The sequence below is a fragment of the Pseudoflavonifractor sp. HCP28S3_F10 genome (assembly GCF_052065415.1).
Classification (GTDB): domain Bacteria; phylum Bacillota; class Clostridia; order Oscillospirales; family Oscillospiraceae; genus Pseudoflavonifractor_A.
In genome coordinates this window covers 1-56,103 of the sequence record NZ_JBQHUB010000004.1, presented here as the reverse complement: position 1 = coordinate 56,103, position 56,103 = coordinate 1, and the positions used below count along the sequence as shown (strand labels likewise).

Sequence of the window (56,103 nt, the reverse complement as noted above, 5' to 3'; positions counted from 1 at the left end):
CAGAGAAGCTCTGCCCCCGCCAGGCGGAGCATGGGCTCCAGCCCGGCGCTCCCCGCCAGCAGCCGCAGCCCGATGCGCACGCCGTCCACGGCGGCCAGGTTCAGGGCCGAGCAGAGCAGGCAGCCCAGCAGGTCCTGCCGCAGCAGATACTGGGAGAGCAGGCCGGTGCCCAGTCCCGCCGCCATCATGACCAGTATCTGCCACGCCTCTGCGCCGCCGCAGGCCACCGCCAGAGCGCCCACCCCCAGGCCAAAGCCCGCGCCGGCGGCAGCGCCCTCCAGCACGGCCACTGCCGCCACCGCCAGGGGCAGCAGCATGGGCCGCACGCCGAAAAGGGGCAGCCGGGCGAACACGTAAGTCTCCAGCAGCCAAACCGGCAGGAGAGCCAGGGCATACACGCCCCATTTGACCAGAAAATCATGTCGTGTCAAAGCTGATGTCCCTCCCGCGGCTACTCCACGATGTCAAAGCTCTTGATGACGAAGACCTGCTTCAGGCTGCCAAGGTCGGTCTCGGGGATCACCACGGCGTACCGGGTCATGCCCGACGCCTCGGTGAGGACCTCCTCGATGTGGCCCGCCACCAGACCGGAGGGATACAGGCCGCTCAGGCCGGAGGTCAGCACCTGGTCCCCCGCCATCAGCTCGCTGTTCTCGGGCAGGAAGGAGAGCTTCAGCTTCCCCTGGCCCATCAGGGCGAAATCTCCCTCCAGGATGGCGGCGCCGTCGGTACGGGCGATGAGTCCGCCCATCTCCAGGTCGGAGTCCACCACCGTGATGAGGGAGGACCAGTTCAGGCCCACCTCCCGGATAACTCCCACCAGATTGCCGTACTCATCCACCACGCAGTCCCCGGCCTCCACGCCGGCGGAGCTGCCCTTGCTGATGGTGAGGGTGGAGTCCCAGTTGGAGGCGCCGTGGGCGGTGACGGTGGCTGACTCCAGCTCCAGGTCACGCCGCTTTTCCCTCAGTCCCAGGAGGTTGCGCAGGCGGGCATTCTCGTCGTTGGCCTGCTGGGCCTCCCGCAGCTCCCCCTCCAGCTCGGCGTATTTCTTCTTGAGGGCCTCGTATTCCGCCTGGAGCTCATCCCGGCGGAAGATCCCCTGGTACTGCTCCTCCATCCAGGTGACCACACGGTTGGCGCCGTTTCGGAAGGGTGTAGTCACGATGCCCGCCAGATTGGACAGCGGATCGGCTATCCCTCCCATCAGGGCTGAGGTAATTGCCACGATCAGGGTGAGGAGCACGGCAATGATCAGGATCAAAAGGCCGTTGTTGCGGAAAAAATCTTTCATGGTCCCTCTCCCGGCCGGCCGCTCAGTCCCGTCCGGCGGCCAGGCGCATACAGTTGACGCCCACCCGCTCCAGCATCCGGCCCAGCCGGCACACCGGCAGGCCCATCACGTTGTAGTAATCTCCCTGGATGCCCTCGATGAACAGCGCGCCATAGCCCTGGATGCCGTAGGCCCCGGCCTTGTCCATGGGCTCGCCGGTGCGGATGTAGTCCTCGATCTCCTGCTCGGAGAGCTCCCGGAAGGTCACGTCGGTGACCTCGTACTCGGTGTGCTTCTCGTCCCCCGCCAGCACGGTGACGCCGGTGTACACCTGATGGCGGCCGCCCGAGAGGGTGGAGAGCATCTTGAAGGCCTCCAGCTCGTCGGCGGGCTTGCCCAGCACCGCGCCGTCCAGGGCCACCACGGTGTCGGCGGCGATGATCACGCCGCCCTCCCGCTGGGCAGCCACCGCCTCCGCCTTCCGCCGGGAGAGCCGGCTCACCAACTCGGCCGGGGGATAGTCCCCGATGTTCTCGTCCACGTCGGGGGAGCAGACCTCAAACCGCTCCACGCCCATGCGCTCCAAAAGCTCCCTCCGCCGGGGAGAGTGGGAGGCAAGAATGATATCCATACTCATAAAGCTCCTTTTGCCTGTCGTGTTATTTTCCGGTGGAGCCGAAGCCGCCGGCTCCCCGCTGGGTCTCGTCCAGGGTATCGGTGATCTCCAGCTCGGCCTGCACCACCGGCATCACCGCCAGCTGGGCGATGCGGTCGCCGGGCTGCACGGTGTAGGGGGTCTGGGACTGGTTTACCAGCCCCACCCGGATCTCGCCCCGGTAGTCGCTGTCGATAACACCCACGCCGTTGGCCAGGGCCACGCCGTGCTTGATGCCCAGGCCGGAACGGGCGAACACCAGCGCCACATACTCCGCCGAGGGCAGGGCAATGGCGATGCCCGTGGGCAGGCTGACGATCTGCTGCGGGGCGATGGTCACCGCCTCGTCCACGCAGGCGCACAGGTCCATGGCCGCCGCGCCGGCGCTGGCGTAAAAGGGAAAGGGGATGTCGGTCCCGATCCTGGGGGACACGGGTCTGATCTTCAGCTTCATCATATGCTCCTTGCAGTCATTGTATTGTAATGATACTCTCAATACGCGAGAGTACGCCGGGGCTATTCCACGCCCCGGTAGTAAAGTCCTCTGGTATACTCCGCCGGCGTCCAGCGCTCCAGTCCCCGGTAGCACCGGGCGATCCGGACGCACTCCGCCGGGGATTCCAGGGTAAACACCAGCCGCTGGGCCCATGCGCCGGCGCGGCGGACATCCTCCTGCTTATCGGCCAGCCACAGGGGCAGGGAATTCAGGATCTCGTTGCGGCAGCCGTAGGCGCGCACCACAGGGAAACGGGCTCCCTTCCGGTCGGTGAGCAGGTTCTCCCCGCCCTGGCAGGCCTTTTGGCACTTGCCGCCGGTGCGGTTGCGGATGATGCAGTTTTCCATGATCATCAGGGGCAGGCGGCCGTAGGTGATGACCTCGGCGTCCACCGCCTTGGAGAGGTCCCGGATCTGGGCCAGCTTGAGCTCGAAGGACACCGCCGCCGACTTCAGTCCCATGTGGCGCAGCTCCTTCATGGCCTGGGAGTTGTAGATCTCCAGCCCGAAGTCCCCCCGGAGGGCAAATTCCATCTCCCGGGCCAGCTTCAGCATGCCCAGGTTGCCCACCAGGGCGTCGGTGATCCCCATCTCCCGCACCCGGCGCAGCTGACCGGTCATGGTCTCCCACTCCCGGTCCCAGGCCACCCGGGGCAGGGTGACGGCCAGCCGTCCCCCCAGCTCCGTGAGCTCCGGATGGGCGGCAAGCTCCTCCAGGGGCACATAGACCAGCGCCGGGTCCAGGGCCAGCAGCTCGGGGGTGACCTGCCCGGCCCGGCTCACCGAAATGGTGAGCTCCGGCGCCTCCCGCCGGTTCTCATAGCGCACGCCGGGGCGGTATTCCCCGGTCCGCCGCGGCGGCGGGGCAGTGCGCCGGGCGGAAAGTTCCTCCAGCGCCTGGCGGCGCATGGCGTTGAGGGCAGCGGCAGGGAGGGAGAGTCCTTCCTCCACCATGGAGCGGACCGCCTCGCAGCGGTAGGGGGTGCCGCCGGTGCGGGAGAGCTGCTTCTCCACCCCCTCGGGGGTGAGGGGCTTGGTGCGGGCCGCCTCGGGCACCGGGCCCCGGACGGTGACCACGTTCTCCCGGTCATCCTTCACCCCCACCTGGGCCGCCTCTCCGGAGCGGAGCATGGCGTAGAAGGTGATGGGCACCCGCTGGCGCTCCCCGTCCTCATAGGTCTCTCTGGCCCGGGCAAAGAGCTCCCGGGGCTCTTTTTCCTCCTCCCGGACGCCGAACATGTCCGGCCCCTTCCGGTCCAGGTAGTAGCCCTGGGTAAAGCCCTGGCGGGAGAAGGCCCCGGCCAGCTGCCGCAGCTCCTCCTCAGTGGGCTCCCGGCCCTCCCGGATGGCGTCGGCGTAAATCCTGGTGACCACGGCCACATATTCGCTGCGCTTCATCCGCCCCTCCAGCTTGACGCAGGCCACGCCCATCTTCCGCAGCTCCCGCAGATGGCTGGCCAGGGACATGTCCTTCAGTGAGAGGGGATTGCCGTCGGCCCGGCCATTCCAGCCGTATCTCAGGCGGCAGGGCTGGGCGCACAGGCCCCGGTTGCCGCTGCGCCCGCCGATCACCGACGAGAGGAAGCACTGGCCCGAGTAGCACATGCACAGGGCCCCGTGGGCGAACACCTCGATCTCGATGGGGGAGCGCTCGCAGATATAGGCGATGGCGTCCCGGGACAGCTCCCGGGACAGCACCGCCCGGGTCATGCCGAAGTCGGCCATCTGCTTCACGCCGTCCAGATTGTGAACCGTCATCTGGGTGGAGGCGTGGACCGGCAGGTCGGGGGAGACCTGGCGCACCATGCGCAGCACCCCCAGGTCCTGCACCAGCACCGCGTCCACCCCCAGCGCGCCGGCCCGGGCCGCGGTCTCGGCAGCCCGGACCAGCTCCCGGTCGGTGAGCAGGGTGTTGAGGGTCAGATAGACCCTGCATCCCCGGAGATGACAGTAAGAAACCGCCGCCGCAAACTCCTCCTCGGTGAAGTTTTTCGCGTTGCGGCGGGCGTTGAAGTCTCCGTACCCCATGTAGACGGCGTCGGCGCCGTTCTGCACGGCGGCGCGCACCGCCTCCATGGAGCCGGCGGGTGACAGCAGTTCCAGCATAGTTCCTCCCAAAGCACGACTCCTCCGCGGGGCCGTGCTCTTATTTCTTGTTCTGCAGCTTGAAGATCTCCCGTTTGGCCTCCGAAAGCTCCATCTTCAGCTTGGTGGCCTCCTCCAGATACTCCTTGAGCTGGCGGCGCAGATTCTCCGAAGTCTCCTGTTCCTTGTAGTACTCGTCGGCAATGTTCAGCGCGGCCAGCATGGCGCTGTTGATCAGGGAAAACTTCTCGCCCTCCCGGACCTCCCGCACCTTCCGGTCCACGTGCTCGGCTACCTTGCGGACGTAGCTCTCATCCTCCATCGCCACCAGCGTGTACTCCTGTCCCGCAATGGTCACTGTGATCCGGTTCCTCATCTGAGCTCTCCCGCCTTTCTTTTTATGTCAACCTATAAAACGCCGGCAAGCCCGGCGTTCCGGCCTGTGTTCAGACTTGTCAATAGTATATCACACACCCAGGGAAAGAAAAATAGCCATCTTATGAATTTTTCCCTCCCGCATCCTTTTCCCAACCCCGGTTTCGTGGTATGATGATACATACTGACCGAGATTCCGCGTCGGTCCATCCGAAGGAGGTGTATCCCATGGCCGGAAAACTGCTCTATCCCGGCAGCATCCTGTCCCTCTCCGCCGACACGGCGGACCGCCTGATGGCCTCCGGCAATGGGGACGCCGCCCTGCTCTATCTCTTCCTGCTGCGGAAGGGGGGCGTGCTGGAGCCCCGGGCCGCCGCCCACACCCTCAAATGGGACCCGGACCGGGTGTCCGCCGCCTTTTCCGTCCTGGTGGAGCTGGGGCTGGCCGGTCGGGACCAGGCGGCAGCGCCCCCTCCCGCCCCGCCGGAGCCCGACGCCCCGCCCGAGTACACCGCCGCCGACCTGACCCGGGAGCTGGAGGATGCTTCCTCCTCCTTCCCCGCCCTGGTGGGGGAGGTCCAGCGCCGCCTGGGCAAGATCCTGTCCACCTCCGACCTGAAGATGCTCTACACGCTCTATGACTATCTCTCCCTTCCGGCAGAGGTCATCATGCTGCTGGTGAGCTACTGCGTGGAGGAGATGGAGCGGAAATACGGCGCGGGCCGCAAACCCCGCCTCTCCCAGATCCAGAAGGAGGGCTTTGTCTGGCACCGCCTGGGGGTGGACACCCCCGAGGCCGCCGAGGCCCACCTGCGCAAGCTCGCCGAGCTGCGCACCCGCACCGGCGCCATTCTGCCCCTGCTGGGCATCCAGGGCCGGCAGCCGGTGGAGCAGGAGCGCAAATACATTGCCTCCTGGGTGGAGATGGGCTTCGAGGACGCCGCCATCCGCCTGGCCTACGAGCGCACCGTGCTCCAGAAGCAGTCCATGAACTGGCCCTATATGAATTCCATCCTGAAAAGCTGGCACCGGAAGGGGCTGCACACCGTGGCTGCCATCCAGTCCGGAGATTCGGCTCCCGTCCGCCCCTCCGCGGCGGCCCGCCCCGCCCCCGCCGGCGAGGCCGACCGCCGGGTGCGGGAGGACCTGGAGCGGATGCGGGAGTACCTCCGCCAGCAGCAGGATGCCCCGGGGAAGGGAGGTATATAGTCCATGGCATATGATCCCAATGTGGTCCGCCGGGCCACCCAGCGACTGGCAGAGCAGCGCTCCCGGCGGGAGGCCGACTTTGACCGCCGCCGGCAGGAGCTCTACCGCCGCCTGCCCCAGCTTGCCCGCATCGACCGGGCCCTCAGCCGCACCTATCTGGACATCGTGGCCGCCTCGCTGCGCAGCGGCGCGGACTCCGGCCCCGCCATCGAGGACGTAAAGCGCAATAACCAGGCCCTCCAGGCCCAGCGGCGGGAGCTCCTGCTCCAGAACGGCTACAGTGCCGACGCCCTGGACGATACCCCCGCCTGCTCCAAATGCGGGGACAGCGGCTGGGTGGGGGCCCGGATGTGCGAGTGTCTCCAGCGGCTGTGCGCTCAGGAGCAGATCAAGGACCTTTCCAAGCTGCTGGATCTGGGGGAACAGTCCTTCGACTCCTTCTCCCTGGACTACTACAGCGACCGCCCCTGGCCGGGGGAGACCGAGTCCCCCCGGGAGCGGATGGAGTTCATCCGGGACGTGTGCTACAGCTATGCCAGCCGCTTCCCCAACTTTGTCTACCGCAACCTGTTCCTCACCGGCGCTCCCGGCCTGGGCAAGACCTTCCTCTCGGCCTGCATCGCCCGTACCGTGCTGGAGCGGGGGTACTCTGTGGTGTACGACACGGCGGTGAACATCTTTGCCAAGTTCGAGGAACAGAAGTTCTCCCGGGACGAGCTGGACGTGCGGGACGCCCGGGACGAGACCCGCCGCTACCTGAACTGCGACCTGCTCATTCTGGACGACCTGGGCAGCGAGATGACCACCCCCTTCGTCCAGTCCGCCCTCTACACTCTGGTGAACACCCGCCTCACCGCGATGCGCCGCACCGTCATCTCCTCCAACCTGTCCATGGACGAGGTGCGCCGCCGCTATGCCGGGCAGATCGCCTCCCGGCTGGAGGGGGAATACCGGGTGCTTCCCTTCTACGGGGAGGACATCCGCCTGCTCCGCAAGAACCGGCCCTGATCCGGCCGGACAGGTCCCGCATACCGCCCCGGTATGCGGGACCTTTTTGTCCCTTTTTGCCGCCGGAGGGAACTTTTTCCGTCTCTATCCGTCTAATGGGACAATACGACATATAAGAGGGGGGAGCGCCTTTGAAGCCGCGCGCCATGACCGGGGCCTACGCCCTGGCCCACTGTCTGGTGGACTTTTCCTGCGCCTTTCTGGCCTTCCGCGTTCTGCTCCCCGCCGGGGACCGGGTGAGCCTCCTGCTGGTCTATAACTTCTGCGCCTTCGCCCTGCAGATGCCCATTGGCCTGCTGGCCGACCGGCTGGACCGCAGCGGCGCGCTGGCAGGGCTGGGCTGCTGCCTGACGGCACTGGCCTATCTCCCCATGCCCGCCATGGGCGCCGCCGTCCTGGCCGGGGTGGGCAACGCCCTCTTTCACGTGGGCGGCGGGCTGGAGGTGCTCAACGGCGCCGGGCGCCGCTGCGCCGCCCTGGGGCCCTTCGTCTCTCCCGGCGCGGTGGGACTCTGGCTGGGTGGCCTGTGGGGCAGGGGAGGGCAGCTCGACCTTCTTCTCCCCCCACTCCTCTGCGCCGGGGCGGGGGCGGCGCTGGTCCTGCTCCGGCGGCGGCTCTTCTTCGACGGACCCCGCTGCGCCCCCTTCTCCCTGCCCTCACGAAAGCGGCTCCTCCCCCTGGCGGCCCTGCTGCTGGTGGTGGTTCTCCGCTCCTGTGTGGGCATGGCAGTTTCCTTCCCCTGGCGGGACGTGGGGCTCTGGCCGGTGCTGCTGGTCCCCGCCCTGGCGGCGGGGAAGGCGGCAGGCGGAGTGCTGGCCGACCGGCTGGGCGTGCAAAAGACCGCCCTTTTCTCCCTGGCGGGGGCGGCGGTCTGCTTCTGCCTGGGGGACCGGCCGGCACTGGGACTGGCTGCGGTCTTTCTCTTCAACATGACCATGCCCCTCACCCTGTGGGCAGCGGCCCGGCTGCTGCCCGGGGCCAAGGGCTTCTCCTTCGGCCTGCTCACCTTCGGGCTCTTCCTGGGCTTCCTGCCGGTCTGTCTGGGAAGCGGGGCCCTGTCCCTGACGCCCCGGGCCGGGGCCGCCGCCTGTGTGCTCTCTTTTGTCCTCCTCCTGCCCGGACTGAGGGAGGCGGCGTCATGACTCCCCCCATCTTTACCGCCCTGGCCCTGTCCCTGGGGCTCACTTTGGTGCTGGAGCTGACCTTCGCCCTCCTCTCCGGGGTGCGGGGCCGCCCGCTGCTGCTGGTGGCGCTGGTCAATCTGCTCACCAACCCGGCGGTGGTTTTTTTCTACTTTTTGCTCTCTCAGCGGAGCGCCCTCCCCCGGATGGCCGTCCAGCTTCCGCTGGAGGGGGCCGCGATCCTGACCGAGGCGCTGTGCTATGCCCGCTGCGGCGGGAGGGATTTCCTCCATCCCTGGCGCTTTTCCCTGCTGGCCAACCTGTTCTCCTACGGGACGGGCCGGCTGCTCCTGAGCATATTCGGATGAAAGGAAGGAACCTGCCATGAAACGACTTTTCACACTGCTTCTCGCCCTGCCCCTCGTCCTGGGGCTGTCCGTCCCCGCCCTGGCCGACGTGATCTGGGAGCCGGAGGATGATTTCTACGCCGCCCACTCCGACGAATGCGCCTATATAAACCGCTCCTACATCCTCAACGGCCCGGAGGGATATGTGGAGCTCTTCCGCACCCCCGGTCAGTCCGCCGCCGCGGACCGTCTGCCCAACGGCGCCGTGCTCCAGGTCTCCTTCGTCTACCCTGGGGAGTCCCCCGCCTGGGCGCTGGTGGAGTACGCCCGGGACGGGGACGGCGGGGTCCGGAACGCCTACGGCCATGACTCCTCCACCAGCTGGATCGCCATGGACAGCCTGGTGGTCCAATACGACAGCCAGTCCTTTCAGGAGGAGCACGCCGGTGAGCTGCGGCCCTATCAGGACGGACCTCTGGAGGGCCTGCCCGCCGAGGGAACGGTTCTGGCCTGGGCCTTCCCCGGATCGGCTGACTCCTACGAGTTGACTCTGGATCCCGACTATATGGAACACCCGGACTTCGATCTGCTCTATCCCGGCCCGGACGGCAGGCTCTGGGGACACTGTGCCTACTACATGGGCAATCGGGATTTCTGGATCTGCATCTCGGAGCCCACCGAGACCGACCTGCCGGTGACCGAAATCCACTACGACCTGATACCCGCCGCCGATCCCGCTGACATCCCCGCCCCCTCCCTTCTGGCGCGGCCCATGGTCCTCGCGGGCGTCCTGGTGGCGGCGGTGGTCGCTGTCACGCTGCTGCTCTTGGTCCACTACCGCCGCAAGAGCGCCGCTTCCTCCTGAATTGCAGCAAACGTGCCCCCGGACAATAAGACGGTGTCCGTAAAACAGTATTGAGTACGCCCGAAGAATCCTAAACTTCTTCGGGCGTTTTCCTGTGTGGCTGGTAGACTTTTTCATATTTTACTAATATACTTTATTCAGCAAAAGAGTAAGGTAAATTATAATTTGATGGAGGGGTGTATAATGAAAAGAATGATTGCTATGGTGCTTGCAGTACTTATGGTTGTGACACTTGCTGCATGCTCAAATAAGGTGAAGGATATTGATGGCGTATTAACCGGATATGTTCAGGTTGGAGAGTATGTTGGGCCGTTGGCGGTAATTGAAGATAACGGAAAAACCTTTTATTTAGCCACAAGCGTGCTGAAGTTTGCAGGCGAAGCTGAACAAGCTGACGACAGCCTTCTTGAGGCAATTCAGAATGGAGAAATAATCGATATAAAAGTCCGTATTGATGGGGCAGAAAAAGGAAAGACCATCGAAATAGACGGCAAAAAAGTAACCATTTGGCAGTCTCATCAGATTTATAAGACAGAATAACAAATTTCAGTTTGTCAGGCTGTTGAAAACCCTTTAGGAACGAAAGGGCGCACTTCTATACTCTCCTACCGGGAGCAGCGTGCGTCCTGGGTTGCTTCATTCTCCGTCAGCAGAAAAAATTGCATGACTGAGAATGTTGCGTCACGACATGACCACAAGGTGGCTGCATCCCCTTGCGCCGTTACAGCGGCTATTCCCTGTGGACTTGCCGTTCGCAAACGGTTTTGACCAACCGTTCGCCGTCGGCAAGTTTGAATCATGTGTAGAAAACAATCCTCCGTATGATTGCAACATACGGAGGATTCACTGTCTTATGGACACCCAGCTATTGTCCGGGGGCACGTTTTTACTCGTTTTTTACAGGATCCTGCCGTCCTTCACCACGATCCTGCCGCCCTTGAGCACATAGAGCCGCTCCGACTGGCTAATGATGGCCTCCTTGGCGGTGGGGGCGTCCAGGATCACCAGGTCGGCCCGGCAGCCCTGGGCCAGGCCGTAGTCCGGGATCATGGTATTGCGGGCGGGGCGGGTGGTGATCATCCGCATGACTTCGTCCAGCTGGTCCGCCGTGCCGTACTGCAGCACCTGGGCGGCGAAGAGGGCCTCCTCCAGCAGGTCGCCGTTGCCGAAGGGGCGGTAGGGGTCCCGCACGTTGTCGGAGGCCACCGCCACGTTGGCCCCGGCCTTCAGGAACTCGTCCACCCGGGTAACGCCCCGGCGGATGGGCTGCCTGTCCTTCCGGCCCATGAGGAACATGTTGCAGGAGGGGAGGGTGATGATATTGATGCCGGCCTCCACCGCCTCGCAGATGGCCCGGTGGGCCGGCTCGTCCTCCACGGCGCACAGGGCGGTGACATGGCCGCAGGTCACCCGGCCCTCCATGTGATAGCGCCTGGTGTGCTCGATGACGCTGAGGAAGCAGCTGATATCGGGCTCGTCCCGCTCGTCGATGTGCAGGTCCAGAGGGAGGCCGTATTCCTCCGCCAGGGCGAATACCTGGTCGATGTTGCCCATGGGGTCGTCGGTAAAGAGCGGGTAGCCAGCGATGAAGTCGATCTCCCCGGCCTTCGCGGCAGCGCGGAACTCCCGGTCGTACTCAGGCGTCCACTGGGTGATGTTATAGAGGTCCAGCCGGCCCCGGTACTCCTCCTTCAGCTCGTTGATGGCCTGAAGGGAGCCCATGCCCCACTGGGGACACACCAGCACATGGCTCTTCACCGCGCTGGCGCCCGACGCCAGCTCCCAGTCCAGCACCCGGCGGGAGCGGGCCTTGATGTCCTCCACCATCCCCTCCGGCGGGATTTTGGCCAGATAGCGGGCAAAAATGCCATAGGCCTCCTGCAGGGTGGGGGTATCCTCATCCACGGCGGTAAAGGACTTGTCCAGATGAGTGTGGGACTCCACAAGGCCGGGGACCACCAGCTTGTTGTCGGCCCGCAGCTCGGTGGGGGCGGTCATGGGCAGGTCAGGGCCGATCTGAACGATCTTCCCGTCCCGCACGGCGATATCCAGCCCCTTGCCCACATCAAATACGTTCGCGTTGCGGATCAGTACCTCACAGGTATCCATGTATATTTCCTCCGTTTTCTTCTGTTTTCCGGTATCTCAGCATCCGATCAGGGTACGGTATTCCTCTTCGCTCCTCACCCGGCCCACTGCCGAGAGGGACGCGCGCGCAAAGTCAAAGAGCTCCTCCGCCAGGGTGCGGACGTCCTCGGGCGTCACGGCGTCGTAGGCCGCGATGATCTCGTCCGGGTCCGCCACCCGGTCCTGAAACAGCTCGCACCGGCCCAGGCGGCTCATGCGGGCCTGGGTGGACTCCAGTCCCATGAGGATATTGGCCTTTGCCTGCTCTCTGGCCCGGTCCAGCTCCGCGGCGGTGACCCCGTGGCGCACATAGTCCCGCACCACGCCGCAGATGGTGGCCAGAGCCTCCGCCTCGGTCTCCCTGCCCAGGGCGGTGTAAATGGCGAAGAGCCCGGTATCCGCATGTCCCGCAGTGTAGGAATAGATGGAGTAGCACAGTCCCCGCTTCTCCCGCACCTCCTGCCACAAAGGGGAGGACATGCCGCTGCCCAGAGTGGTGGACAGCAGCTGAAGAGCAAAGCGCCGCTCGTCACGGTAGGACAATCCGGGGAAAGCCAGGGTCAGATGGTTCTGCTCGCCGCTCTTCCGCTTCAGGGTAAAGGCGGGGGCATAGGCCGCCGCCTTCTCGATCTGGGGCCGGCCGGGCCCCATGGCGCCGAAGCGTTCCTTCAGCTCCTCCACGTCCCGCTCCCGGAAGCTGCCCGCCAGGGCCACCACCACCCGGTCGGGCCGGTAGTGCCCGCACATGTATCGCTTGAGCCAAACGCCGTCCATCTTCTCCAGCGTGGCGCGCCGGCCCAGGATGGGCCGGGCCAGCGGCGAGCCCTTGAACACCGCGGCGGCCAGACGCTCGGCGCACAGGTCCTCCGGGTTGTCGTCGCACATGCCGATCTCCTCCAGGATCACGCCCCGCTCGGTGCGCACGTCGCGCTCGTCAAACCGGGAGCAAAAGAACATGTCGCACAGGATGTCGGTGGCCCGGGGGAGATGGGTGTCCAGCACCCGGGCGTGGAAGCAGGTGCACTCCTTGGTGGTGAAGGCGTTGATCTGGCCCCCCACCGCGTCCATCTCCTCGGCCAGACGTGCCGCCGTGCGGTGTTCGGTACCTTTGAACACCATATGCTCGATAAAATGGGCCGCCCCGTTCTCCGCCGCCTTCTCGTGGCGGGAGCCGGTACCCACCCAGATGCCCAGGGCCGCCGAGCGCACCCCCGGCATCCGCTCAGTGACGATGCGCACGCCGTTGGGCAGCGTGATCTTCTGTTCCATATCCTGATCCCTTTCCCGCCGTCCTTCCATGGCCGCGGAAGGAACGTTTTTCGTCATTATATCATTTCTTTCGGCCCCTGTCAGTAAAAAGAACATGGAAACCTCCCTCTGCCTGTGATAAACTGATGGCACCACCACGCAAAGGAGGCTCTTATACATGGATCTCGACCAGTCTCTGGACACGCTGCTCCGGGCCCTGCTGGAGGAGGCGGGCAGGCCCGTGGTCCTGCCCGAGTCCCATGCCGAGCGGCGCAAACTGCTCCGCGCCCTGATGAACGTCCGTCCCCCCAAGCCCATCGACCCCGAACTGCTGGCCCTTCAGGATGCCATTTTGCAGGAAGAGCTCTCCCATAAGCCGGTGGCGGACGCCGCCGGTCTGCCCCCTTCGCCCCTGGACAGCCGGCTCTCCCTGTGGCAGGGCGATATCACCCTGCTGCGGTGTGACGCCATCGTCAATGCCGCCAACTCCGCCCTGCTGGGGTGCTTTCTTCCCCTGCACAGCTGCATCGACAATGCCATCCATTCCGCCGCCGGCATTCAGCTGCGGCTGGCCTGCCATGCGCTGATGGAGGCCCAGGGCCATGAGGAGCCCCCCGGCCGGGCCAAGCTGACCCCCGGCTTCCAACTCCCCGCCCGGTATGTGCTCCACACCGTGGGGCCTGCGGTGCGGGGAGAACTGACCCAGGCCCACCGGGACGCTCTGGCCTCCTGCTACCGCTCCTGCCTGGAGCTGGCCGAGGCCCACGCGCTGGAACGCGTGGCCTTTTGCTGCATTTCCACCGGGGTATACGGCTTCCCGCCCGGCCAGGCCGCCCCCATCGCCGTGGACACCGTCCGGCAGACCCTGGACCGCTGCCCCCATGTGAAGCAGGTGGTCTTTAACGTATTTACTGACGCCGACCTGGCACTCTACCGGGCCCTGCTGGACTGAGACGCAAAAACCGGACCGGAGATCCAAAGATCTCCGGTCCGGTTCGTTTTTGCTGTGCAGCAGTGCGCTGCCCGCGCATGAAGTTTTATACGGCAGCCACGTTGTTTTTCCACTTGCCCGAGAAATAGTAAATCAGGATGATGATCAGGGAGCCCACCGACGCCGCCGGGGCGCCCAGGCCCACGCCGAACATCCCCATATCCAGCACCAGGGAGAACAGGATGCACACCGGGATGCGCAGGAGCAGGGCCGACATCATGTTGTTGAGCAGGGAGAAGGTGGTGTGTCCGCTGGCGATGAAAATGCCGTTGATGCAGAAGCACAGGGGGACCAGCAGATAGTCAAAGCAGAAGGACTTCATATACACCACGCCGTACTCGACGAGCTCCGGCTCCTGGTTGAACAGCCCGATGATCTGTGCGGGGAAGAGCCGGGCGATGAGGAAGATCACGGCGCTGATGGCATAGGCGATGCCGGTGCCGATCCAGCAGGTCTTGATCGCCCGGTCCCACCGGTCGGCGCCGATGTTTTGGGCGCACACCGTGGAGATGGAGGCCCCCAGGGCGATGGCGGGCATGATGGCAAAGCCGTTGAACTTGGACACCACCCCCACCGCGGCCGAGGCGTTCTCCTGGCCAATGATGTTGGTGAGCACCGTGATGATCAGAAAGGACAGGCTGGTCACGCCGTTCTGCACCGCTGAGGGCAGGCCCAGACGGAAGATATGGGTCATGTAATGGCGGTTGATGCGGAAGGATCCGGGTTTGAAGTCGAACACAAAGCCGTCCCGCACCAGGGTGACCATGCACAGCACCACGCTCAGCCCCTGGGAGAACACGGTGGCAATGGCGGCGCCCAGGGCCCCCATGGAGAACCCGGCCACCAGCACCAGGTCCAGCACGATATTGGTCACGCAGGCGATGGTGACAAAGTAGAAGGGCCGCTTGGAATCCCCCATACCCCGCTGCACGGCACTGAGCACGTTGTAGGCAAAGATGAAGATGATACCGGCACAGGTGACGGTGAGATACCGGTCAGCCTCCTCAAAGGCGGCGGCGGGGGTCTGGATCAGCCGGAGCACCGGCACCCGCAGGAAGATCATCAGCACCGTGATCACCGCGCCGGCGATGAGCAGGGTGGTCATCAGGGTGGCCGTGACCTCCTCCATCACCTTGCGCTCCTTCCGGCCCATGGCCTGGGCGATGAGGATGGTGCCGCCGGTGCACAATCCCACCACCAGATTGGTGAGGATAAAGGTGATCTGGCTGCCGATGTTGACGCCCGACATGCTGATGTTGCCGCTGAAATTGCCCACGATGAGCATATCAGCCACACTGTAGAAGGACTGGACCAGGTTGGAGGCCAGAAAGGGGAGAGCGAACAGGATCAGCTGCTTGACCACGCTGCCCTCCGTCAGGTCCCGCTCATAGCGGCTGGGTTTTGTCATTTGCTGAGACATGGATACGACTCCTCACTTCGATACTGTCTTTCGTTCTGTCTGTAATATTAGGATACGGAAAAACATGTATCCTGTCAATACATCCTGAAGATATCTGCTCCCACTCTGTCCGGAGGTCCTTCCCCGCTGTATAAAGAGCCCGCCCCGGCACAGCCGGGGCGGGCAAATCACACACACAAGGAATTGCGCTTACTTGTACAGCTCGGTCAGCTTCACCAGGTGCTCGTAGCGGGCCTTGGCAGCCTCCTCGTTCTGAGCGAACAGCTCCTTGGCCTGGTCGGGGAAGGAACGGGTCAGGGAGGAGTAGCGGGCCTCGTTCATCAGGAACTCCTGATAGCCGCCGGCGGGCGCCTTGGAGTCCAGGGTGAAGGGGTTCTTGCCCTCGGCCTTGGCGGCGGGGTTGAACCGGAACAGGTTCCAGTAGCCGCACTCCACGGCCTTCTTCATCTCGGACTGGCAGTTGGTCATGCCGCCCTTGATGGAGTGCATCTCACAGGGAGCGTAGCCGATGATGAGGGAGGGACCGTGATAGCTGACGGCCTCGTTGATGGCCTTCAGGGTCTGAGCGGGGTTGGCGCCCATGGCCACCTGGGCCACGTACACATAGCCGTACTGCATGGCGATCTCGCTCAGGGACTTCTTGGCCACCCGCTTGCCGGCCGCGGCGAACTGAGCCACCTGGCCGATGTTGGAGGCCTTGGAGGCCTGTCCGCCGGTGTTGGAGTAGACCTCGGTGTCGAAGACGAAGACGTTCACATCCTCGCCGGAGGCCAGGACGTGGTCCAGACCGCCGTAGCCGATGTCGTAAGCCCAGCCGTCGCCGCCGAAGATCCACACGGCCTTCTTGGACAGGAACTCCTTCTTGTCCAGGATTTCCTTGGAGACGGGGCAGCCGGCAGCGGCGGCCTTCTCCAGCTCGGCCACCAGCGCGGCGGTAGCCTCGCCGTTGGCGGCGCCGTCCTCGGCAGTCTCGAAGAACTTGTCGGCGGCGGCCTTCAGCTCGGCGCTGGCGCGCTCGTCGGCAGCCACAGCCTTGACCTTCTCCATCAGGCTGTTGCGGATAGCCTTCTGGCCGAAGTACATGCCCAGGCCGTGCTCGGCGTTGTCCTCAAACAGGGAGTTGGCCCAGGCGGGACCCTGACCGCACTTGTTGACGGTGTAGGGAGAGGTAGCGGCGGGGCCGCCCCAGATGGAGGAGCAGCCGGTGGCGTTGGAGATATACATCCGCTCGCCGCAGACCTGGGTCACCAGGCGGGCATAGGCGGTCTCGGCGCAGCCGGCGCAGGAGCCGGAGAACTCCAGCATGGGCTGCTTGAACTGGCTCTCCTTCACGTTGGCGGAAGAGGCCATGTCCTTCTTCTCGGCGACCTCGGCCACCATGTAGTCGAAGACCTTCTGCTGAGCGGCCTCCTGCTCCTGGGGAACCATGGTCAGAGCCTGGACGGGGCAGACCTTGGCGCAGACGCCGCAGCCCATGCAGTCCAGGGGGGAGACGGCGATGGCAAACTTATAGGTGCCCTTGCCCTTGCCGGCCTTGATGTCCACGATCTTGGACCCGGCGGGAGCCTTGGCGGCCTCCTCGTCGGTCAGCGCGTAGGCACGGATGGTGGCGTGGGGGCAGACATAGGAGCACTGGTTGCACTGGATACACTTGCTCTGGTCCCAGGTGGGAACGCTGACGGCAACGCCGCGCTTCTCATAGGCGGCGGCGCCCAGCTCGAAGGTGCCGTCCACGTGATCGGTGAAGGCGGACACGGGCAGGCTGTCGCCGTCCATCTTGTCGATGGGCACCAGCAGGTTCTTGACCATCTTCACGGTGGCGGGGCGGCCGGTGAGCTCGGTCTCGCAGACGCAGTCCTCGGCGGTGGCCCAGGAGGCGGGCACGTCGAACTTCTTGAAGGCGGTGGCGCCGGCCTCGATGGCCTTGTGGTTCATATCCACCACGTCCTGGCCCTTCTTCAGGTAGGAATGGGTGGCGGCATCCTTCATGTACTGGATGGCCTCAGCCTGGGGCATCACCTTGGCCAGGGAGAAGAAGGCGGACTGGAGGATGGTGTTGGTGCGCTTGCCCATGCCGATCTTGGCGGCCAGGTCAATGGCGTCGATGGTGTAGACCTGGACGTTGTGCTCGGCGATGTAGCGCTTGGCCACGGCGGGCATATGCTTGTCCAGCTCCTCATCGCTCCACTGGCAGTTGATCAGGAACACGCCGCCGTCCTTCACGTCGCGGACCATGGGGAAGCCCTTGATGATGTAGGAGGGGTTGTGGCAGGCCACGAAGTCGGCCTTGTTGATGTAGTAGGGGCTCTTGATGGGCTTGTCGCCGAAGCGCAGGTGAGACACGGTCACGCCGCCGGTCTTCTTGGAGTCGTACTGGAAGTAGGCCTGCACGTACTTGTCGGTGTGGTCGCCGATGATCTTGATGGAGTTCTTGTTGGCGCCGACGGTACCGTCGCCGCCCAGGCCCCAGAACTTGCACTCGATGGTGCCCTCAGCGGCGGTGTTGGGCGCCTTGTGCTCGGGCAGGGACAGGTTGGTGACGTCGTCCTCGATGCCGATGGTGAACTGGCGCTTGGGCTCGGCCTTGGAGAGCTCCTCGTACACGGCGAACACGCTGCGGGGAGGAGTATCCTTGCTGCCCAGGCCGTAGCGGCCGCCGATAATGGTAGCCTGACGGCCGGCGTTGGCAAAGGCGGTGACCACGTCCAGGTAGAGAGGCTCGCCCTGGGCGCCGGGCTCCTTGGTGCGGTCCAGCACGGCGATCTTGGTGGCGGTGGCGGGGATGGCGGCGAGCAGCTTGTCGGCGCGGAAGGGCCGGTACAGGCGGACCTTCACCAGGCCCACCTTCTCGCCGTGGGCGTTCAGGTAGTCGATGACTTCCTCAGCCACGTCGCAGATGGAGCCCATGGCAATGATGACGCGGTCAGCGTCGGCGGCGCCATAGTAGTTGAAGAGCTGATAGTCGGTGCCCAGCTTGGCGTTGACCTTGCCCATGTACTCCTCCACGATGCCGGGGACGGCGTCGTAGTAGGGGTTGCAGGCCTCGCGGTGCTGGAAGAACACGTCGCCGTTCTCATGAGAGCCGCGCATCACAGGGCGCTCGGGGTTCAGCGCGCGCTTGCGGAAGGCCTCCACGGCGTCCATGTCGCACATCTCGGCCAGATCCTCGTAATCCCAGATGGCAACCTTCTGGATCTCATGGGAGGTACGGAAGCCGTCGAAGAAGTTGATGAAGGGCACGCGGGACTTGATGGTGGCCAGGTGAGCCACGGCGGACAGGTCCATGACCTCCTGCACGTTGCCCTCGGCCAGCATGGCGAAGCCGGTCTGGCGGCAGGCCATGACGTCGGAGTGGTCGCCGAAGATGTTCAGCGCGTGGGACGCCACGGTACGGGCGGACACGTGGAACACGCAGGGCAGCAGCTCACCGGCGATCTTGTACATGTTGGGGATCATCAGCAGCAGGCCCTGAGAGGCGGTGTAGGTGGTGGTCAGGGCGCCGGCGGCCAGGGAGCCGTGCACGGTGCCGGAAGCGCCGGCCTCAGACTGCATCTCCACGACCTTGACGGTGGTGCCGAAGATATTCTTGCGGCCCGCGGCGGCCCACTGGTCCACGTTGTCGGCCATGGGGCTGGAGGGGGTGATGGGGTAGATGCCCGCAACCTCAGTAAATGCGTAAGATACGTGGGCGGCCGCTGTGTTGCCGTCCATCGTTTTCAGCTTTCGAGCCATAAAACGATTCCTCCTTGTGTGGTTTTCCTTTGCAGCGTCGTGTTCATTCTAACACCAACCTTTCTTTTTGTAAATCGCTTCACGGAAAAGAAATATTATTTCCAGTAAAAAAATCGTGGTTAAAAATAGTAACTCTATCTAAACTCTCCATTTCAATTGAAAAAAAGCATAAAATGGGCTATCATGTATACGAAGGGGATATGACTTTCGAAAGAGTAAACTGGTCATTCCTATTTTTTTGCTCCGGCCATTCTTTCCGGCCGGAAGCGCCCCATCCCACAGGAAAGGAATCAGGTGGAACCATGTTCTGTAAAGTTCGCTCGCTGGGTCTCCACGGCGTGACCGGATACGAGGTCATGGCGGAGTGCGACCTCTCCAACGGCCTACCCGCCTTTGACGTGGTGGGTCTGCCCGACGCGGCGGTGAAGGAGGCCCGGGACCGGGTCCGCTCTGCCGTGAAGAACTGCGGCTTCCGCTTTCCCGTCTCACGCATCACGGTGAACCTGGCCCCTGCCGACCGGCGGAAGGCCGGCACGGTGTACGACCTGCCCATGCTGGTGGGCATCCTGGCCGCCGGTGGACAGCTCCCGCCCCCCGATCCCCGGGCCGCTTTCGTGGGGGAGCTCTCGCTGGCCGGCGCTCTGCGTCCAGTGACCGGCATGCTCCCCATGGCTCTTGCCGCCCGGCGGGCCGGTATCTCGGCGCTGTACGTCCCGGCCGATTCGGCGGCCGAGGCCACCCTGGCCGGCAGCCTCACCGTCTACCCGGTGGAGAGCGTGGGACAGCTGGTGGCCCACCTGACGGGGGAGGCGCCCATTTCCCCCGCCGCTGCCTGGGTCCCGCCGGCCCATACCGCCGGGGGGCCGGACTTTGCCGACGTGAAGGGACAGGATCAGGTCAAGCGTGCGCTGGAGATCGCCGCCGCCGGTGGACACAACATCGCCATGATCGGCCCGCCCGGCTCGGGCAAGTCCATGCTGGCCCGGCGGCTGCCCTCCATCCTGCCCGACCTGAGTGAGCGGGAGGCCCTGGAGGCCACAGAGATCCACTCGGTCATGGGCCTGACCTCCCGGGAGGAGCCCATGGTGGTGCGCCGCCCCTTTCGTGCGCCCCACCACAGCATTTCCTCCACCGGCATGGCAGGCGGAGGAAGCCCGGTCCCCCGGCCGGGGGAGATCTCCCTGGCCCACAACGGCGTGCTCTTTCTGGATGAGCTGCCCGAGTTCCACAAGGACGTGCTGGAGTGTCTCCGCCAGCCCCTGGAGGAGGGGAAGGTCCAGATCTCCCGGGCCGCCGCCAGCGAGGTGTTCCCCAGCCGGTTTATGCTGGTGTGCGCCATGAATCCCTGCAAGTGCGGCTGGTACGGCCACCCCGGCGGCCGCTGCCGCTGCTCGGAGGGAGAGGTCAAAAAATACCTGGGCAAGCTCTCCGGCCCCCTGCTGGACCGCATCGACCTGTATGTGGAAGTCCCCGCCCTGGAATTCGACGAGCTCTCCCGCAAGCCAAAAGCCGAGTCCTCCGCCCAGATCAAGGAGCGGGTGGACGCCGCCCGGGCGGTCCAGGCCGGCCGCTTCGGCGCAGCCGGTCCCGACTGCAACGCCCACATGGGCCCCCGGGAGCTGCAGGAGTTCTGCCCGCTGGACAGCGCCTGCCAGGCCGTGATGAAAGGGGCATTTGACCGCATGGGCCTTACCGCCCGCAGCTATGACCGTATCTTAAGGGTGGCCCGCACCATCGCCGACCTGGAGGGCAGCGCCGATATCCAGGTCCCCCACCTGGCCGAGGCCATCCAGTACCGGGAGAGCGCCTATTTCCGGCGGTAACTCCCCGCGGCCCTGTCAATTGGGATTTATCTTACCCGTTCGATATGTTATAATGTCCCCACCAACAAAAAAGGAGTCACCATCCATGGATGAAATCATTCTGCTCAAGCTGGGGGAGCTGGTCCTGAAGGGCCTGAACCGCCGCAGCTTTGAGGACAAGCTCATTGCCAACGCCCAGCGCCGCCTGCGCCCCTTCGGCAAGTTCAAGGTCTACTCCAAGCAGTCCACTCTGTATGTGGAGCCGCTGAACGACGACTGTGACCTGGACGGGGCCTACGAGTCCATGAAGCATCTCTTCGGCGTGGTGGGCCTGTCCCGGGCCAGGGCCTGCGCCAAGGACAAGGACGCCATGCTCCGCACCGCCCAGGAGTACCTGGGGGACCGGCTGTCCGCCGCCAAAACCTTCAAGGTGGAGTCCAAGCGGGCGGACAAGAGCTTCCCCATGACCTCCATCCAGCTCTCCCAGTATGTGGGCGGCGAGCTGGACGAGCTCTATCCCAATCTGAAGGTGGACGTGCATCACCCGGAGCTCACCGTCAATCTGGAGGTGCGGGATTACGCCGCCTATGTCCACGCCGATCCCGAGCCCGGCGCCGGCGGCCTGCCGGTGGGCATCAACGGCCGGGCGGTGAGCCTGCTCTCCGGCGGCATCGACTCCCCGGTGGCTTCCTGGATGATCGCCAAGCGGGGCGTGGCCCTGGAGATGGTCCACTTTTTCTCCTACCCCTACACCTCGGAGGAGGCCAAGCAGAAGGTGCTGGACCTGGCCAAACTGCTCACCCCCTGGTGCGGCCGGCTGATGGTCCATGTGGTGCCCTTTACCGCCATTCAGGAGGAGCTGCGCCGCAAGTGCCCTGAGGAGCTTTTCACCATCCTCATGCGCCGCTTTATGATGCGCATTGCCCAGGCGGTAGCCGAGCGGACCAAGTCCGGCGCCATCGTCACCGGCGAGTGCCTGGGCCAGGTGGCCAGCCAGACCATGGAGGCCATGGCCTGCACCAGCGCCGTGTGTGACCTGCCCATCCTCCGCCCGGTGGTGGGCATGGACAAGGAGGAGATCGTCACCATCGCCCGGAAGATCAACACCTACGACACCTCCATCCTGCCCTATGAGGACTGCTGCACCGTCTTTACCCCCCGGCATCCCCGGCTGCGTCCCCTGCCCGGCGAGGTGGCCGAGGCCGAAAAGCTGCTGGACATCGACGCCATGGTCAAGGACGCGGTGGACCACATCGAGCGCATCAAGATCGACCCCTGAACGCGAAGAGGACTGCCCGGGGGCGGTCCTCTTTTTCCCTTTCTATCGCGGCGGCCTGCTGGTAAACCTAATAGGAACGTCCCCCTGAAATCCTCCCACAGAAAAGGAAGTGCTTTTATGACCTATACCGCGGAACTCATCGCCGTGGGCACCGAGCTGCTGCTGGGCAACATCGCCAACACCGACGCCCAGATGCTCTCCCAGGGGCTGTCCGCCCTGGGCATCAACGTCTACTACCACACGGTGGTGGGGGACAATCCCCAGCGCCTGCGGGCGGCGGTGGAGCTGGCCCGGACCCGGGCAGACATCATTATCACCACCGGCGGCCTGGGCCCCACCTGCGACGACCTGACCAAAAACGTACTGGCGGAGTGCTTCGGCCGCCGCCTGGTCCACAACCAGGAGGCCGAGGACCGCTGCCGGGCCTTCTTTGAGGGCATCGGCCGTCCCATGACCGGGAACAACTTTCAGCAATTCTACCTGCCCGAGGGCTGCACCCCCTTCCAGAACGACTGGGGCACCGCCCCCGGCTGCGCCTTTGAGGAGGGCGGGGTACGGGTGATCATGCTCCCCGGTCCCCCCAGGGAGTGTACCGCCATGTTCCGTTACCGGGCGGCGCCCTACCTCCAGTCCCTGTCCGACGGGGCCATCGTCTCCCGGACGCTGAAGCTCTTCGGCGTGGGCGAGTCCTCCATGGAGGACCGGCTCCGGGACCGGATGAACGCCATGACCAATCCCACCCTGGCCCCCTACGCCAAGGAGGGGGAGTGCGAGCTGCGCATCACCGCCAAGGCCCCTTCCGAGGAGGAGGCCAGGGCCCTCACCGCCCCGGTAGAGGAGGAGCTGCGCGCCCTGTTCGGAGACAAGATCTACGGCGCCGACGTCCCCTCGCTGGAGGCGGTGGCGGCAGCGCTTTTGAAGGAGCGGGGGCTCACCCTGGGCAGCGCCGAGAGCTGCACCGGCGGCCTCATCGCCAAACGGCTCACCGACCTGCCCGGCATCTCGGCGGTGTACAAGGGCGGCGTAGTCAGCTATACCAATTCCGTCAAGCACGGCGTGCTGGGGGTGCCTCAGGAACTGCTGGACCAGTACGGCGCTGTGTCCGCCCCGGTGGCCAGAGCCATGGCCGAGGGGGCCCGCCGGGTGCTGGGCTGCGACATCGCCGTTTCCACCACCGGCGTGGCCGGGCCGGATTCCGACGACCGGGGCAACCCGGTGGGCCTGGTCTTTGTGGCCATCGCCGCCGGGGACTGCGTCCACGTCCGGGAGCTCCACGCCGGACAGAGCCGGGAGCGGGTGCGCACCATGGCCGCCCACAACGCCTTCGACCTGGTGCGGCGGTATCTCACCGGCCTGCCTATGGATTAAGCAGTGTGCAAAACAAAACAGCGGGTATTCCACAAAGGCCGGAATACCCGCTGTTTTATCTCTCAAGTGAGTTTTATTCGTCCGCTCCGCAGAAAACGGCGGTGATGGCATAGGCGTGGTCGTAGCTAATGTCTACTGAATAAACCGCTTTGCGGTTTATTCGCGCGGCGGCGGCCGCGCAATTCCATAAAAATGGCTCAAAGGGGCCGTTTTTATGGAATTCAGCCATTGTTACAATGCGTATTTCCACTGGAGCACCGCGGCGCTCCCCCGCCTGGCAGATACCGCCCTCGCTCCAGCTCCGTCCGGTGGCCCAGTCGCTGGTCTCTGCCAGCTCGGGCCGGAGGCCGGCCAGCGGAATAGACACACTGTAGCCGTCCTCCAGATTCACCGTCAGCACATCCTCTGTGAGGACCACGCCGAAGCGGCAGGTCTCCCGGGCCTTGCCGCCGCTGTAGTCCACGCCGGCCAAGTCGGTGACCGTCACCCACTCTCCGTCCACCCGGGAGAGGAACTCCAGCTTGAGCTGATCGGACGTCCCGTCCCAAGCGCAGGAGTAGAGGCCGCAGGTGCTCTCCCCGCTGCCGGCCAACGCCAGGAGCGACTCTTCCTCCTCCGTCAGCGGCAGGGCCCGGACTTCGCCGGGCTGGAGTGAGCCGGCAGCTGGGGCGCAGACGGCCAGAAAAAGCAGCATTATCCCCAAAAACAGCATACAGATCCGCTTTTCCAAACCCTTTCCCTCCCTGGTTTATTTATTCCAGTATAGCACAGGAAGGGTAATTTGTCAAATTTTAAGAGATAATCCATCCGCTTCCTATTACAATATCTTCCTGGTAGAAAACGGCCAGCTGGCCCGGCGTGGGGGCCCGGGCGGGCTCTTTCATCCGGATCTCCACCCCGTCCCCCCGGGGCAGAATCACTGCCGGGGTCTCGGTACGGGAATGGCGGAGCCGGACCGTGACCTCCATGGGCCCCTCCAGCCCCGGAACGGCGATCCAGTTCAGGTCGGCGCAGCGGGCCAGGTCGGTATAGAGGTCGCTGCCGTCGGAGAGCACCACCTCGTTGCGCTCCGGCCGGATGGCAGAGACGAAATAGCGGTGGGGACCTGAGACCCCCAGCCCCCGGCGCTGGCCCAGGGTGTAGTGGTGGATACCCAGGTGGCGGCCCAGCACCCTGCCCTCCCGGTCCACAAAGTTACCGGGAGGCGGGGTGGCCCCCCGGCGGTCCAGCCAGGCGGCGTAGTCCCCGTCGGGGATAAAGCAGATCTCCATGGAATCGGGCTTGTGAGCCACCGGGATGCCGGAATCCTCCGCCAGCGCCCGCACCTGGGCCTTCTCCAGCTCCCCCAGGGGGAACACGCAGCGGCGCAGGATCTCCTGGGGCAGCCGGGCGAGCATATAGGACTGGTCGTTGGCCGGCATCCCCTTGCGCAGCAGGGCCCGGCCATCGGCCCCGGTCCCCCGCCGGGCATAGTGCCCGGTGGCCACGCAGTCCGCCCCGATCCGGCCGGCCAGAGCCAGCAGGGCGGGGAATTTCACCGTGGGGTTGCACAGCGCGCAGGGCAGGGGGGTGTGTCCCGCCAGATAACCGGCGGCAAAGGGAGCGCAGACCCGCTCCTCCAGCGCCGGGCGGATGTCCCCGGTCTCAAAGGGCAGGCCCAGCTCCTCCGCCACGGCGGCAGCGTCCTCGCCGCCCCCCAGGCCGATGTCCAGCCAGAGGCAGGTCACGTCGTAGTTCTCGCGCAAAAGCCGGGCCGCCACGGCGGAGTCCACTCCGCCGGACAGGCCAAGCACCACCTTGGGTTTGTTCAAAGTCATTCCTCCATCTGATCGTCCAAAAAGGCCAAAGCCCGCACCGGGCCGCCGTCGCTCCCCCGGAAGGGAAGGGGCAGGGCGCAGAAGGGCATCATCTGCCCCGCCAGCGCCGCCAGCCCGGTCAGGTTTTCCACCACCACCAGCCCCGCGCCCAGCAGCAGCCGGTGGTGGTCCAGCCGGTCGGGGGTGTCGGGAGAGGGGGTATCCATCCCCACACCCTTTACTCCCATGTGGACGATCCGCTCCAATATTCCCCGCGGCGGCACAGGATAGCCGGAAAAATACGTTGGTTTTCCCCATTCCCCCTCCCATCCGGTGGAAAAGAGCAGAAAGTCCACCCCCTCCAGGGCGGAGAGCTCCTCCAGGCTGGGGAATCCCCGGGTCACCGCCGCCGTCCCCACAAAGGTCCCGGGCGGCAGGCTGTCCAGCGTGGCTCCCCCGGGGAGCACGTGGCCCGGAGCGTCCATATGGGTGCCGGTGTGGGAGCCCAGGGTCAGCCGGGTCACCTGAAAACCGTCCCGCTCCACGTCGGAAACCCGCTCCAACGCCGCCGCCGGGTCCCCCGGCCATACCGGCATCCCGCCGGAAATGGGGTGGGACAGATCCATTACACGCATATGCTCACCTCTTGCTCACCCGGAAGTTCTGCCCGCCCACGGGCGGGACGGGGGTTGGCCCGCCTGCGGGCGGGCGGGGGCGTTGTCCTGCGCGGACGGCGCCCCTTTCTTTTCCCGAAAAGAAAGGGGAAAGAAAAGAGCCAGAGGGAGGCCCAGCCCTCCCTCTGGACTCCCTCCCTATCCGAAGGCCGCTCCCCCGGTGCCATCAAAATCAAGATAGCTCTCCGCCACGCTCGCATGGTGCAGACATACGGCGGGGAGGCGCCACACAGGCAGCGCGGAAGAGCTCTGTCAACGTGGGCACTGCGTAAGAACTCCCCCGTATTAGGGGATTCCAAAGGGGGGCCGTGCACCCCTTTGGGCGTTTTCTTTCCCCCATTTCTTTAGGCAAAAGAAATGGGGCCCTCGCCGGGCAGGCGGCCCGCGCGGCGAGCGCATGTCCCGCCCGTAGGCGGGGAAAACTCACCGCTCCAGCGCCACCATAAGTACCGCCACATCGGCGGGGGACACGCCGGAGATCCGGCTGGCCTGTCCCAGATTCAGCGGGCGGATGCGGCTGAGCTTCTCCCGGGCCTCCAGCCGCAGGCCCTCCATCGTCCGGTAATCCAGATCCGGCGGGAGAAGCCGGCTCTCCAGCCGGCGCATCTCCTCCACCTGGCGGAGCTGCTTGTCGATATAGCCCTGATACTTTACGGCGATCTCCACCGCCTCGGCCACTGCGGCGGAGAGGCCGGGCCGCTCCGGGTCAAAGGGGGCCAGATCCCCGTACCCGATGCGGGGCCGCCGCAGCAGGTCGGCCAGCCGGGCGCCGTTGGGTGCCGGAGGCTCCCCATGGGCGGAGAGCATCTCGTCCAGCGCGGGAGAGGGGGCGGCTCCGGTGTGCTCCAGCCGTTTGCGCTCCTTTTCCACGGCGGCGTACTTGTCCAGCACCCGGCGGCAGCGCTCGTCGCTGACCAGACCGATCCGGTGGCCGATGGGGCACAGCCGCTGGTCGGCGTTGTCCTGCCGGTGGAGGAGGCGGTACTCGGTGCGGGAGGTCATCATGCGGTAGGGCTCGTTGGTGCCTTTGGTCACCAGGTCGTCGATGAGAACGCCGATGTACCCCTGATCCCGGCCGATGACCATGGGAGGCCTGCCCAAAATCTTGAGGGCGGCGTTCACCCCCGCCACAAAGCCCTGCACCGCCGCCTCCTCATAGCCGGAGGAACCGTTGAACTGACCCGCTCCGTAAAGGCCGGGCACTTTTTTGCACTCCAGGGTGGGCAGCAGTTCGGTGGGGTCCACGCAGTCGTACTCAATGGCATAGGCCGGACGGGTCATTTCGGCCCGCTCCAGGCCCGGTATGGTGTGGATCATGGCCACCTGTACCTCCTCAGGCAGGGAGGAGGAGAGGCCCTGGATGTACAGCTCCTCGGTGTCCAGCCCCATGGGCTCCACGAAGAGCTGGTGGCGCTCCTTGTCGGCAAAGCGGACCACCTTGTCCTCAATGGAGGGGCAGTACCGGGGCCCAACCCCCTCGATGACCCCCGAGAAAAGGGGAGACCGGTCCAGATTGGCCCGGATGACCGCATGGGTCCGCTGGTTGGTGTAGGTAAGGTGGCACACCGCCCTGTTCTGCGGGGGCTGCTCCGTCTCAAAGGAGAAGGGGACCGTTGTCTCGTCCCCGGGCTGAAGCTCCATTTTGGAAAAATCCACGCTGCGGGCGTTGACCCGGGGCGGGGTGCCCGTCTTGAAGCGGCGGAGGGAAAGCCCCAGCCCCCGCAGGCTGTCTGTCAGGGGGAGAGCGGCCGCCAGCCCGTCAGGGCCGGAGTCCCGGGTCACTTCGCCCATGATGGTGCGCCCGCCCAGGTGGGTGCCGGTGGCCACCACCGCCGCCTTCACCCGGTACACCGCCCCGGCGGCGGTACGCACGGCGGAGACCGCTCCGCCCTCCGTGCAGATCCCGGTGACCTCGGCCTGCTTCACCCACAGGTTTTCCTGCCGCTCCAGGGTGTGCTTCATGATCTTCTGGTACTCCCGCCGGTCGGCCTGGGCCCGCAGGGACCACACCGCCGGCCCCTTTCCCTTGTTCAGCACCCGGTACTGGATGCAGGCCCGGTCGGCCGCCCGGGCCATCTCGCCGCCCAGGGCGTCCAGCTCCCGGACCAGGTGGCCCTTTCCGGTGCCGCCGATGGCCGGGTTGCAGGGCATGTTGCCCACCGCGTCCAGGTTCACCGTAAAACACAGCGTTTTCAGTCCCATCCGGGCAGCGGCAAGGGCCGCCTCGATCCCCGCGTGGCCCGCGCCGATCACCGCGATATCATATTGTCCCGCATCATAGTCCATGGTCTCGCTCCCAGTCTTTTTTCGGCGGAAAAGCCGCCCGGGAGACTACTTCCCGTGGGCGATCATCACCGCCTGTTTCACGTTTTGGATCTCAGCCACCCGGGGCGCGCCGCCGTATTCCCCGTCCAGGGTCCAGGGCAGCTCGTCAGCGCAGGTCACCCGCAGATGGGCGGTACGGAAGGCCACCACCGCCCCGCCCGGCTCAGGCGTGGTCTGCACCAGCGACCGGATGATGCTCTGGAGCTGGGCGGCGTTCTGGGGCTGGCGCACCAGCACCACCTCGAACAATCCGTCGTCCAGCTCCACCAGGTCGGGGGAGATCCCTTTAAAGCCCCCCACCGACACGGTGTTGCTCACCATGCCATAGATGAAGTCGCCCTCCTCCATTCCGCCGTCGTGCTCCACCCGCAGGCGGTAGGACTGGATGGAGGTGAGACGGGCGGCGCCCTCCAGCAGATAGGCCAGGTGGCCGAACATATTCTTGAACTGCTGAGGCGTGTCGTAGGCCACATCGGTAAAGGCGCCGAAGGCCGCCACATAGATGAAATACTCACTGTTGAAGCTGCCGATATCCACCGGCCGCAGCACGCCCCCGGCAGCAGTCTCGGTCTTGCCCGCGTAGCTGCGGGGCAGATGGAGGTTGCGGGCGAAATCGTTGGTGGTCCCCGCCGGGAGATAGCCCACCGGCGGTCGGCATGGCAGACTCATGAGGCCGGTCACCGTCTCATGGAGGGTTCCGTCTCCCCCGCAGCACACCACCCGGTCAAAATCTCCGCCCAGTTCTCCGGCCGCCGTCACGGCGTCCCCCTTCCCCTGGGTAGGCCGAATGGTCACCAGCCAGCCGGCCTTGGTAAAGCTGTCCACGATATCGGGGATGCGGCTCTTGATCTTTCCCTTTCCCGCGTGGGGATTATATAAAAGCAGCAGGCGTTTCATATCCCGCCCTCCTTATCCGGTATATATGACCAGTATTATACCGGACCCTTTTGAAAAAACAACCACATTTTGTGAACAATCCGCCCCCCGGCGGGCGGCCTGTCTATTGTATCACGTTTTCCGGTGAAATGGTACTCTGCCGCTCCCCGCCGGGCGCGGTCCCTGCGGGTATGAAAAACTGCCGGAGCCGCGCCGGCCCCCGCTTGCATTTTCTCTGCTCTTTTAGTACAATACCGTATTAGACTCCGCGTTTTATATCATTTCAATGGGGAAGTGACCAAACCTATGGACCGCAAAGCACTGGCCGCCGCCTTTCCGGTGACCATCCCGGTCCTGATGGGCTATCTGGCCATCGGCATTGCCTTTGGCTTCATGCTCCAGTCCATCGGCTACAATTTTATCTGGGCCTTTTTCATGAGCCTGACCATCTACGCCGGCTCCGGGCAGTACCTGGGGGTAAGCCTGCTCTCCTCCTGCGCCGCCCTGGGCACCGTGGCGCTGATGACCCTGATCATCAACTTCCGGCACCTGGTGTACGGCCTGTCCATGCTGGAAAAATTCCGCGGCATGGGCCTTCGGAAATTCTACATGATCTTCTCCCTTACCGACGAGACCTATGCCCTGCTCAGCTCGGTGCAGGCCCCGGTGGGAGTAAATCCCCGGAATTTCTATTTCTCCATTGCCCTGCTGGACCAGTCCTACTGGATCCTGGGTTCGGTGATCGGCGCGCTGGCCGGGGCCCTGCTGCCCATCGACACCACCGGCATCGACTTCGCCATGACCGCCCTCTTCGTGGTCATCGCCGTGGAACAGTGGGAGAGCTACAAGAGCCATCTGCCCGCCGTGCTGGGCGCGGCCACCACTCTGGTGAGCCTGCTGCTGGTGGGCAAGAGCAATATGCTCCTCCCGGCGCTGGGGGTCATCGTGCTGGCGCTGCTCCTTTTGCGGGACAGGCTGGACGACCCCGGCGTCCCCGCCTCCGCCGGAAAGGAGGCGGGCACATGCTGACGCCCCTGCAGGCCGTGGCCTCCATCGCCGTGATGGCCGCCGTCACCTTCCTCACCCGGGCCATGCCCTTCCTGTTCTTCGACCGGGGGGAGCACCCTCCCAAGCTGGTGCTCTATCTGGGCCGGGTCCTGCCTCCCTCCATCATCGCCATGCTCATCGTCTACTGCCTCAAGGACAATATCGTCGCCTTTGCCACCGGCCTTGTCTCCGGCGGACTGCTGGAGGCCGCCGCCCTGGGCCAGTGGCTCCCCGGCTTCATCGCCGCGGCAGTGGTGGTGGCCCTCCATCTGTGGAAGCACAACAATCTGCTCTCCATCTTTGGCGGCACCATCCTGTACATGGTCCTGGTGCAGACCGTCTTTGCCTGAACAATATGTCAAAATGGCCGCCCTTAACGGGCGGCCATTTTTATGTCATGATGCGCAGCGGAAGTCTTACTTCTCGTCCTCCCTGCGGCGGAGAAGGGCGGCGCCGGCCAGGGTCAGGCATGCGGCGCATGCCGCCAGAACGGCGGTCATTCCGGCAGCGGGAGCCGCGGTCATGCCGGTCTGGGGCAGCTCACCCAGAGGCGTAGGCTCCTCCACAATCTCAGGCTGGGGCTCTTCTGGCTCAGGCAGCAGGGCCAGGGGGACTTCAGGCTCCTCCAGCGTCACGGTCTCCTCAGGCTCGGGAAGGACCGCCAGAGGGACTTCGGGCTCCCCGATCTCAAGCACTTCCTCCGGCTGGGGCTGGGGCTTTGCGCTGAGTCTGGGAGAACGGCTGGGCTCGGGCTCCTCGCTGGGCTCGGGACTCGCGCTGGGCTCGGGAGTCTCGCTGGGCTCGGGAGTCTCGCTGGGCTCGGGACTCGCGCTGGGCTTGGGAGTCTCGCTGGGCTCGGGACTCGCGCTGGGCTCGGGGGTCTCACTGGGTTCGGGGGTCTCACTGGGTTCGGGGGTCTCACTGGGCTCGGGGGTCTGGCTGGGCTCGGGAGTCTGGCTGGGCTCGGGGGTCTCACTGGGTTCGGGAGTCTCACTGGGTTCGGGGGTGTCACTGGGTTCGGGGGTCTCATCAGGCTCTTCGGGCTCCACGCCGTAGTCACCAAAGTAGAAATGGCTGACGCTGCCGGTATTGGGGGCAAGAACATAGATCTCGCCGTCCAGTTCCACCACATAATAGGTGGCGCTGCCGCCCTTGCCGGTGTTCGTGTAGGTATCCGGACAGCCATCGAAGCGCATCACCTGTTTGCCAGGGGACAGGTTGCCCTGACCCTTGTTCCGGGCCAGGATGGCCTGCTGCATATCGGCCCACTCCTCATCGGTCAGGTCCAGACCGGTGTAGACGATGCTCCACGTGGCCTGCTTGATGCCCACAAAGGTGTGGCCGTTCAGGGGCGCGCCCACATATTCCTCAGCGCCCTCCTCCGGGGTGAGGGTGAAATCGTCGCCGCACTTGTAGACGATGGTGTACTCCTCCTCGTGGATCTGCCCACTGTTGCTGATCCCCTCGGCGGCCAGCGCGCTCACGGGCAGCAGGCCAAGGACCATGGCCAGGGTGAGAAGGATGGAGGGCAGAGGGCCATTTCGCTTCATTTTCATGATTCATTCTCCTCTTTCTTATATAGTCACACATTTATCCGTTTTTATTTTACTTTTTCTCTTGTTGTGACTCTATCATAGCATCCCGCGGTTACATCCCGGTTACATTTTCATATTTTTCTGTACATCTTCAAAATTTTTTCTTCTCTTTTGGCAAAAAGTTTCCCCCGCACCCGAAGGCGCGGGGGAAACTCCGTTCTGTCTCTGTCCGGTCGACGCTATGCTCAGGGGTAGATCTCATCCAGGATGGAGATGACCTGGGCGATGCAGCTCTCGCCGCAGGAGGACACCATCCGGGCGCCCCACTCCTTCACCGCCGGGGCGCTGTTGGCCGGGGCGAAGGGGATGGCCGACACGGCCAGCATGGGGATGTCGTTCTCGTTGTCCCCCACGCAGTAGATATGTTCCCGGGAAATGCCCAGCCGCCTGGCCAGCTCCAGCACCATGCCGCCCTTATTGCTCCCCTTGGCGGTGAGCTCCAGCAGCACCTGGTTGGAGAAGATGGCCTCATAGTGCTCCCCCCACCGGTCCAGGATGTACTTCCGGGCCCGGTCCAGAACGGAGCGGCGGTCGTGCTCCAGCAGAACCTTGGACAGGGGGCCGGGGATATCCCGGATGGCCTTCTCCTCCCCCCGTGCGCCGATGCGCCTGAGGTGGTTGCGGGTGATGACGTTGGGGTTGTGGAGGTAGATGTCGTCCCCGTGATAGGCCTCAAACCCCACCTGGGGCACCACGAAGGTCAGCTCCATCAGGTCCCCCAGAACCCGCTGGGGGAGGAAGGTCTCATACACCGTCTCCCCGGTGCGGTAGTCGTGCAAGGCCGAGCCGTTGGACAGGATCACCGGCGCGTTGATGGGCGCCAGGCCGAAGCAGGGGGCAAAGGCGGGCCGGGCCCGCCCGGTGGCCACGGTGAACCGGCCTCCCTCTTTCACGAAGTACTCCACCGCCCGCCGGTTCTCCTCCGAAACTTTTACCTGATCGTCATAGAGCGTATCGTCAAAATCGGTGGCCAGCAGCACACCGTCGAATTTTCCCAAAGGGATCACCTCTTCCGCTTGATAAGGGGCTTTACCCCATGCGCCGCAGCTTCTCCAGCACGGCCCGGAACCAGTCGGGCAGGGGGCACTCCACCGTCACCCGCTCCCCGGTGCGGGGATGGACGAAGGAGAGCCGCCGGGCGTGGAGGCACTGTCCCGCCAGGCCGGGGTAAGGATGCTTGCTGCCGTAGACCACATCTCCCAGCAGCGGATGGCCGATGGAGGCCATGTGGACCCGGATCTGGTGGGTACGGCCGGTCTCCAGCCGGCACTGGATGTGGGTATAGCCGGAGAACCGCTCCAGCACCGTCCAGTGGGTCACCGCCGCCCGGCCGTGGAGGTGGTCAACGGCCATCTTCTTCCGGTCGGTATGATGCCGGCCAATGGGAGCGCTGACGGTCCCCGCGTCCTCCTTCAGTCCGCCCACGCACACCGCCTCGTACTCCCGGTACAGGCTGTGGTCCTGGAGCTGTTCGGCCAGGGAGAGGTGGGCAAAGTCGTTCTTGGCCGCGATGATAAGGCCGGAGGTGTCCCGGTCGATGCGGTGGACGATGCCGGGGCGCAGCTCCCCATTGATGCCGGACAGGCCCTCCCCGCAGTGGTGGAGCAGGGCGTTGACCAGCGTCCCGTCCGGGTGACCCGGCGCCGGGTGGACCACCATGCCCACCGGCTTGTTGACCACGATCACATCGGCGTCCTCATACACCACGTCCAGGGGGATGTCCTGGGGCGCGATGTCCACCGGGGCGGGGTCGGGGAGGATCACGGTGAACACGTCTCCCGCCGCCGTTTTGTCATTTTTCTTCACCGGCGCGCCGTTCCGGGCTACCCGGCCCTCCTCCATCAGCCGCTGGGCGGCGGAGCGGGTCAGCTCGGGCAGCACCCGGGCCAGGAAGGCGTCGGCCCGCTCGCCGGCACGGTCAGCCGTCAGCTGCAGGGGCGTCATGGCCGCTCTCCTTTCCCTCCAGCTTCTCGTAGAGGAAGAGATAGTACAGGCAGAAGGCGATGCCCCCCACCACCACGCAGATATCCGCCACGTTGAACACGGCGAAGTCGATGAAGGTCGTCTCAAACATGTCGGTGACAAAGCCGAAGGCCGCCCGGTCGATGAGGTTGCCCACCGCTCCCGCCAGCACCAGGGCCAGGGGCAGCCGCCCCCAGGGGTGGCGGAACACCTTCACCATCAGCACCGCCACCGCCGCCGACGCGGCCAGCGACACCAGCGTCAAAAGCCAGGTGTGCCGGCTGAGCATGGAGAAGGCGGCCCCCGTGTTCCGAATATAGGTCAGGTCCATGATGTGGGGGAGGAAGGGGATGGACTCCCCCAGGGGGATGTTGGCCCGGACCAGATATTTCACCAGCTGGTCCAGCGCCACACAGAAAATCACGATCACAGCATAGAGCATGGGCGGTTACTCCTTGGGCACGGCGATGGGGCCGTGTTCTTTTTCATAGGCCTCTACGTGCTTCTTTACAAGATATTCGATCTCTTTATTGAGAGACCGGCTGTTCTGCGCCGCGATATAGCGCAGCTTTTCCCGCAGCTCGTCATCCAAACGGAGGGGGAAGTTATACGAGACAGACATATATGTCCCTCCCTGTAAATGATATCATAATTATATCAAAATGACGTAATAAAACAATAACGCAATAATTACGTCATTTTAGCGTTGACTCCTATGTTTGATAGCGTTATAATGACGTCATAAAGGAGGGATACCATGGAAGAAGAAAAGGTATGCGGCACCTGTGAGCACTTTGCCCAGCACTACCGCAAGTCGGGGGAACGCTACTACGAGGTGGCCTGCGGGCACTGCAAATACCCCCGGGTCAAAAAACGCACCCGGGACCAGACCTGCCCCCACTGGACTCCGGCAAATCCTTCGCCTCCCCGTAAACGGTAGGGCGGGGCGCCCTCGCCCCGCCGTTTTTTCCCATCCCTTGCCCCGCCGTCTCCTCCCGCCGCACCGCCCCGATCAAAAACAGCCGCCCCCGGATCTGCCGGGGGGCGGCTGAATCAATGCTGCAATGATGAAAATCCCTGCCTTCCTGTTGGGTGTTCCGGCGTTGCGGGGCATACAGAAGTATAGTACAATATTTATGAATGATATACAGATCGGAGGGATGTTGTCAAATGAAATTAACCACGTTTCAAAAGCGGCTTTTAGGCGGTCTTATCCCCCTTGCGCTCTATGCCGCGGTTATCCTGTTCCGGTTCATTCCGTATGTTCTGAAACACAGCTATGACTCCCAGCGGTTTGAAACAGCTGCGGCTGTTCAGGCCCTGCTTCAGGAGACGTCCGGTTTTCCTTCTGTTCGTTCTTATACAGAGTGCTCCTCCGATACCTTCCATCTTTTTTGGGTAGAAGGCAACGAGGACTATTGCTACCTCTCCTTCACACGTCCGAACTATCTGCCCAATTTTTGTCTCCAAACCAGCCGCCCTGTTACCCCACAGGAAATGCGGACCGACATATTCCAATTCGCGGAGCGGCTGGACAATGCAGACTATGTAGTCCGTTTGAAGGAGCATCGAATTGAGCTCTGGCTGGATGGGCTCCTCGTCCAATGCGCAGACACATCCCCATAGTAATGTCTGCTGAATAAACCGCTTTGCGGTTTATTCGTTCGGCACCAGCCGCACAATTCGATCAAAAGGGCCATTCTCAGACCTTTTGATCGAATTCAGGCATTGCTGCAATGCGTATTTCCGATGAAGCGCCGCAGCGCTTCATCGGAACGTGCAAGGTTTTTGGGCAGTTTTGCCCAAAAACCTTGCGCCCGAACAAAGCTGATTGGCCTTGTAAGCCTTGGCTTTCAAGGCCAATCAGCTTTGTTCAGTACGCATTATAGTAAAATCGCCCCCGGCTTCGAAAGCCGGGGGCGATTCTTATGAGGCAGCAGATCAACGCTTACTCGCCCAGCACGTGGGCGCAGCGGTCGCAGAGCTGGGCGTGATGGCCCTCGGCGCCGATGTGCTCGCTGTGCTTCCAGCAGCGGGGGCACTTTTCGCCCCGGGCCTGGCTGACCGAGACCGAGAGCCCGCCGCCCACGGTCACATGGGCCTGGGAGACGATGAAGAGGTCGGCCAGCTCGGCGGCGTCCATATCGGCCAGGAAGGCATCCTCAGCGGGGACGGTGACGGCCACCATGGCCTCCAGGCTCTTGCCGATCTTCTTCTCATTGCGGGCGGTCTCCAGGGCTGCGTTGACCGCGTCCCGGACAGAGATGACCTTGTCCCAGCGGGCCATGGTCTCCGCGTCCAGCGCGTAGCCGGCAAAGGGCTGGTTCATCTCGTTGAGGACCACGTTGCGGCCGTCATCGCCCTGGCGGTGGGGCATGGCCTGCCAGATCTCGTCGCAGGTAAAGGCCAGGATGGGGGCGAAGAGCTTGGTGATGGTGTCCAGGATGAGCCACAGGGCGGTCTGGGCGGAGCGGCGGATGAGGCCGTCCTTCTCCTCGCAGTAGAGCCGGTCCTTGATGATGTCCAGATAGAAGGAGCTCAGCTCCACCACGCAGAAGTCGTTGATGGCGTGGGACACCACGTGGAACTCGTAGTTGTCATAGGCGGCGAAGCACTTTTCAATGAGCTGGTTGAGCTTGGTGACGGCCCATCGGTCCAGCTCCACCATGTCCTCAGGCGCGACCAGGTGGTTGGGGTCGAAGCCGGAGAGGTTGCCCAGGCAGTACCGGGCGGTGTTGCGGAACTTCAGGTAGTTCTGGCTGAGCTGCTTGAAGATCTTGTCGGAGCAGCGCACGTCCACATGGTAGTCGGCGGAGCCGGCCCACAGGCGCAGCAGGTCGGCGCCGTACTTCTTGAAGATGTCGGCGGGGTCCACACCGTTGCCCAGGGACTTGTGCATGGCCTTGCCCTCGCCGTCCACGGTCCAGCCGTGGGTGACGCACTCCTTGAAGGGAGCGCCCTGGCCCAGCGCGCCCACGGCGGTGAGCAGGCTGGACTGGAACCAGCCGCGGTACTGGTCCAGGCCCTCCAGGTACATGGTGGCGGGCCAGAAGCCCTGGTCCTTCTTCATGGAGGCGAAGTGGGTGGAGCCGGAGTCGAACCAGCCGTCCAGGGTGTCCTCCTCCTTGGTGAAGCCGTGATTCTTGCCGCAGTGGGGGCACACGAAGTCCTTGGGCAGGATATCCTCAGCCTCCATCTCGTACCAGGCGTTGGAGCCCTTCTCGGCGAAGAGCGCGCTGACGGCCTCAATGGTCTCGTCGGTGCAGACGGGCTTGCCGCACTCGGCACAGTAGAACACGGGGATGGGCAGGCCCCAGCGGCGCTGGCGGCTGATGCACCAGTCGTTGCGCTCCCGGATCATGGACTTCATCCGGTCGATGCCCCAGCCCGGGACCCAGCGCACGTCGTCGCAGGCGGCGCAGGCCTCTTCCTTAAAGGCGTCCACCGAGCAGAACCACTGGGGGGTGGCCCGGAAGATGATGGGGCTCTTGCAGCGCCAGCAGTGGGGATAGGAGTGGACGATCTCCTCACTGGCGAAGAGGGCGCCGCTCTCCTTCATGTCGGCCAGGATGACAGGGTTAGACTCGTCGGTCTTCATGCCGGCGTACTTGCCGGCATACTCGGTGTGGCGGCCCCGGTCGTCCACGGGCACCACCATCTCCATCTTGTAGCGCTTGCAGGTCTCGTAGTCGTCGGCGCCGAAGCCGGGGGCGGTGTGGACGCAGCCGGTACCGGAGTCCATGGTGACGTACTCGGCGGTGCACAGCTGGCTGGTCTTGTCCAGGAAGGGGTGCTGGGCCAGCATATACTCAAAGTCCTGGCCCTGGAACCGGGCCACAGTCTCATAGTGCTCAAAGCCGCCGATCTTCATGACCTTCTCGCACAGGGCCTCGGCCATGATATACATCTCGCCGTTATCGGCCTTGACCAGCACATAGCTCTCCCGGGGGTGGACGGCGATGGCCAGGTTGCCGGGCAGGGTCCAGATGGTGGTGGTCCAGATGACGAAGTACATCCTGGAAATATCGCCGTACTGGCCCAGCTTGCCCAGGTCGTCCTTCACCTGGAACTTGACGTAGACGGTGGTACAGGGATCGTCCTGGTACTCGATCTCGGCCTCGGCCAGGGCGGTCTCGTCCTTGGGGCACCAGTACACGGGCTTGAGGCCCTTGTAGATATAGCCCTTCTTGTACATCGCGCCAAAGACCTTGACCTCCTCGGCCTCAAAACCGGGGTCCATGGTCTTGTAGGGGTGCTCCCAGTCGGCCAGCACGCCCATGCGCTTGAAGCCGTCCATCTGGATGTCGATATACTTCTGAGCGTAGTTGTGGCAGGCGGTGCGGAACTCGGGCACGCTCATGTTCTTGCGGTTGAGCTTCTGCTCCTTGATGATGGCGGACTCGATGGGCATGCCATGGTTGTCCCAGCCGGGGATATAGGGGGTGTAGTAGCCCCGCATGGCATACATACGGGTGATGAAGTCCTTGATGGACTTGTTCAGGGCGTGGCCCATATGCAGGTTGCCGTTGGAGAAGGGAGGGCCGTCGTGGAGGGCGAAGAGGGGCTTGCCCTCGTTCTTCTTCAGCATCTCATGGTACAGGTCCATGTCGTTCCAGCGCTGGAGCATCCCCGGCTCACGGTTGGGCAGACCCGCCCGCATGGGGAAGTCGGTCTGAGGCAGGTGTACGGTCTCGTTGTAATCCATTGGTCGTTTTCCTCCGTTATATCGTTACTTTTTGTTTCCTCTCCTTGGGCAGATATCCCGCCCGGCAGCTCCGGGGCCCATCCGCTTCCGGTCCGGGGCGGGCGGCAAAAAAACGCCTTTGTCTCTCCTTTACAAGAGACAAAGGCGTTTATGACCTCTGCGGTACCACTCTTTTTGCCGCGCAGGGCGGCCCCTCAATCCGTGCCTTTGGCACGGGGGCGGTATAACGGCCGCCGGCCGTCCGGGCCTACTGCTCTTCAGCCGGACGCTCCGAGGTGATCTTCCCGCTCCGTCCCTGTCCGCCTTGCACCAAACGGCGGCTCTCTGTGCAGGGGAATGGGGCGCTACTTGTCCTCATCTGCGCGTATTGCAATATTTCCTGCGCCGTTTCGGCGCAGAGATATCTTATCCGCTTTGGTCCCCTCTGTCAAGAGGGGTCACTTGATTTCGTAATCCTTGCCAAACTGCAGGTTGGAAAAGTCGATCCGCTTGGTGGGCGCGGTGTCGTCCGGATCCTCCTCCGGCCGGGTCTCCATGGGCTGGCGGACCGGGCGCTTGTGGCGCTCGCCCTCGGCGGGGTTCATGTTCAGCTCCATCAGTTCGGCATAGAGCCCGCCGTCGTTTTTATCCTCCACCGGCACCTCGATGGTGATCTTCTCCTCTTCCTTCACCGCCTCTTCCACGGCCTGGCCGATGGCCTGGGCGGCAGCCTCCACCTGGTCGGGCTCCTCCGCCGGGGCGGTGAGCTCGCTCAGGGAGGCCAGGTAGTCCATCTCGTTCTGGTAAAGCTCCTTCAGCCGCTCCACATACTTGGCGGTGGACTGGCGGGCGGCAGTGAGCCGGGCCTCCTCGTCGGCGATCTCCCGCCGCAGCTGGGCCCGCCGCTCCTGGGCATCGGCCTCCACGCTCTTGAGCAGTTCGACCTTCTTGGCCTCCGCCTCGGCCACCATCTCGTCGGCCATCCGCTGGGCGGTCAGCAGGGCCTTGCGCATGGCCTCCTCGGTGGAGCGGTACTCCTCCACCTTGTCCACCAGCACCTTCATCTTGCTCTTCAGGACGGCGTTCTCCTTATAGAGCGATGTATAGTCCTCGGTAAGCTGGTCCAGGAACTCGTCCACCATGGCCATGTTGTATCCTCCGAACGAGGCCTTCGCAAAGGCGTGCTCAGAGACTTCCTGAGGCGTCAGCATATCGTAATCCCCCGCTTTTCGTTCATCTCATTCTCTCCGGCTGCACTTAGAAATACAGCCCGTTGTTCTCCAGTTCGTCGATCAGATCGCCCAGGATGTCCACGTTGTAGGGCGTGATGATGTAGGTGGCCAGGGCCACCTTCTTGATCTTGCCCTCGTTGGCGTAGGCCACGCCGGACAGGAAGTCCAGCAGGCGGCGGGCGATGTCCTTGTTGGTGGACTCCAGGTTGAGCACCACGGTGCGCTTCTCCCGCAGGTGGTCGGCGATCTCGGCCGCGTTCTCAAAGCGGTCGGGCTTGACCAGCACCACCTGGAGCTGGGTGGTGGTGTGGATATTGACCACCTTGTTGCTCCGGCGCTCGGGCTCCATGTTGAACGAGCCCGTGTCGCGCTTGGGCGCGGCCTTGCGGGGCTCGCTCTGCTCAGCGCGATTCATCTCGTCGAAATCATCCTCAAAATCGTCCATAGAATCCTCATCCTCATACGGGCGGGCAAGCCGCTTGAGTTCATCGATAAATCCCATATTGGTCTCCTTCTGATGCCATTGGTACCGGTCCCGGAACAGTCCCGGCGCAAAAGGCTCGCCGCCTTTTGTCACTCCTGCCGCGCCTGCCCCATGGGGGGCCTGGGCCCAAAGAGGGCGGTGCCCACACGGACCAGGGTAGCCCCCTCCCGGACGGCATCCTCGTAATCCCGGCTCATCCCCATTGAGAGACAATCCATAACGCAATTATTATCATCCAACTTTTCCTTTATGTCAACAAAAAGCTGTCGCATTTCCGCAAAAAAGTGACGGTTTTCCCCCTCGCAGGCGGCGGCGGGAGGGATGGCCATCAATCCGCGCAGCCGCACATGGGGCAGAGCGGCCGCCTTTTGGGCCAAGGCAGGCAGCTCGGCCACGCTCAGGCCGCTTTTGCTCTCCTCTTCACCCACGTTGACCTCGATCAGGATGTCCTGCACCACGCCCACCTTGGCGGCCCGGTCCTCAATGGCGTCCAGCAGATGCTCCGAGCTCACCGACTCGATCAGATCCACCTTGCCCACCACGTATTTCACCTTATTGGTCTGCAGATGGCCGATGAAATGGATCCTGGCCCCCTCATAGGCGTTGTCCGCCAGGTGGGCTGTCATCTCCTGCACCCGGTTCTCGCCGCACACCGTCACGCCGGCGGCGATGGCCGCCCGGATGGTCTCGGAGGTCTGGACCTTGGTGGCCGCCACCAGGGTGATCTCCGCCGGGTCCCGGCCCACCTCACGGGCCGCCGCGGCGATCTTCTCCCGCACCTTCTGAATGTTCTCTTCCAACAATGCCATAACGCGCACCTCTGTTTCTCTGTTGATGCAAACTCCGGCCTACCGGATGACCTTTCCGTCAAAGAGGTCCCGTCCGGCCACGATGATCTCATCGCCGGCCCTCAGATCCTTCCGGGCGGCCTTGGGATCGTCGGGCGACACGGCCCGGACTACGCAGTAGTCGTCCCGCTGGTCCAGGATCTCCACCGGCTTGAATTCGGCCTGGGCCCCTACCAGGGCGTACACCCCCGTGACCTGGCGTTCCACGGTCTGTCCGCTCTCCTCGTCCGTCCCGGTCTCGGTCACCACCCGGATGGCGTTTTTGGGCACCCGGATGCCGCTCTTGCTGCTGAACACCAGGTCCACCGTCTGCCGCCGCAGCAGCGTGGTGTCGGACAGGAAGCGGGTGGAGGACAGGATCACCGTCATCCGCCCGTCCTGGGGCGGACCGATGCGCTCCACCTTCATGGAGACCTCACCCGCCCAGTCCCGGGAAAAGCGCACCTTCACGGTGCCTCCCTCGGTCAGGTGGCCGGCCTCCTCCTCTGAGAGGGGGCAGACAAAATACCACTTTGTGTCGGTGATGAGCTTGCCCACCGCCGCGGCGTCCTGAGCCGGCTTTTGGGCGGCCAGACGGTCCAGGTCGGCGGGCGTCAGGGTCTCCAGCCCCTCCAGTGTCAGCAGAGTCTCATACCCGTCCACCTGGCCGGAGAATACCCCCGACTCTTCCACGGCCACCCGGGTGGTATCGGCGGCGGACTGGCTCTGCAGGGCGGCGATCTGGCTGTTCAGGCTTTCCAGCTGGGCCTGCGCCGCCGCGGCCCCCTCGCCTTCACCGCTGTAGGTGTCGGCCCGCTGGTACACCAGCCCCTTGAGCTCCATGGTCTGGTCCTCCAGCCGGGTGAAATCCTCCGCCGCCACCGAGCCCCTCAGAGCCGCGATGGCCTGGATGATCCCAGCGCTGAGGCGGGCGTTGTCGCTGACGTCCCCGCTTTTGTTCAATGCATATTGCAGCTGGTCACGCTCGGCCTCCAGCGCCTGGAGCTGGCCGCGCCGGTCGGCGGCCGCCGTGCTGCTGTAGAGCACCGCCACCGTCTGGCCTCTGGCCACCTTCTCCCCCTCGCTGAAGAGCTGGTCCACCACAGCGGCGGACGCTCCCTGGATCACCTTCTCCTCCCGCGCCAGAAAGCCGGTGGCCTCCATGGCGTCGTCCACCGTGCAGGAATAGGCCGTCACGGTGGTAAAGGGATCGGTCAGTGCGTCCCAGGCGTACACCCCCAGGTAGATCACAATGGCGCCGAACAGCACCAGCATCATGATTCGATTGAGCAGCGCTCCCTGTTTCATCTCTCTTGTTTCCTTCCCCTCCGCCGCCGGAAAAAGCCTCTCCCGGCGGCGGAGGTGTATCTCGCATGTATCTTACCGCCCGCACTGGGCTGCGGGCATGCCCTCATCCTGGCGCAGGTCCACCGGCCGCTCCGGCATGATGGTGGAGATGGCGTGCTTATAGATGACCTGCTGCTTGCCGTCGCTGCTCACCACCACCACAAAGGCGTCAAACCCGGCGATCTGTCCCCGGATCTGGTAGCCGTTCATGAGAAATACCGTGACGTTGGCCCGGCTGTTCCGGGCGCGGAGGAGGAAGAGCTCCTGGAGATTGTTGATCTTTTGCATCATGTGATACCCCTTTTCTTTCTATGGCCGACCCCGAAAGGCCCGCCGCGAGATAGCACTATAATAACCAACATTTTCCATATTCGCCCGTGAAATTTGTCGACACGGCAATTTTTTTGTTCACGAGCGCTTGAACTGCTTCTCCAGCTGGCCCCGGGTCAGCTCGATGGCCACCGGACGGCCGTGGGGACAATACCTGACCGTACCCTCCATCACGGCCCGGGCCACCTTCTCCAGCTCGGTCGGGCTGTTTTTCTGGCCGCCCTTGATGGCCGCCTTGCACGCCATGGTGTGCATCAGCTCGTCCCGTGCCCCCTCCGGGTCGGCCCGGCCGGTGAGGAGCAGCTTCCCCGCCAGCTCGGACAGGGTGCGCTCCACGTCCCCGGCGTCCACATAGTCGGGGCACTGGCGCACGATGACGGTCCCGCCGCCGAAGTCCTCCGCCTCAAACCCGAAGCGCTCCAGCAGCGCCAGGTTCTGGAGGAGGACGGCCCCCTCCTCCGCCGGGGGCGTAAAGACCACCGGCGTCAGCAGGAGCTGCCGCATAGGAGTATACCCCTCCGCCTTGAGCTTGTCAAAATTCATCCGCTCGTGGGCGGCGTGCTTGTCGATGAAGAGCACCCGGTCCCCCTGCTCCACGATGATGTAGGTGTTCAGCACCTCCCCGGCGATGCGCCAGGGCTCCGGCTCAGGCATGGGAGCGGGAGGTTCGGGTATCTCTCTTCCGCCGCTCTCCGCCCCGGGGAGGGAGGAGCCGGCTGCCTTTTCGTCCCTGCGCTCCGCGGCGGACGCCTTGGGCGTCCCGCCGTCTTTCTGTTCCGGGGCCGGGGTCATCCCCTTTTTCCCGTCCGCACGGTCCTCAGAGGACCGGGGCGGGCGTTCCTCCTTCGGCTCCGCCGGGGCGGCGGGCGGACGGGCCGCTCCGCTCCGGGGGGCGGTGAAATCATGGAGAGGCAGGCTGCCCTTCCGCTCCGGCCCGGAGAGGATGCGCTCCAGGGCGGACACTCCCGGCCGCACCGGCTGCTTCCCGGCGGGGCGCTCCGTCCGCCCGGCCAGGGAGCGGTACTGCTCCGCCGTCATGGTCTGGAAGCGGCCCTTGTCCGCTGAGACAGGGGGGCGGGCGGGCGCCTTCTCCAGTACCGCCGCCGGGCGGGTGCGGTCGGCCTCCAGCGCCGATCTGACGGCGTAATACACCGCGTCAAAGACCCGCTTGTCGCTGCCGAACTTGACCTCCTGCTTGGTGGGGTGGACGTTCACATCCACCGCGTTGAGCTTGCAGGTCAGATGGAGAACGCAGCCGGGGAACTTGCCCACCATCTTCTGGTTGGCATAGGCCTCCTCCAGGGCGGCCGTCATGGTGCGGCTCTTCACGTAGCGGCCGTTGACGAAAAAGTGCTGGTATCCCCTAGTCCCCCGGCAGCAGGTGGGCAGGGAGGCAAAGCCGGTGACGCTCATCTCCTCGCCGGAGCCGTTCACCGGCGTCAGGCCCAGGGCCATGTCCCGGCCCAGCACGGCGTACACCGCGCTTTTGAGCTGTCCGTCGCCGGGGGTAAGGAGCTCCTGCTTTCCGTCCCGCAGGAATTTCACCGACACCTCGGGATGGGACAGGGCCAGGCGCTGCACCGCGGCGTACACCGCGGCCCCCTCGGCGGCGTCCTTTTTCATGAATTTCAGCCGGGCGGGGGTGTTGTAAAAGAGGTCCCGGACCACCAGCGTGGTGCCCTGGGGGCAGCCCGCCTCCTCCCGGCCGGTGACCACGCCCCCCTCCAGCTCCAGCGCCGTTCCCATGGCGGCGCCGGCGGTGCGGGTGAGCAGGCTCACCCGGGACACGGCGGAGATGGCGGCCAGCGCCTCCCCCCGGAAGCCCAGGGTGCCGATGGCCTCCAGGTCGTATTCGCTGCGGATCTTGCTGGTGGCGTGGCGGAGAAAGGCGGTCTCAGCCTCGCCGGCGGCAATGCCGCAGCCGTTGTCGGTGACCCGGATGAGGGACATGCCCCCGTGCTGGATCTCCACCGTCACGGCGGTGGCCCCGGCGTCGATGGCGTTCTCGGTCAGCTCCTTGGCCACCGACGCGGGGCGCTCCACCACCTCGCCGGCGGCGATCAGGTCGGCCACATGGGGGTCCAGCGGTCGGATATGAGGCATCGTGTTCCACCACACTTTCTATCAGCAGATCAATGGGTCCGGCGCCCTGTGAGGGCGCCGGGAGGGCCGGGCGCGCTTATCCTCCCACGGCCCGCAGGAGAGCCAGGCCGTTCACGGCCATGTGGAGGAGCACCGCCGTCCACACCGAGCTGCCCGCGTCGTAGCACCAGCTCAGTGCCAGCGCCATGGGCAGGTACCGCCCCGCCAGCAGCAGGTAGCGCAGGTCCACCGCGCCGTAGGAAAAGACGAACTGCCACACGCTGTACAGGGCAAACAGGCCCGCCGACAGCACATAGGCCAGCCCCCGGCTGCAGCGCCGGACCGTTCCGAAGAGGAAGCCCCGGAAGATCATCTCCTCCACAATGGGCATGAGCACCACCAGGATCACAGTGGTAGCGCCCGGCGAGAGCAGGAACTGCTCCCGGTAGTTGTATACGTTGGGGTTTTCCACCGGACAGGGGAGGATCGTCACCAGCGCGCGGAAAAGCTCCGCCCCCGCCAGTCCCACCAGCAGGGCGAACAGGTTCTCGGGCAGGCGGTCCAGCAGCAGCTCGAAATTCCGCTTCAGAAACCGCCAGAACAGCAGGAACACCAGCATCACCGAGATAAGGTAGTAGACCACGTTGGCCTCGGCCACCGGCAGCTCCTCCCCCGTGGTCCGCTGGACCCACGCCATGGCGAAGGGGAATACAAAGAGGTATAGGACCGACAGCGCCGCCCCCCGGACGCACTCGCCGGGGGTCAGTTTTTCCTGCCGGTTTCGGCGGGGATACATGGGCACGCTCCTTTCCGGTGCGGGCGGCACGGGCCGCCCCGGGTCACAGCTTCTGTTTCAGCTCGTAGAGCAGGTTCATGGCCTCGATGGGGGTCAGGGTATTCAGGTCGGTACGGCGCAGGCGGTCAGCCGCCTCGGCGGCCCCCAGGTCCAGCATGGAGAGCTGGCCGTTCCCGCCGTCCGTCCCGCCCTCCGGCGTCTGGGCGCGGTCCGGGGCCCCGGAGCGCTCCAGCTCCTCCAGAATGGCCCGGGCGCGCCTGATGACCCGCTCGGGCACACCGGCCAGCTTGGCCACCTCGATGCCGTAGCTCTGGTCGGCCCCGCCGGGGACGATCTTGCGCAGGAACAGGATGTCGTCCTTTTTCTTCTTGGCGGCGATGTTGTAGTTGCGCACGCCGGGGATCTGCCCCTCCAGCACGGTGATCTCGTGGTAGTGGGTGGCAAAGAGGGTCTTGGCCCCGAGGCGCTTCTTATCGGCGCAGTACTCCAGCACCGCCCGGGCGATGGACATGCCGTCGTAGGTGCTGGTGCCCCGGCCGATCTCGTCCAGGATGAGAAGGCTCCTGGACGTGGCGTTTTTGAGGAGCTCGGCCACCTCGGTCATCTCCACCATGAAGGTGGACTGGCCGGCGCTCAGGTCGTCGCTGGCGCCGATGCGGGTGAACACCCGGTCCACCACGCCGATACGGGCGTATCTGGCCGGGACGAAGGACCCCATCTGGGCCATGAGCACGATGAGGGCCACCTGCCGCATATAGGTGGACTTGCCCGCCATGTTGGGGCCGGTGATGATGGCCACCGTGTGCTCGCCGCCGTCCATATAGGTGTCGTTGGGGACAAAGAGGCTGTTTTTCAGCATCTTCTCCACCACCGGATGGCGGCCCTCCCGGATCTCCACCGTGCCGGACAGGTCCACCTCCGGCCTGCAGTAGCCGCCGTCGGCGGCCACCGCCGCAAAGGAGGTGAGCACGTCCACCTGGGCCGCCGCCGCCGCCGAGCGCTGCACCGCCCCCACCTGGCCGGCGGCCTTCTCCCGGATGGCGCAGAAGAGCTCATACTCCAGGGCGGTGATGCGGTCCTGGGCCGAGAGGATGGTGTGCTCCATGTCCTTGAGCTCCTGGGTGATGTACCGCTCGCAGTTGACCAGGGTCTGTTTGCGGATATAGGTGTCGGGCACCTGGTCATAATAGCTCTTGGAGACCTCGATATAATAGCCGAAGACCTTGTTGAAGCCCACCTTCAGGCTCTTGATGCCGGTGCGCTCCTTCTCCCGGGTCTCGATGGCGGCCACCATGTCCTTGCCGTTGACCATGATGTCCCGCAGGCGGTCCACCTCGGCGTCATAGCCCGGGCGGATAAAGCCGCCCTCCCGCACCGAGAAGGGGGGATCGTCGTCGATGCCCCGGCCGATCAGGTCCCGCAGCTCCGCCAGGTCGTCCAGCTCCTCCCGCAGGGACTGGAGCAGGGGGGAGGGCAGGGGGGCGAGCAGCTCCCGCAGGGCGGGGAGCTTTCCCAGGCCGGCGGCCAGAGCTACCAGGTCCCGTCCGCCGGCAGTGCCGTATACGATGCGGCCGATGAGCCGCTCCAGGTCGGTGATCTCCCGCAGGCAGAGGATGATCTCCTCCCGGGCGATAGGGTCGTTCACCAGGGCCTCCACCGCCCCCAGCCGCTTCCCGATCTGGACCGGGGAGAGGAGGGGCCGCTCCAGCCAGCCGCGGATGAGCCGCCGGCCCATGGCGGTGCGGGTCCGGTCCAGTACCCACAGGAGGGAGCCCTTCTTCTCCTTGGTGCGCAGGGTCTCGGTGAGCTCCAGGTTCCGCCGGGCCGTCAGGTCCAGCTCCATAAACTGCCCCGCGGTATAGTAGTTCAGGGCGGAGATGTGGGAGAGGTCGGTCTTTTGGGTCTCGTAGAGGTAGGAGAGCAGGCCGCCCACCGCCTGCACCGCCCGGACCTGGCCCTCCACCGCGTCCAGCCCGGTCTGAAACTGCTTTTTGCAGGCCGGACCCGCCACGTCGGGGCGGAAGCGGGCCTCGCCCCCGTTCTCACAGCGGCACTCCAGCCGCTGGGTCAAAAATTCCAGCAAGTCCCCGTCGCTGTAAGCCCCGTCGGAGAGCACCGCCTCCCGGGGGGCATAGCGGCCCAGCTCGTTGCGCAGGTGGTCCATGGTCTCAGGGCCGGAAAAGGCGGTCACCGTCATCTCGCCGGTGGAGATGTCGCAGAAGGCCGCCGCCGCCCCGGCCGAGTCCCGGTAGATGGAGCAGATGAAGTTGTTGCGCCCCTCCTCCAGCATGGAGGAGGCGATCACCGTGCCCGGAGTGATGATGCGGATGATGTCCCGGTCCACCAGGCCCTTGGCGGTGGCCGGGTCCTCCATCTGCTCGCAGATGGCCACCTTGTACCCCCTGGCGATGAGCCGGGCGATGTAGGCGTCGGCGCTGTGGTAGGGCACGCCGCACATGGGGGTGCGCTCCTCCTCCGGCTTGCCCCGGTCCCGGCTGGTCAGGGTGAGCTCCAGCTCCCTGGACACCAGCCTGGCGTCCTCGTTGAACATCTCGTAAAAGTCGCCCAGCCGGAAAAACAGGATGCAGTCAGGGTGGGCCTCCTTCATCTGGATGTACTGGCGCATCATGGGGGTGGTGTCTGCTGGCATGGTCATGGCTCCTTTTCTAGTCTCATACGGTGGCTGCCGCCCGGAAGAACGGCAGGGGGGGGGGCCCCCCCCTGCGGGATATAACTCAGGCCAATTCCCCGAACAGGGACCACTTGTTGGCCCCGGTGATCCGGACGGGGACAAACTGCCCGATGAGGGCATCCTCCCCCTCCAGGCGGACCAGGCGGTTGCCGGGGGTGCGGGCGGTGAGGCCCTTGTCGTCTTTTCCGTCCACCAGGCAGCGCAGGGTCTGACCGATATAGGCGGCGTGCTTCTCCTCCGAGATCTGGTCCTGCCGGTCCACCAGGCGCTGGAACTCTCTGAGCTTCTCCTCCCGGCTCATGGGGTCGGGCATAGAGGCGGCGGGAGTACCCACCCGGGGGGAGTAGATGAAGGTAAAGAGGGCGTCGAAGCGCACCTCGTCGATGAGGGTCATGGTCTCCTCAAATTCCTCCGCCGTCTCGCCGGGGAAGCCCACGATCACGTCGGAGGTGATGACCACACCGGGCACCTGTTCCCGCAGGCGGCGGACCTTGTCCAGATACCCCGCCCGGTCGTACACCCGGTTCATGGCCTTGAGCACCCGGTCACTGCCCGCCTGGAAGGGCAGGTGGAAGCAGGGCGCGATCTTATCGCACGCCCCCATGAGCTCGAAGAGCTTCTGGGAGGCGTCCTTGGGATGGCTGGTCATAAAGCGCAGCAGGAAGTCGCCGGGGATGTGGGCGGCCTTTTTCAGCAGGTCGGCGAAATCCATGGGCTCGCTGAGGTCCTTGCCGTAGGAGTTGACGTTCTGGCCCAGCAGGGTGATGTCCTTGTAGCCGGCCTCCACCAGCTCCCCGATCTCCCGCAGGATGGCCTCCGGGCGGCGGCTGCGCTCCCGGCCCCGGACGTAGGGCACCACGCAGTAGGAGCAGAAGTTGTTGCAGCCGTACATGATGGACACCCATGCCTTCACATCTCCCTGCCGCACCACGGGGATGCCCTCGGCGATGGAGCCGGCCTCGTCCGGCGTCTCAAAGACCCGCTTGCCGGTGGCCCGGCAGCGCCACAGCAGCTCGGGGAAGCGCCACAGGGCGTGGGTGCCGAAGAGCAGGTCCACCTGGCGGTAGGACTCCTTCACCTTTTTGGCCACATGGGGCTCCTGGGCCATGCAGCCGCAGAGACAGATGATCTGGTTGGGGTTTGCCTTCTTGGTGTGGGTCAGGGCCCCCACGTTGCCCAGCACCCGCTGCTCGGCGTGCTCCCGGATGGCACAGGTATTCACCAGCACCAGGTCGGCCTTATGCTCGTCATCGGTAAAGCCGTAGCCCATCTGGGCCAGATAGCCCCGCAGCCGCTCGGAGTCAGCCTCATTCTGCTGGCAGCCGTAGGTGTCCACCATGGCCAGGGGGGTGTGGTCCATGGCCGCGTTCATGGCGTGGACCCGCACGCAGTACTCCATCTGGGCCGCGATCTGCTCCTGGGTGATCTGTGTCGTCTCTCGCTTCAAATCCGGTTCCTCCGCTCTTCGTGCCGTCAGCGGGCACATTTTTCAAACGATTTCTTATGCGCATACGCCGTCTCCGACGGCGGGCGCCTGGATCTCAGGCCGCGGCGGGCTCCGTCCGCCGCATGGCCGTTTTTTATAGCTTTGCTGCGCAAAGCTATAAAAAATCATACCACTTTTCCCGGAAAAACACAAGGTTTTCGCCGCTGTGCACCCCCGCGTTTTCATTGACGGAAGAGTTTGGAACGTATATAATGGAAGTGATTTTCTCCAATGGGCGTCAATACCGGACTTCAGAAAGGCGGGAGCCATGAAAACGCTGGTGATCGAGAAAAAAGCCCTGAAAAACAACATCGCCGTGGTGCGGGAAAAGGCCGGACCGGCCGCCATCTACGGCGTCCTCACCGGGGACGGCGGCGGGGTGGGCACGGTGGAGCTGGCCCGGGTGCTGCGGGACGAGGGGATCGGCCGCTTCGCCGTGGCCGAGGTGGCCGACGCCGAGGCCCTGCGCAAGGCCGGCCTGGTGGACGAGGAGATCCTGATGCTCCGCTCCACCGCCGACCGGGAGGAGCTGGACCGCCTGCTGGACCTGAACGTGGTGTGTACCGTGGGCTCGCTGGACGCCGGTCTGGCCCTGAACAGCGCGGCGGAGGCCCGCTCCACCGTGGCCGAGGCCCATATCCAGGTGGACACCGGCCTGGGCTTCGGCGGCTTTCTCACCAGCGAGCCGGAAAAGATCGTCAGCATTTTCCACAGCCTGCCCAATGTGGCCATCTCGGGGGTGTACACCCAGATCCACTCGGTCCATTCCGACGGGCGGGACGCCTCCGGCCAGCTGGACTCCTTCCATCAGGTGCTGGAGGCCGTCCATCAGGCCGGGTTCGAGACCGGCGTGGTCCACGCCGCCGGCTCCTACGCCCTGATGCACTATGACTTTGCCCGGATGGACGCGGTGCGGGCCGGCTCGGTGCTGCTGGGCCGCTGCCGCCGCCGGCGGGGGGACGGCCTGCTCCGGGTGGGCTACGGCGAGGTGCATATCGCCGGGACCCACTGGCTCCCCAAGGGCCACACCGTGGGCAACGAGCTGTGCGTCACCCTGCGGCGGCCCACCCGTGTGGCGGTGCTGCCGGTGGGCTATCAGAACGGCTTCGGGGTCTCCCGGGCCAGGGACGCGGGCTTGCTGGCCACCCTGCGGCGGTGGTGGAACTCCCGCCATGTCACCGTCCGCATCGGCGGGCAGAAGGCCAGGGTGCTGGGCCGCATCGGCGCGTTGGAAACCCTGGTGGACGTCACCGACCTCAAATGCACCACCGGGGACCCGGTCTATTTCGATATCGACCCCATGTACGCCAAGGGTCTCAGGCGGGAGTTCCGGTAAAGCCCGGGCATCCCCCCTCCGGCCCTTCGGGCCGCTTCCCCCATACCATACAGCAAAGGATGATACCATGCGCGCGGTAGTCACACGAGTCAAAAACGCCTCCGTCGAGATCGGCGGACGGGTGAACGGGGCCATCGGGCAGGGCTTTCTGGTCCTGCTGGGGGTGGGCCCCAACGATACCGAAGCCCAGGCCGTGAAAATGGCCGACAAGGTCTGCGGCCTGCGGGTCTTTGAGGACGAAAACGGCAAGATGAACCGGAATCTGGAGACGGTGGGGGGCAGCCTTCTGGTGGTCTCCCAGTTCACCCTGTACGCCGACACCAAAAGCCGCCGTCCCGGCTTCACCGGGGCCGCCAAGCCGGATGTGGCCATCCCCCTCTATGAAAAATTCATGGAAGAGTGCCGCAGCCGGGGCTTTACCGTGGAGCACGGCGAGTTCGGCGCGGATATGCAGGTCTTTTCCCAAAACGACGGGCCGGTGACCATCCTCTTCGATACCGAGAACATGTAAGCCCCGCCGCGCCGAATCCGCGCTCTTTGGCGCGTTCCAAGCGTTTTGGCCCAGCCAAAACCTTGATGCCGGGCGGATTCACTCCGCCCGGGCAGATCAAAAAACGGTATCCCCGCAGGGCTGGCCCTGCGGGGCGCGGATATGCAGGTCTTTTCCCAAAACGACGGGCCGGTGACCATCCTGCTGGACACTGACCTGATGTAATCTGAGGTGATCTTATGGTGATCAAAACCATTCTGCTCCCCGCCGTGTCCACCAACTGCTACGTGGTGGCCGACGAGAAGGCCGGGGTCTGTGCCATTATAGACCCCGGCGACCCCGATCCCCGCATCCTGAACACCGTGGCCGAGGAGGGCTGGCAGGTGAAGTGCATCCTGCTCACCCACGCCCACTACGACCACACCATGGGCATACCCGAGCTGCGCCGCCAGCTCCCCGGCGTGCCGGTGTACGTCCACCCCGGCGACGCGGAGATGCCCAAGCCCTTCTTCCGCATTGAGGAGATGGGGGAGCTGACCTTCTATGAGGACGGCAGCCACGTCTCCGTAGGCGACGTGGACTTTGAGGTCCTCCACACCCCCGGCCACACCGCCGGCTCGGTGGTCCTGCGCGCCGGGGACACCCTGTTCACCGGCGACACCCTGTTCAAGGGCTCCATGGGCCGCACCGACCTGCCAGGCGGCAGCCATGAGGATATGAGCCGTTCCCTCCGCCGTCTGGGCGCCCTGGAGGGGGACCTGAAGGTCCTGCCCGGCCATATGGACGCCTCCACCCTGGACCACGAGCGCAAGTACAACTACTACCTGAAGGAGGCGATGAAGGGATAGGTTTTTTGCCCGTCCCTTTGTCCAAGAGGATCTGGTATGCTTCTCTGCCTGCAAGGACATGACTATAAGTACGCCGCCGAGCAGATGCTGCTCACCCTCTTCCCGGAGGAGCGGCCCGAATACCGGCAGTCCCCCGCCGCGCCGGGGGAAAACGCCGTCACCCTGTCCCTCACCCGGGAGGGGGATACGCTGCGGGCCAGCGCCCATCTCTCCTACGGCGGAAAAACCGCAGTGGGGGAGGACTCCGCCCCCGCCGCCCTGTGTGCCGACGAGCTGAGCCGGGACCGGGTGTGCCAGCGCATTTTGAAGCTGGCCTTCTACCGGGCGGGCGTCCGGGTGCTGGACCGGGAGCCCCCCTGGGGGGCCCTTACCGGGGTGCGCCCGGTAAAGATCCCCACCCGGGCCATGGAGCGCGGCCTCTCTCCGGAGGAGGCGGAGCGGGAGCTGCGGGAGACCTACTATGTCTCCCCCGGCCGCTCCGCCCTGGCCATGGACTGCGCCCGGGCCAGCCTGAAGGCCAAAAAGAGCCTGCGCCCCGACGAGGTCTCCCTCTATATTGGCATCCCCTTCTGCCCCACCCGCTGCGCCTACTGCTCCTTTGTCTCGGCTGACGTGGGCCGCTCGCTGAAGCTGCTCTCCCCCTTCCTGGAGGTGCTCTTTCAGGAGATTGACGCCACGGCGGCGCTGCTGAAGGAGACCGGATACCATGTGCGCACCATCTACGTGGGAGGCGGCACCCCCACCACCCTCAGCGCCCCCCAGCTGGACGCCCTGCTGGGCCGGGTGGGGGAAAAACTGGACCTGTCCCGCTGCACCGAGTACACGGTGGAGGCCGGCCGGCCCGACACTATCACCGCCGACAAGCTCGCCGCCATCCGCCGGGGCGGCGTCCAGCGGGTATCGGTGAATCCTCAGACCATGGAGGACCATGTGCTCGCCGCCATGGGCCGAGCCCACACCGCTGCCGACATCCTGCGGGCCTTTGAGCTGGTGCGCTCCTCCGGCATCCCCTGCGTCAACATGGACCTGATCGCCGGACTGCCGGAGGACACGGCGGAGGGCTTCTGCGCCTCCCTGGACCAGGTGCTCTCTCTGGAACCCGAGAATATCACCGTCCACACCCTGGCCCTGAAGAAGGGCTCCCGCCTGATGGGGGACGGCACCGGCCCCGCGCCGTCGCTGCCCACGGCGGAGGCGGTGGATGCCATGCTGTCCTACGCCTGGTCCGCCCTCCGCGCCCACGGGCAGACGCCCTACTACCTCTACCGGCAGAAGTATATGTCCGGCTCCTTCGAAAATGTGGGCTGGACCCTGCCCGGGTGGGAGAGCCTGTACAACATCTGCATGATGGAGGAGCTCCACACCATATTGTCCCTGGGCGGCGGCGGCATCACCAAGCTCATCCACCCCGCCACCGGCCATATCGACCGGCTGGCCAACCCCAAATATCCCCATGAATATGTGAACAGTGCGGAAAAACTGCTGCTGGCCAAGCGCCAGGCGGCGGAGTTTCTCACACAGCTGCGTCGGGGCGGATAACGCCCCGGAAAGGAGGTCACCATGGCCTATCAACTGCAGGAGATCCTGACCAAGACCAAAGCGGACCCCGCGGCCTTCCTGGCCGAGTGCGACGGCGCCTATCACAAGCGGATCAGCCGCGCGGTGGACCGTATTCTGGAGCGGATGGAGATCAGCCCCATCGTGCTCCTGTCCGGCCCCTCGGGCTCGGGCAAGACCACCAGCGCCCTGAAGCTGGAGGAGGAGCTGGAGCGCCGGGGCGTCAACGCCCACACCATCTCTCTGGACAACTACTTCAAGACCATGGACCGCTCCACCGCGCCCCGCACCCCCGAGGGGGACATCGACTTTGAGTCCCCCCAGCTGCTGGACATGGAGCTGCTGGACGATACCTTTACCAGGCTCTCCCAGGGGCAGGAGGTCATCATCCCCAAGTTCGAGTTCTCCCGCCAGATGCGCAACGACGCCCGGGGCCGCCCTCTTCGGCTGGAGAAAAATGAGATCGCCATCTTCGAGGGCATCCACGCCCTGAACGACGATATCGCCGGCCGCCATCCGGAGGCCACCACCCTGTATATCTCGGCCCGCTCCAACATTCTGGACGGGGATGCCCTGCGCTTCAAGGGCACCTGGATGCGCATCACCCGCCGGGCGGTGCGGGACTATAACTTCCGGGGCACCGACCTGACCGACACCCTGGCCATGTGGCACAACGTCCGCCGGGGCGAGAAGCACTATATCTCCCCCTTCAAGAACCGGGCCACCATCATCGTGGACTCCTCGCTGCCCTATGAGGTGCCCGTTTTCGCCAACTACGCCGCTCCTCTGGCCCAGGCCCTGGAGGATCTGCCCGCGTCCAATCCCCGCTGGAAGGAGCTCCACGACCTGGTGGATTCCTTCCGCTGGTTCGAGCCCATCGACCCCGCCCTGGTCCCGCCCAGCTCCCTCATCCGGGAGTTCATCGGCGGCGGCACCTACAAGTACAAATAAACAGGGGCTTTCGCCCCTTTCCCACTACAGTTTTGCACAACACAAGAAAGAAGGATGCGACCAATGTCCGAATGTACCCACAACTGCTCCTCCTGCGGCGAGAGCTGCGGCGAGCGCACCGAGCCCCAGAGCTTCCAGGCCAAGGCCCACGACCTCTCCCACGTGAAGAAGGTCATCGCCGTGGTCAGCGGCAAGGGCGGCGTCGGCAAGAGCCTGGTGACCTCCTCCCTGGCCTGCGCCATGCGCGCCCGGGGCAAAAAGGTCGGCATCCTGGACGCCGACATCACCGGCCCCTCCATCCCCAAGGCCTTTGGCATCCACACCCGGGCCATGGGCAGCGAGCTGGGCATCTATCCGGTGGACTCTGAGGGCGGCGTCCAGGTGATGAGCCTGAACCTGCTCACCGAGAACGAGACCGACCCCGTGATCTGGCGCGGTCCCGTCATCGCCGGCACCGTCAAGCAGTTCTGGACCGACGTGATCTGGGGCGAGGTGGACTATCTCTTCGTGGATATGCCTCCCGGAACCGGCGACGTGCCCCTGACCGTGTTCCAGTCCCTCCCCGTGGACGGCATCATCGTGGTCACCTCTCCCCAGGACCTGGTGAGCATGATCGTCACCAAGGCCGTAAAGATGGCCGAGATGATGAACATTCCCGTGCTGGGCCTGGTGGAAAACTACAGCTACTTCCAGTGCCCCGACTGTGGCAAGCAGCACAAGATCTTCGGCGAGAGCCACATCGACTCGGTGGCCGTGGAGCACGGACTGAAGGTGCTCGCCCGCCTGCCCATGGACCCGGCTCTGGCCGCCGCCTGCGACGCGGGGAAGATCGAGTCCTTCCAGCCCAACTACCTCTCTGGCGTGGCCGCCATGCTGGACGAGATGTAAGGCCCCATAACAAAAACAGTCCCCCGGTCCCACGGTGAACTGCACCCCATTTGTTAGACAGTATGATATACTATCTAACAAGTGGGGTGTTTACTATGCCAAAAGGGATCCCAAACAAACGATATATGCCAGAATTTAAGAAACTGGTGATAGAAACCATGCAGGAAGAAAAACTGAGCTATCGAGAAACAGCCCAGCGATTTGAGATCAACGATCACAAACAGATCATGGCGTGGGAGCGCATCTATCTGGCAGAAGGCCCGGGAGGCTTCACAATTGAACGCCGGGGGCGTGGCAGCAAAGGGCGTCCGCCAAAGCGGTTGCCAAAAGAGGTGGAAGAAGATCTGCTGGCCGAGGTACAGCGGCTGCGTGCAGAGAATGAATACCTAAAAAACTTG

General features: G+C 64.6%; 51 protein-coding genes and 1 other annotated feature (1 of these 52 only partly in view). Of the genes, 21 read left to right on the top strand and 30 right to left on the bottom strand.

Going from position 1 to position 56,103, the window contains the following annotated elements:
• From ACTNBZ_RS03240 to ACTNBZ_RS03215, 6 genes are all read right to left on the bottom strand, one after another.
• Positions 1-431, bottom strand: the 5' portion of a protein-coding gene (locus ACTNBZ_RS03240) for a rod shape-determining protein MreD (RefSeq protein WP_441208225.1). The gene continues 79 nt to the left of window position 1, outside the view; 431 of the gene's 510 nt are visible here — the first part of the coding sequence; its start codon is at positions 429-431; the stop codon falls past the left edge of the window.
• Positions 432-451: 20 nt separating this feature from the next.
• The gene (gene mreC, locus ACTNBZ_RS03235) at positions 452-1,294 is read right to left on the bottom strand and encodes a rod shape-determining protein MreC (RefSeq protein WP_441208223.1); all 843 of its coding nucleotides are present in this window, start codon (positions 1,292-1,294) and stop codon (positions 452-454) included.
• 22 nt (positions 1,295-1,316) lie between these two features.
• Positions 1,317-1,904, bottom strand: coding sequence for a Maf family protein (locus tag ACTNBZ_RS03230; protein WP_441208222.1), 588 nt, complete (start codon positions 1,902-1,904; stop codon positions 1,317-1,319).
• Positions 1,905-1,932: 28 nt separating this feature from the next.
• On the bottom strand, positions 1,933-2,382 hold the full coding sequence (gene dut, locus ACTNBZ_RS03225; RefSeq protein WP_441208220.1) for a dUTP diphosphatase: 450 nt from the start codon (positions 2,380-2,382) through the stop codon (positions 1,933-1,935).
• Positions 2,383-2,444: 62 nt separating this feature from the next.
• Positions 2,445-4,529: a DUF3656 domain-containing U32 family peptidase gene (locus tag ACTNBZ_RS03220; protein WP_441208219.1), complete on the bottom strand. Its 2,085-nt coding sequence runs from the start codon at positions 4,527-4,529 to the stop codon at positions 2,445-2,447.
• A 40-nt stretch (positions 4,530-4,569) separates the two neighbouring features.
• Positions 4,570-4,884, bottom strand: coding sequence for a cell division protein ZapA (locus ACTNBZ_RS03215; RefSeq protein WP_441208218.1), 315 nt, complete (start codon positions 4,882-4,884; stop codon positions 4,570-4,572).
• A gap of 227 nt (positions 4,885-5,111) precedes the next feature.
• On the opposite strand from ACTNBZ_RS03215, the gene ACTNBZ_RS03210 reads away from it, so the two are divergent.
• The 6 genes from ACTNBZ_RS03210 (at position 5,112) to ACTNBZ_RS03185 (ending at position 9,973) form a co-directional block, all read left to right on the top strand.
• The gene (locus ACTNBZ_RS03210; protein WP_441208217.1) at positions 5,112-6,092 is read left to right on the top strand and encodes a DnaD domain protein; all 981 of its coding nucleotides are present in this window, start codon (positions 5,112-5,114) and stop codon (positions 6,090-6,092) included.
• A 3-nt stretch (positions 6,093-6,095) separates the two neighbouring features.
• Positions 6,096-7,100, top strand: a complete 1,005-nt coding sequence (locus tag ACTNBZ_RS03205; protein ID WP_441208216.1) for an ATP-binding protein — start codon at positions 6,096-6,098, stop codon at positions 7,098-7,100.
• Positions 7,101-7,231: 131 nt separating this feature from the next.
• Positions 7,232-8,242, top strand: coding sequence for a hypothetical protein (locus ACTNBZ_RS03200; RefSeq protein WP_441208214.1), 1,011 nt, complete (start codon positions 7,232-7,234; stop codon positions 8,240-8,242).
• A complete protein-coding gene (locus tag ACTNBZ_RS03195; RefSeq protein ID WP_441208213.1) occupies positions 8,239-8,589 on the top strand; it encodes a hypothetical protein in 351 nt (116 codons plus the stop codon). The genes ACTNBZ_RS03200 and ACTNBZ_RS03195 overlap by 4 nt, the downstream gene beginning before the upstream one ends.
• A gap of 16 nt (positions 8,590-8,605) precedes the next feature.
• The gene (locus ACTNBZ_RS03190; RefSeq protein WP_441208212.1) at positions 8,606-9,433 is read left to right on the top strand and encodes a hypothetical protein; all 828 of its coding nucleotides are present in this window, start codon (positions 8,606-8,608) and stop codon (positions 9,431-9,433) included.
• Between the two features lie 183 nt (positions 9,434-9,616).
• A complete protein-coding gene (locus tag ACTNBZ_RS03185; RefSeq protein WP_441208211.1) occupies positions 9,617-9,973 on the top strand; it encodes an LptM family lipoprotein in 357 nt (118 codons plus the stop codon).
• 357 nt (positions 9,974-10,330) lie between these two features.
• Here ACTNBZ_RS03185 and ACTNBZ_RS03180 read toward each other — a convergent pair whose 3' ends face one another.
• Both ACTNBZ_RS03180 and ACTNBZ_RS03175 read right to left on the bottom strand, forming a co-directional pair.
• Entirely contained in the window at positions 10,331-11,542 is a 1,212-nt protein-coding gene (locus ACTNBZ_RS03180) for an amidohydrolase family protein (RefSeq protein ID WP_441208210.1), read from the bottom strand.
• A 36-nt stretch (positions 11,543-11,578) separates the two neighbouring features.
• A complete protein-coding gene (locus tag ACTNBZ_RS03175; RefSeq protein WP_441208209.1) occupies positions 11,579-12,829 on the bottom strand; it encodes a M16 family metallopeptidase in 1,251 nt (416 codons plus the stop codon).
• A 157-nt stretch (positions 12,830-12,986) separates the two neighbouring features.
• Here ACTNBZ_RS03175 and ACTNBZ_RS03170 point away from each other — a divergent pair, with 157 nt between their 5' ends.
• The gene (locus tag ACTNBZ_RS03170; protein WP_441208208.1) at positions 12,987-13,760 is read left to right on the top strand and encodes a protein-ADP-ribose hydrolase; all 774 of its coding nucleotides are present in this window, start codon (positions 12,987-12,989) and stop codon (positions 13,758-13,760) included.
• Between the two features lie 85 nt (positions 13,761-13,845).
• On the opposite strand, the gene ACTNBZ_RS03165 is transcribed toward ACTNBZ_RS03170, so the two are convergent.
• Both ACTNBZ_RS03165 and nifJ read right to left on the bottom strand, forming a co-directional pair.
• Positions 13,846-15,219: an MATE family efflux transporter gene (locus ACTNBZ_RS03165; protein ID WP_441208207.1), complete on the bottom strand. Its 1,374-nt coding sequence runs from the start codon at positions 15,217-15,219 to the stop codon at positions 13,846-13,848.
• A 189-nt stretch (positions 15,220-15,408) separates the two neighbouring features.
• Positions 15,409-18,951 (bottom strand): pyruvate:ferredoxin (flavodoxin) oxidoreductase, encoded by a 3,543-nt coding sequence (gene nifJ, locus ACTNBZ_RS03160; RefSeq protein WP_441208206.1) that lies wholly within the window; start codon positions 18,949-18,951, stop codon positions 15,409-15,411.
• A 302-nt stretch (positions 18,952-19,253) separates the two neighbouring features.
• On the opposite strand from nifJ, the gene ACTNBZ_RS03155 reads away from it, so the two are divergent.
• The 3 genes from ACTNBZ_RS03155 to ACTNBZ_RS03145 all read left to right on the top strand — a co-directional run bounded on the left by ACTNBZ_RS03155 (position 19,254) and on the right by ACTNBZ_RS03145 (position 23,400).
• Positions 19,254-20,774: a YifB family Mg chelatase-like AAA ATPase gene (locus ACTNBZ_RS03155; RefSeq protein WP_441208204.1), complete on the top strand. Its 1,521-nt coding sequence runs from the start codon at positions 19,254-19,256 to the stop codon at positions 20,772-20,774.
• A gap of 85 nt (positions 20,775-20,859) precedes the next feature.
• The gene (gene thiI / locus ACTNBZ_RS03150) at positions 20,860-22,032 is read left to right on the top strand and encodes a tRNA uracil 4-sulfurtransferase ThiI (protein WP_441208203.1); all 1,173 of its coding nucleotides are present in this window, start codon (positions 20,860-20,862) and stop codon (positions 22,030-22,032) included.
• A 117-nt stretch (positions 22,033-22,149) separates the two neighbouring features.
• Positions 22,150-23,400, top strand: a complete 1,251-nt coding sequence (locus tag ACTNBZ_RS03145; RefSeq protein ID WP_441208201.1) for a competence/damage-inducible protein A — start codon at positions 22,150-22,152, stop codon at positions 23,398-23,400.
• Positions 23,401-23,473: 73 nt separating this feature from the next.
• On the opposite strand, the gene ACTNBZ_RS03140 is transcribed toward ACTNBZ_RS03145, so the two are convergent.
• The 5 genes from ACTNBZ_RS03140 to ACTNBZ_RS03120 form a co-directional block, all read right to left on the bottom strand.
• On the bottom strand, positions 23,474-24,130 hold the full coding sequence (locus ACTNBZ_RS03140) for a hypothetical protein (protein WP_441208199.1): 657 nt from the start codon (positions 24,128-24,130) through the stop codon (positions 23,474-23,476).
• A 61-nt stretch (positions 24,131-24,191) separates the two neighbouring features.
• Complete coding sequence (gene mnmA, locus ACTNBZ_RS03135) at positions 24,192-25,211, bottom strand: tRNA 2-thiouridine(34) synthase MnmA (RefSeq protein ID WP_441208198.1); 1,020 nt, start codon at positions 25,209-25,211, stop codon at positions 24,192-24,194.
• A gap of 2 nt (positions 25,212-25,213) precedes the next feature.
• Complete coding sequence (locus tag ACTNBZ_RS03130; RefSeq protein ID WP_441208197.1) at positions 25,214-25,831, bottom strand: cyclase family protein; 618 nt, start codon at positions 25,829-25,831, stop codon at positions 25,214-25,216.
• A gap of 462 nt (positions 25,832-26,293) precedes the next feature.
• Positions 26,294-28,156: a tRNA uridine-5-carboxymethylaminomethyl(34) synthesis enzyme MnmG gene (mnmG, locus tag ACTNBZ_RS03125; RefSeq protein ID WP_441208195.1), complete on the bottom strand. Its 1,863-nt coding sequence runs from the start codon at positions 28,154-28,156 to the stop codon at positions 26,294-26,296.
• A gap of 45 nt (positions 28,157-28,201) precedes the next feature.
• Entirely contained in the window at positions 28,202-29,092 is an 891-nt protein-coding gene (locus ACTNBZ_RS03120) for a diacylglycerol/lipid kinase family protein (RefSeq protein ID WP_441208194.1), read from the bottom strand.
• 285 nt (positions 29,093-29,377) lie between these two features.
• On the opposite strand from ACTNBZ_RS03120, the gene ACTNBZ_RS03115 reads away from it, so the two are divergent.
• Together ACTNBZ_RS03115 and ACTNBZ_RS03110 are read left to right on the top strand one after the other, a co-directional pair.
• Complete coding sequence (locus ACTNBZ_RS03115) at positions 29,378-30,100, top strand: AzlC family ABC transporter permease (RefSeq protein ID WP_441208193.1); 723 nt, start codon at positions 29,378-29,380, stop codon at positions 30,098-30,100.
• Positions 30,094-30,468 carry a branched-chain amino acid transporter permease gene (locus ACTNBZ_RS03110; RefSeq protein ID WP_441208192.1) on the top strand — a complete coding sequence of 125 codons (375 nt, stop codon included), beginning with the start codon at positions 30,094-30,096 and terminating at the stop codon, positions 30,466-30,468. Before ACTNBZ_RS03115 ends, ACTNBZ_RS03110 begins: the two co-directional genes overlap by 7 nt.
• A 66-nt stretch (positions 30,469-30,534) precedes the next feature.
• Here the strand turns inward: ACTNBZ_RS03110 and ACTNBZ_RS03105 are convergent, their stop codons facing one another.
• The 5 genes from ACTNBZ_RS03105 to ACTNBZ_RS03085 form a co-directional block, all read right to left on the bottom strand.
• Positions 30,535-31,674: a hypothetical protein gene (locus ACTNBZ_RS03105; RefSeq protein ID WP_441208190.1), complete on the bottom strand. Its 1,140-nt coding sequence runs from the start codon at positions 31,672-31,674 to the stop codon at positions 30,535-30,537.
• Between the two features lie 224 nt (positions 31,675-31,898).
• Entirely contained in the window at positions 31,899-32,711 is an 813-nt protein-coding gene (locus ACTNBZ_RS03100) for an HAD-IIB family hydrolase (RefSeq protein ID WP_441208189.1), read from the bottom strand.
• A gap of 31 nt (positions 32,712-32,742) precedes the next feature.
• Positions 32,743-33,657: an RluA family pseudouridine synthase gene (locus ACTNBZ_RS03095; RefSeq protein WP_441208188.1), complete on the bottom strand. Its 915-nt coding sequence runs from the start codon at positions 33,655-33,657 to the stop codon at positions 32,743-32,745.
• Positions 33,632-34,117 carry a signal peptidase II gene (gene lspA / locus ACTNBZ_RS03090; protein ID WP_441208187.1) on the bottom strand — a complete coding sequence of 162 codons (486 nt, stop codon included), beginning with the start codon at positions 34,115-34,117 and terminating at the stop codon, positions 33,632-33,634. Before lspA ends, ACTNBZ_RS03095 begins: the two co-directional genes overlap by 26 nt.
• Positions 34,118-34,123: 6 nt before the next feature.
• Complete coding sequence (locus ACTNBZ_RS03085) at positions 34,124-34,297, bottom strand: Arc family DNA-binding protein (RefSeq protein ID WP_441208186.1); 174 nt, start codon at positions 34,295-34,297, stop codon at positions 34,124-34,126.
• 135 nt (positions 34,298-34,432) lie between these two features.
• On the opposite strand from ACTNBZ_RS03085, the gene ACTNBZ_RS03080 reads away from it, so the two are divergent.
• The gene (locus ACTNBZ_RS03080; protein ID WP_441208185.1) at positions 34,433-34,615 is read left to right on the top strand and encodes a hypothetical protein; all 183 of its coding nucleotides are present in this window, start codon (positions 34,433-34,435) and stop codon (positions 34,613-34,615) included.
• 230 nt (positions 34,616-34,845) lie between these two features.
• Positions 34,846-35,301 (top strand): hypothetical protein, encoded by a 456-nt coding sequence (locus tag ACTNBZ_RS03075; protein ID WP_441208184.1) that lies wholly within the window; start codon positions 34,846-34,848, stop codon positions 35,299-35,301.
• Positions 35,302-35,623: 322 nt separating this feature from the next.
• Here the strand turns inward: ACTNBZ_RS03075 and ileS are convergent, their stop codons facing one another.
• From ileS to miaB, 10 genes are all read right to left on the bottom strand, one after another.
• A complete protein-coding gene (ileS, locus tag ACTNBZ_RS03070) occupies positions 35,624-38,380 on the bottom strand; it encodes an isoleucine--tRNA ligase (RefSeq protein WP_441208182.1) in 2,757 nt (918 codons plus the stop codon).
• 131 nt (positions 38,381-38,511) lie between these two features.
• Positions 38,512-38,750, bottom strand: a binding site (T-box leader).
• 67 nt (positions 38,751-38,817) lie between these two features.
• Complete coding sequence (locus ACTNBZ_RS03065; RefSeq protein ID WP_441208181.1) at positions 38,818-39,570, bottom strand: DivIVA domain-containing protein; 753 nt, start codon at positions 39,568-39,570, stop codon at positions 38,818-38,820.
• Positions 39,571-39,616: 46 nt separating this feature from the next.
• Positions 39,617-40,093, bottom strand: coding sequence for a cell division protein SepF (locus tag ACTNBZ_RS03060; RefSeq protein ID WP_441208180.1), 477 nt, complete (start codon positions 40,091-40,093; stop codon positions 39,617-39,619).
• A gap of 71 nt (positions 40,094-40,164) precedes the next feature.
• Positions 40,165-40,884, bottom strand: a complete 720-nt coding sequence (locus tag ACTNBZ_RS03055) for a YggS family pyridoxal phosphate-dependent enzyme (protein ID WP_441208179.1) — start codon at positions 40,882-40,884, stop codon at positions 40,165-40,167.
• A 39-nt stretch (positions 40,885-40,923) separates the two neighbouring features.
• Positions 40,924-42,210 carry an HlyD family efflux transporter periplasmic adaptor subunit gene (locus ACTNBZ_RS03050; protein WP_441208178.1) on the bottom strand — a complete coding sequence of 429 codons (1,287 nt, stop codon included), beginning with the start codon at positions 42,208-42,210 and terminating at the stop codon, positions 40,924-40,926.
• 72 nt (positions 42,211-42,282) lie between these two features.
• On the bottom strand, positions 42,283-42,540 hold the full coding sequence (hfq, locus tag ACTNBZ_RS03045; RefSeq protein ID WP_441208177.1) for an RNA chaperone Hfq: 258 nt from the start codon (positions 42,538-42,540) through the stop codon (positions 42,283-42,285).
• 117 nt (positions 42,541-42,657) lie between these two features.
• Entirely contained in the window at positions 42,658-44,682 is a 2,025-nt protein-coding gene (mutL, locus tag ACTNBZ_RS03040) for a DNA mismatch repair endonuclease MutL (RefSeq protein WP_441208176.1), read from the bottom strand.
• 76 nt (positions 44,683-44,758) lie between these two features.
• Positions 44,759-45,457, bottom strand: a complete 699-nt coding sequence (locus ACTNBZ_RS03035) for a lysostaphin resistance A-like protein (protein WP_441208175.1) — start codon at positions 45,455-45,457, stop codon at positions 44,759-44,761.
• Positions 45,458-45,500: 43 nt separating this feature from the next.
• Positions 45,501-48,107 (bottom strand): DNA mismatch repair protein MutS, encoded by a 2,607-nt coding sequence (gene mutS / locus ACTNBZ_RS03030; RefSeq protein WP_441208173.1) that lies wholly within the window; start codon positions 48,105-48,107, stop codon positions 45,501-45,503.
• A gap of 85 nt (positions 48,108-48,192) precedes the next feature.
• On the bottom strand, positions 48,193-49,596 hold the full coding sequence (gene miaB, locus ACTNBZ_RS03025; RefSeq protein WP_441208172.1) for a tRNA (N6-isopentenyl adenosine(37)-C2)-methylthiotransferase MiaB: 1,404 nt from the start codon (positions 49,594-49,596) through the stop codon (positions 48,193-48,195).
• Positions 49,597-49,903: 307 nt separating this feature from the next.
• Here miaB and ACTNBZ_RS03020 point away from each other — a divergent pair, with 307 nt between their 5' ends.
• The 7 genes from ACTNBZ_RS03020 to ACTNBZ_RS02990 form a co-directional block, all read left to right on the top strand.
• Complete coding sequence (locus tag ACTNBZ_RS03020; protein WP_441208171.1) at positions 49,904-50,971, top strand: alanine racemase; 1,068 nt, start codon at positions 49,904-49,906, stop codon at positions 50,969-50,971.
• A gap of 67 nt (positions 50,972-51,038) precedes the next feature.
• Positions 51,039-51,482 (top strand): D-aminoacyl-tRNA deacylase, encoded by a 444-nt coding sequence (gene dtd / locus ACTNBZ_RS03015; protein ID WP_441208170.1) that lies wholly within the window; start codon positions 51,039-51,041, stop codon positions 51,480-51,482.
• A 218-nt stretch (positions 51,483-51,700) separates the two neighbouring features.
• Complete coding sequence (locus ACTNBZ_RS03010; protein ID WP_441208169.1) at positions 51,701-52,309, top strand: MBL fold metallo-hydrolase; 609 nt, start codon at positions 51,701-51,703, stop codon at positions 52,307-52,309.
• 36 nt (positions 52,310-52,345) lie between these two features.
• Positions 52,346-53,848, top strand: a complete 1,503-nt coding sequence (gene hemZ / locus ACTNBZ_RS03005) for a coproporphyrinogen dehydrogenase HemZ (protein WP_441208168.1) — start codon at positions 52,346-52,348, stop codon at positions 53,846-53,848.
• A 21-nt stretch (positions 53,849-53,869) separates the two neighbouring features.
• Entirely contained in the window at positions 53,870-54,817 is a 948-nt protein-coding gene (locus ACTNBZ_RS03000) for a uridine kinase family protein (protein ID WP_441208167.1), read from the top strand.
• Positions 54,818-54,880: 63 nt separating this feature from the next.
• On the top strand, positions 54,881-55,705 hold the full coding sequence (locus tag ACTNBZ_RS02995) for a P-loop NTPase (RefSeq protein WP_441208165.1): 825 nt from the start codon (positions 54,881-54,883) through the stop codon (positions 55,703-55,705).
• A gap of 95 nt (positions 55,706-55,800) precedes the next feature.
• Positions 55,801-56,103 (top strand): transposase (locus ACTNBZ_RS02990; protein WP_441208164.1); only part of this gene is annotated, 303 nt, incomplete at its 3' end.

What these genes read in the sequence shown, in the direction of transcription:
- ACTNBZ_RS03065 (WP_441208181.1), bottom strand. Translation starts at nt 39,570, where the DNA reads ATGCTGACGCCTCAGGAAGTCTCTGAGCACGCCTTTGCGAAGGCCTCG.
- ACTNBZ_RS03185 (WP_441208211.1), top strand. Translation starts at nt 9,617, where the DNA reads ATGAAAAGAATGATTGCTATGGTGCTTGCAGTACTTATGGTTGTGACA.
- hemZ (WP_441208168.1), top strand. Translation starts at nt 52,346, where the DNA reads ATGCTTCTCTGCCTGCAAGGACATGACTATAAGTACGCCGCCGAGCAG.
- ACTNBZ_RS03115 (WP_441208193.1), top strand. Translation starts at nt 29,378, where the DNA reads ATGGACCGCAAAGCACTGGCCGCCGCCTTTCCGGTGACCATCCCGGTC.
- ACTNBZ_RS03060 (WP_441208180.1), bottom strand. Translation starts at nt 40,093, where the DNA reads ATGGGATTTATCGATGAACTCAAGCGGCTTGCCCGCCCGTATGAGGAT.
- mutS (WP_441208173.1), bottom strand. Translation starts at nt 48,107, where the DNA reads ATGCCAGCAGACACCACCCCCATGATGCGCCAGTACATCCAGATGAAG.
- ACTNBZ_RS03110 (WP_441208192.1), top strand. Translation starts at nt 30,094, where the DNA reads ATGCTGACGCCCCTGCAGGCCGTGGCCTCCATCGCCGTGATGGCCGCC.
- dut (WP_441208220.1), bottom strand. Translation starts at nt 2,382, where the DNA reads ATGAAGCTGAAGATCAGACCCGTGTCCCCCAGGATCGGGACCGACATC.
- thiI (WP_441208203.1), top strand. Translation starts at nt 20,860, where the DNA reads ATGGATGAAATCATTCTGCTCAAGCTGGGGGAGCTGGTCCTGAAGGGC.
- ACTNBZ_RS03095 (WP_441208188.1), bottom strand. Translation starts at nt 33,657, where the DNA reads ATGACGCCCCTGCAGCTGACGGCTGACCGTGCCGGCGAGCGGGCCGAC.
- ACTNBZ_RS03010 (WP_441208169.1), top strand. Translation starts at nt 51,701, where the DNA reads ATGGTGATCAAAACCATTCTGCTCCCCGCCGTGTCCACCAACTGCTAC.
- ACTNBZ_RS03085 (WP_441208186.1), bottom strand. Translation starts at nt 34,297, where the DNA reads ATGTCTGTCTCGTATAACTTCCCCCTCCGTTTGGATGACGAGCTGCGG.
- ACTNBZ_RS03195 (WP_441208213.1), top strand. Translation starts at nt 8,239, where the DNA reads ATGACTCCCCCCATCTTTACCGCCCTGGCCCTGTCCCTGGGGCTCACT.
- ACTNBZ_RS03155 (WP_441208204.1), top strand. Translation starts at nt 19,254, where the DNA reads ATGTTCTGTAAAGTTCGCTCGCTGGGTCTCCACGGCGTGACCGGATAC.
- ACTNBZ_RS03210 (WP_441208217.1), top strand. Translation starts at nt 5,112, where the DNA reads ATGGCCGGAAAACTGCTCTATCCCGGCAGCATCCTGTCCCTCTCCGCC.
- ACTNBZ_RS03105 (WP_441208190.1), bottom strand. Translation starts at nt 31,674, where the DNA reads ATGAAAATGAAGCGAAATGGCCCTCTGCCCTCCATCCTTCTCACCCTG.
- ACTNBZ_RS03180 (WP_441208210.1), bottom strand. Translation starts at nt 11,542, where the DNA reads ATGGATACCTGTGAGGTACTGATCCGCAACGCGAACGTATTTGATGTG.
- ACTNBZ_RS03220 (WP_441208219.1), bottom strand. Translation starts at nt 4,529, where the DNA reads ATGCTGGAACTGCTGTCACCCGCCGGCTCCATGGAGGCGGTGCGCGCC.
- nifJ (WP_441208206.1), bottom strand. Translation starts at nt 18,951, where the DNA reads ATGGCTCGAAAGCTGAAAACGATGGACGGCAACACAGCGGCCGCCCAC.
- ACTNBZ_RS03055 (WP_441208179.1), bottom strand. Translation starts at nt 40,884, where the DNA reads ATGGCATTGTTGGAAGAGAACATTCAGAAGGTGCGGGAGAAGATCGCC.
- mutL (WP_441208176.1), bottom strand. Translation starts at nt 44,682, where the DNA reads ATGCCTCATATCCGACCGCTGGACCCCCATGTGGCCGACCTGATCGCC.
- dtd (WP_441208170.1), top strand. Translation starts at nt 51,039, where the DNA reads ATGCGCGCGGTAGTCACACGAGTCAAAAACGCCTCCGTCGAGATCGGC.
- ACTNBZ_RS03170 (WP_441208208.1), top strand. Translation starts at nt 12,987, where the DNA reads ATGGATCTCGACCAGTCTCTGGACACGCTGCTCCGGGCCCTGCTGGAG.
- ACTNBZ_RS03020 (WP_441208171.1), top strand. Translation starts at nt 49,904, where the DNA reads ATGAAAACGCTGGTGATCGAGAAAAAAGCCCTGAAAAACAACATCGCC.
- ACTNBZ_RS03205 (WP_441208216.1), top strand. Translation starts at nt 6,096, where the DNA reads ATGGCATATGATCCCAATGTGGTCCGCCGGGCCACCCAGCGACTGGCA.
- ACTNBZ_RS03035 (WP_441208175.1), bottom strand. Translation starts at nt 45,457, where the DNA reads ATGTATCCCCGCCGAAACCGGCAGGAAAAACTGACCCCCGGCGAGTGC.
- ACTNBZ_RS02995 (WP_441208165.1), top strand. Translation starts at nt 54,881, where the DNA reads ATGTCCGAATGTACCCACAACTGCTCCTCCTGCGGCGAGAGCTGCGGC.
- ACTNBZ_RS03175 (WP_441208209.1), bottom strand. Translation starts at nt 12,829, where the DNA reads ATGGAACAGAAGATCACGCTGCCCAACGGCGTGCGCATCGTCACTGAG.
- ACTNBZ_RS03145 (WP_441208201.1), top strand. Translation starts at nt 22,150, where the DNA reads ATGACCTATACCGCGGAACTCATCGCCGTGGGCACCGAGCTGCTGCTG.
- ACTNBZ_RS03120 (WP_441208194.1), bottom strand. Translation starts at nt 29,092, where the DNA reads ATGAAACGCCTGCTGCTTTTATATAATCCCCACGCGGGAAAGGGAAAG.
- hfq (WP_441208177.1), bottom strand. Translation starts at nt 42,540, where the DNA reads ATGATGCAAAAGATCAACAATCTCCAGGAGCTCTTCCTCCTCCGCGCC.
- ACTNBZ_RS03000 (WP_441208167.1), top strand. Translation starts at nt 53,870, where the DNA reads ATGGCCTATCAACTGCAGGAGATCCTGACCAAGACCAAAGCGGACCCC.
- ACTNBZ_RS03130 (WP_441208197.1), bottom strand. Translation starts at nt 25,831, where the DNA reads ATGCGTGTAATGGATCTGTCCCACCCCATTTCCGGCGGGATGCCGGTA.
- ACTNBZ_RS03050 (WP_441208178.1), bottom strand. Translation starts at nt 42,210, where the DNA reads ATGAAACAGGGAGCGCTGCTCAATCGAATCATGATGCTGGTGCTGTTC.
- ACTNBZ_RS03215 (WP_441208218.1), bottom strand. Translation starts at nt 4,884, where the DNA reads ATGAGGAACCGGATCACAGTGACCATTGCGGGACAGGAGTACACGCTG.
- mnmG (WP_441208195.1), bottom strand. Translation starts at nt 28,156, where the DNA reads ATGGACTATGATGCGGGACAATATGATATCGCGGTGATCGGCGCGGGC.
- lspA (WP_441208187.1), bottom strand. Translation starts at nt 34,117, where the DNA reads ATGCTCTATGCTGTGATCGTGATTTTCTGTGTGGCGCTGGACCAGCTG.
- ACTNBZ_RS03165 (WP_441208207.1), bottom strand. Translation starts at nt 15,219, where the DNA reads ATGTCTCAGCAAATGACAAAACCCAGCCGCTATGAGCGGGACCTGACG.
- ACTNBZ_RS03190 (WP_441208212.1), top strand. Translation starts at nt 8,606, where the DNA reads ATGAAACGACTTTTCACACTGCTTCTCGCCCTGCCCCTCGTCCTGGGG.
- ACTNBZ_RS03075 (WP_441208184.1), top strand. Translation starts at nt 34,846, where the DNA reads ATGAAATTAACCACGTTTCAAAAGCGGCTTTTAGGCGGTCTTATCCCC.
- ileS (WP_441208182.1), bottom strand. Translation starts at nt 38,380, where the DNA reads ATGGATTACAACGAGACCGTACACCTGCCTCAGACCGACTTCCCCATG.
- ACTNBZ_RS03230 (WP_441208222.1), bottom strand. Translation starts at nt 1,904, where the DNA reads ATGGATATCATTCTTGCCTCCCACTCTCCCCGGCGGAGGGAGCTTTTG.
- mreC (WP_441208223.1), bottom strand. Translation starts at nt 1,294, where the DNA reads ATGAAAGATTTTTTCCGCAACAACGGCCTTTTGATCCTGATCATTGCC.
- ACTNBZ_RS03080 (WP_441208185.1), top strand. Translation starts at nt 34,433, where the DNA reads ATGGAAGAAGAAAAGGTATGCGGCACCTGTGAGCACTTTGCCCAGCAC.